This is a genomic window from Caulobacter sp. CCH9-E1 (assembly GCF_001556515.1).
GTDB lineage: Bacteria > Pseudomonadota > Alphaproteobacteria > Caulobacterales > Caulobacteraceae > Caulobacter.
Genome location: NZ_LSJA01000303.1, coordinates 1 through 56,336, shown reverse-complemented (window position 1 = coordinate 56,336; position 56,336 = coordinate 1). Strand labels below are relative to the sequence as shown.

Sequence of the window (56,336 nt, the reverse complement as noted above, 5' to 3'; positions counted from 1 at the left end):
GTTATGCACGCCATGATCGCGCGCCCGCCGCATCTGAAGGCCGCCTTCGCCGGCTGCTTCGCCTGGGAGCGCTACGACGGCCACACACGCGGCGGGATCATCTCGCAGTACGGCACCGGCCCGACCCGCACGCTCGAGGACGACATGAAGGCCACGCCCGTGCAGGGCGACGAGGACCGCGTCCTGCTGCGCCAAGCGGCCGAGGAGCATCAGAAGTCGACCAACCTGCTCGAGCTGATGAAGTCCATGCCCTATCGCGACAGCTGGTCGCCGCTGGTCATGGCCAAGTTCTGGGGCGAAGTCAGCATCGGCGCCTATCTCAGCCAGTTGAAGGCCTCGAACGTTCCGCTCTACATTCAGGGCGGCTGGTACGACGACTTCCGAACAGAGGGCCTGATCGCCCAGGCCAACCTGCCCGGCCAGGCGCGGATCGTGATCGGCCCTTGGCGACACTGCCTGAGCAACGGCTTCGACCTTCGCGCCGAGCAGCTGCGCTTCTTCGACCACTATCTGAAGGGCGAGGCGACGGGGATCGAGACCGACGCGCCCATCCACTATTTCACGATCGGCGCGCCGAAGGGCCAGGAGTGGCGCTCGACCGACCGCTGGCCGCGTCCCGACGCGCGCGACGCGCTGTTCCTCGACGCGGGCGCGCTGAAGGCCAAGCCCGCGACCAAGGCGGCGGCCGCCAGCGTCACGGTCGACTATGCGCCCACCTGTCCGCCCGATCCGGTGCAGCCCAACTGGGGCCCGTTCGCCCAGCCTTGCCATCCGGCCAAGGCCAGCTTCGTCTACAGCGGCCCGGTGCTGAAAGCCGATACCGAGATGACCGGCTCGCCGCTGGCGGACCTCTGGATCTCCTCGACCGCGCCCGAGCAGCCGGTGTTCGCCTATCTGGAGGACGTCGCGCCGGACGGCTCGGTCACGGTGGTCAGCGAGGGCCGGCAGCGCGCCTCGCTGCGCAAGGTCGTGAACGCCCCCTGGGACACGATCGGCACGCCCTGGCGCCGCGCCTGGACCGAGGACCACCAGCCGCTGAAGGCCGGCGAGCCCGTGCGGGTGTCGTTCGACATGCTGGCGGTGTCCTACGTCTTCAAGGCCGGTCACCGGGTGCGGATCGCCGTCAGCGGGTCCGAGCCGCGCGAGCGCGCGCGGATCGAAACCTCGCCGCCGCCCACCTTGACCCTGCACACCGGCGGCGACACGCCGTCCAGCGTCATCCTTCCGGTGCGGAGCGCGCCGTGATGACCACGCCATTCAAGCTCTACATGACCGGCGACCTCGTCCTGGACGAGCCCAACGCCGACTTCTTCTTCGATAAGGCCCGCCCCCTGCTGGCGGAGGCCGACCTGCTGATCGGCCATGTCGAGGTTCCGCACACCACGCGAGGCCGGGAGTCGGTCGGCGACATCCCCGCCCCCGCCAGCGCTCCGGAGAATTTGAAAGCCGTCGGTCGCGCGGGCTTCCACATGGTCAGCCTGGCCGGCAACCACATCCACGATCGTGGCGGCGAGGGCATCGAGGACACCATCGCCAACCTTACCGCTCAAGGGATTGTCAGCGCCGGCGCCGGCCTCGACCTGGACCAGGCTCGACGGCCAGCGCTGGCGGCGCGGCGCGGCGTGCGCGTGGGGCTGCTCAGCTACAACTGCGTGGGCCCCAAGGAGGGCTGGGCGGGGCAAAAGCGCGCCGGCTGTGCCTATCTGAAGATCATCACCCACTACGAACTCGAGAACGCCAACCCCGGCGGGCCGCCCAAGGTCTACACCTTCGCCGACCCGGACACGGTCGAGGCCATGCAAGCCGACATCGCCGCGATCCGCGATCGGGTGGACGTTCTGGTCGTGGCCTTCCACAAGGGCGTGGTCCACACTCCGGCTCATATCGCCATGTACGAGAAAGCCGTGTCGCGGGCGGCTATCGAAGCCGGCGCGGACATCGTCATCGGCCACCACGCCCACATCCTGCGGGGCGTCGAGGTCTGGCGCGGCAAGCCGATCTTCCACGGCCTGGGCAACTTCGTCACCGTTACGCGAGCCCTGACGGCGGAAGGCAACGACAATCCGGTCCGCCGCGCGTGGGCCGAGAAGCGCAAGGCGCTGTTCGGCTTCGAACCCGATCCAGCTTACCCGCTTTATCCCTTCCATCCCGAAGCCAAGAACGGCATGGTCGCGGCCTGCCACATCGATGCGGACGGTGCGATTAGTCCTGGCTTCCGGCCTATCTGGATGACGGCGACAGGCCAGCCTGAGCCGCTCGGCGACGACGCGCGCGGTCGCGCGGTGGCTGATTATGTCGCGTCGATCAGCCATAAGGCCGGCCTCAAGACTGAGTTCGCCTGGGAAGGCGACCGCGTCGTCTTCAAAAGCGCATGACCATTGACCGCGACGGACAAAATCGACGAGGAAGTCCTTCAGCCGCCGGAGAAAAAGACCGCCGATGACCGCCAAGGCCGAGCCCATCGCGACCGTTGAAGACGACGAACCCCGAGGCGAGATTTCCCTTGGCGTGCTCGACGACTTGGTCGGCTTCCGGATCCGTCGGATCCAAAATCACCTGTCGCGCGCCTTCAACGCCCTCCTGGACCGCGAGGAAATTCGCCCTGGCGCATTTTCGGCGCTGGCCCTCATCGCGGCGAACCCAGGCCTTTCGCAAAAGACGCTGGCGCGCGAGGTCGGTTTCGACAAGGCGACGATCGTCGCCATCCTCGACAATATGGAGCGCCTGGGCTGGACGATGCGCCAGCGGTCACAGACCGATCGGCGCCGTCACCTCCTCTTCGCCACGCCGGTCGGCCTGAAGGCTCTGGAGGAGATGCGCGCCCTGGCGCACGTCAACGAGGCGTCGATCAAGACGGCCCTGACCGACCAGGAACATCAGATCCTGCACACGCTGCTCGACAAGCTTTACAAGCGCTGCTTCGCCGACAGCGAACAATAGGCCTTAGGCGGTCGCCGGCTCGTTCGCTTTCAGCCAGCGAGCCCCGATCACCAGAAAGATCGCCGCCAGCAGGAATCCCATAGAGACCACGACCAGCGCGGTTTGCAGGCCCGCGGCGGACGCATGAGCGCAAGCCTGCGCGACGTCCGCGGCCGCGCCCTTGGCCGCGCGGCCGCCAGGACAGGCGGCATGGAACACGCCGAGCGCGGCCGGGAAGGCTTGGCCGGCGACGCTGTCGCTGACCCCGCCCGCCAGCAGCGGACCGGTCATGCCGCCGATCACCGTCGCGCCGAACATGAAAACGGCGGCGCCGGTGGCTCGCATGGTGCCGGGCACGATGTTCTGCACCGCGGCGTACATCGGCCCATTCTTGAGGTTGTAGGCGACAGAGGCGGCCAGCAGCAGCGGCAGTCCCAGCACCCAGTTCTGCTGGGCGAAGGCCAAGCCATAGAAGAGGCAGGTCAATACGCCGCCGACCGCTGGCACCAGCACGTAGGAACGTCCGCGCGCGTCGGCCAGCTTGTCGGCCGCCAGGCCGCCCAGAAAGGTTCCGGCGAGGCCGAGCATTCCTCCCAGGCCCACGACGCCGCCGGCATCGGACAAGGTCAGGCCATGCGTCCGCATCATGAACGAGACGGTGAAAACCGTGACGCCGTTATAGGCCAGGCCGATGAAGGCGCCGCCCACCACCAGCATCACGAAAGCGGGGTTGCGCAGCAGCACGCCCAGGTCCGCCAAGAAGGTGGAGTTGGACTTCGCTTCGACCTTCGCGAAGGTCTCGGTGTGGGTTCGATCGCGGGGCTCTCGAAGGGTCAGCCAGGCCAGCAGCGCCAGAAGCAGGCCTGGCAGGCCCACGACCAGGAACGCGGCGCGCCACCCCCACTGCTGGGCGATAAGTCCGCCGACGATCGGCGCCAGGATGGTGGCGAAGGACGGCGCGGTGCTGACGATCGACATGACCATGCCGCGTTGGCGCATGCTGAAATTGTCGGCCAGCAGAGAATGGCTGACCGGAAGGCAGCCGCCCTCCCCCATGCCCACGCCGACGCGAAACAGCAGCAGCTGGACAAAGCCCTGGGCGACGCCGCAAAGCGCCGTCATCGTCGACCAGACCGCGACCACCGCCGCCATCAGGCGGGCGCGGTTGGTCCGCTCGGCCAGTCGGGCGACAGGAATGCCGGCGACCGAGTAGAACAGCGCGAAAGCGGGACCGCTCAACAAGCCCAGCTGCCAGTCGCTGAGCCGCAACTCGCGCTTGATGGGCTCTTGCAGAACGTTGAGCACGATCCGGTCGAGGTAGTTGCAGATGGTGATCAGCAACAGCAGCCCGACGATATAGATGTGATAAGGTCGCCAGACGATCTTGCTCGTCGCGCCAGCCTGGGACGTATCGACGTCACCGCGTACGGCGTCAGACATGAGTTTCCTCCATGGCGGCGGTCGCCGCGCCTTCGGTGGGCGCCTTATTTGTTTCTACATCATATTGTTTGTTACGCAAATCATTTGACAGCAGGTCAATCTGACTTGGGGCGAGCTCGCCTCGGCGGCCGAGCTAAATCTCGGCGATCCGTTCCAGCACGGCCAGCATCTGCTCTTTCTTGAGATCGCCGAGCGCGGCCAGCACCTTCTTGTCGTGCGCCGCATGCGCCGCTTTCGCACCCTGCAGAAGCGCCGAGCCTTCGGGGGTTATCGAGAGGGCGTAGGAGCGTCGATCACCGGGAACCGGATCGCGCCGAACAAGCCCTCTGGCCTGCAGTTGGTCGAGAATGATGACCAGGTTCGGGCGTTGGATGCGCAGCATGTCGCCGATCGCACGCTGCTGGAGACCGGGCGTGGCCTCGATGACCAGCAAGACCGAGAGATCCGTGACGCGCAGGTCAAAGGGCTTTAGCGCCGCCAACAGGTCCTTGAACACCGCGACCTGAGCCAGGCGGAGCACGAAGCCCACGGTGGTCTCCAACCCGCCCAACGAAGGGGTTGTCTCCGTCGTCGCCTTAAGTTCCGCAGCGTCAGCCATCAACGCATCTTCCTCACCTTGCTCGTTTCGTAGCACGGCGAGCGGATTCGCGCCGATCGTCGCGAATAGGAGCGACATCCCATAATAGTTATGACACATATCAAAAAAGACGCGACGCAGAGCGCGATGATGAAGAGGGGGAGGATCCATGATCGATGGAAACGACGTGGCGCGCGGACGCACGAGTCTGGTCGCCGTCGCCATCTGTTGCCTTTTGGCGGTCTTCGAAGGCTTTGACCTGCAATCGGCGGGGGTCGCCGCGCCTCGCTTGGCGCCGGACCTGGGGCTCTCGCCTGACGCCCTCGGATGGTTCTTCAGCGTCAGCACGTTCGGTTTGATGCTCGGCGCCGCCATCGGAGGCCGTCTCTCAGATCGACTGGGGCGGAAAACCACCCTGCTCTTCTCCGTGGCCGTGTTTGGCCTGCTGTCGATCGCGACCGGCCTTGCGAACGACCTCAACAGCCTTCTGCTCGCCCGCTTCCTGACCGGCGTAGGCCTGGGCGGCGCCCTGCCGAACCTGATCGCGATCGTCGCCGAGAGCGTCGAGCCTCGCCTGCGCAGCCGGGCCGTCGGCTTTCTTTATGCGGGTCTGCCCTTTGGCGGCGCGATCGCCAGCCTGGTCAGTCTCGCCGGCGCCGATCCTTCGGATTGGCGGGTGATCTTCCATGTCGGCGGCGCTGGTCCCCTGCTCGCCCTGGTCTTGGCCATTCCCCTGTTGCCCAATCCGCCGAAGCCCCTTGGCGCGGCTGGCGATGTTTCCGTCCAGAAGGCAGGCTTCGCCGAAGCCGCGTTCGGCGACGGGCGCGGCCTGACGACGCTCCTGCTGTGGATCGCGTTCTTCCTGGCTCTGCTGATCATGTACCTCCTGCTGAGCTGGCTGCCGTCGCTGCTCATCGGCAAGGGTCTTAGCCGCCCCGAAGCGGGCCTGGTGCAGATGGCTTTCAACCTCGCCGGGGCGGTTGGCAGCGTAGTGACGGGCTGGCTGATGGATCATCCCAACAGACGAACCCTGACCATACTCGCCGTCTTCGGCGCCTCGGCCGTCGCGCTCACCGCCGCGGCCGGGGCCCCCGCCTCGCTCCCGATCTTCCTGGTCGTGGGCGCGGCGGTCGGCGCCACCATCTCGGGCGTCCAGTCCACGGTCTATGGCATGGCGCCGAGCTTTTATCCCATGCGCCTGCGGGGCACCGGCGTCGGCGCGGCCGTCGTCATGGGACGTCTGGGCTCGGCCGCTGGTCCCTTGCTGGCGGCGTCGCTGATCGGCGCGGGACGCCCACCCAGTCAGGTTCTCCTGGCGCTTCTGCCGATCCTCGCGGCCGGCGGCGTCGCCTGTCTGTGGCTGAGCGGGCGCACCACGCCAAGCGACGACTAAATCCAGCCATTCCTGGTTCTTGGGATGCGGGGACGCGCGCGCTTAGCACGAGCGCGCGCGCGCCTCCGCATGCCCCTGAGGCTCGCGAGGCGCGGCCTTCACGCAACATTGTTCTTCGATTTTCAGAACGCCGCGAGAGGCGGTTGCACGCGGCATACAATCATGCTCTGAAATAGTTAGTACGCATAACAATCAGAACGATCACGAGCGCTCGCGCTGGATGATCATCGACGTACCGGGAGGAAAACCTATGCCCAGGATTGGGACTATCTCCGGCCGCCTGCGCGCCGGGGGACTGATGGCTTGCGCGGTGGCCGGTGTTCAGGCGATCGCGACACCGTCCGTCGCTCAGAACACCGACACCCAAACAGCCCAGATCGAAGAAGTCGTCGTGACGGCTCGCCGCCGCGAGGAACGCCTGCAGGACACGCCCGTCGCCGTCACGGCGCTTGGCGGAGAGGCCCTGCAGAGCCGCGGCGTCGAAAGCGTCGACCAGATCGCCAAGTTCGCGCCCAGCATCCGCTTCGACGGCGCCGCGGCGCTCAGCGGCGGCAATTACAACGCAACGGTCTTCATCCGGGGCGTCGGCCAGAACGACTTCGCGATCTTCAGCGACCCCGGGGTCGGCGTCTATGTGGACGGCGTCTATTACGCCCGCTCGATCGGCGGCACGCTGGACGCCTTCGATGTCAGTCGGATCGAAGTGCTGCGCGGCCCACAAGGCACCCTGTTCGGCAAGAACACCATCGGCGGCGCGGTGATCATCACCACCGACCAGCCGAAGGATGTGCTCGGAGGCAAGATCGAGGGCGTCGTCGGCAGCCTGAACCGTCGCGACCTCAAGGGCCATGTCGACATCCCGCTCAGCGACAAGCTGTCCGCCCGCCTCTCGGCCGCCCGCCTGACCCGCGACGGCTATGGCAAGCGTCTCCTGACCGGCGACGACCTGGGTGACCGCAACGCCACCGCCGCCCGGGCTCAGCTGCGCTGGGAAGCCTCGGACGCGGTCACGGTCAATCTGTCCGCCGACTATACGCGCGCCCGCGAACACTCCGCGCCGCAGAAGCTTCTAGTGATCGGCTCGGTTCCCGGCTTCGTGGCGGGACCGTTCATCGCCAACTTCAACACCTATGTCGCGCCAGGCCTCGGCATCACCGCGCCGAACGGCTCCAAGACGCTCAACACCTCGTTCCTGACCAACGATCCGTACACGACCTATGGCACAGGTCCGAACATCAACGACCTGGACCTGTGGGGTGCTTCGGCCACCGTGGACTGGGATCTGGGCGCGGTGTCGTTCAAGAGCATCAGCGCGATCCGCGGTCTGAAAGCGACCTTCGCGCGCGATGGGGACAACACCCCCTTCACCTTCCGCGAGACCTTCAACCACGACGTCCAGGCGCAATACAGCCAGGAATTCCAGCTCAGCGGCCAGTCGTTTGACAACCGTCTGACCTGGGTCACCGGCGTCTACGCCTTCCGCGAACGCGGCACCGACTCTGGCTTCGCCAAGCTGGCGCTGGGCCTGGCCCCTGGCGCCTCTCCGCCGCCCTATAGTCCGTCGGCGGCGGTCTACACCAAGGTGACCAGCACCACTTACGCGGCTTTCGCCCAGGGCAGCCTGACCCTGACCGACCGCCTCAGCGCCACGCTGGGCGCGCGCTATAACCGCGATGAAAAGGACTATGTCCTGGACCACCGCCGCATCCGCGACGGCGGCGTGATCGCCCAGTTGTCGCGCAGCGGATCGTGGAACTCGTTCACGCCGAAAGTCGGCCTGGAATACAAGGCCACCCCCGACATCCTGCTGTATGCGTCGGTCGGCAAGGGCTTCAAGAGCGGCGGCCTCAACGCCCGCCCCCTCAACGATGCTTCTGAAGTCACCGAGTACCAGCCAGAAACGCTGGTCACCTACGAGGCCGGCGCCAAGACCGCCTGGCTGGATCGCCGCCTGATCCTGAACGTCGCCGGCTATTTCAGCGACTATCAGGACATCCAGGTGACGGTGAATCAGACGCCGCGCAACTTCGTCGCCAACGCGGCGGCCGGCGAGGTCAAGGGCGTCGAGGTCGAGTTGCAGGCCCGACCGACGACCCACTGGAGCTTCAACTTCGGCGGCGGCTACATGGACGCCAAATATACCGAGGTCGGCAACGGCCTGGCGGCGGGCCAGGTGCTGCCAATCACCCTGGCGACGCACTTCGTGAAAGCGCCCAAGTGGACGCTGAACGGCGGCGTCGAATACGGCCACGACCTGTCGAACGGAGGTCGGGTGACCGCTCGCGTCGACTGGACCCACTACAGCACGGTCTATAACGACGTGGCCAACGACCCCGACCTGACCCAACCGGCCTACGACCTGTTCGGCGCGCGTCTGGCCTATGCCTCGCCTGATCAACTCTGGCAGATCGCGCTGTTCGGCTCGAACCTGTCCGATGAGCGCTACATGGTGTCCGGCAACGCCTCCAGCGGCTTTGGCCTGAAGGAAGCCAGCTATGGCCGTCCCCGTGAATGGGGTCTCAGCCTTAGCCGGAAGTTCTAAACCCGCCTCAACGCCTTGCCCGAGCGCTCCCCGCTTCGGGCAAGGCAAAGGGGCTAGCGATTTGCGGCCTGGTAGTCGGCTTCCCACCAGCCCAGCAGGTCCCTCTCGCCCATGATGGAAAAGAAGCGCGTCAGGATCACACGATGACGCTCGGCGAATTGCCGCCAGATCGGCGTGTCGAGCAGCTCGGCGGTGATGACGTAGCCACGAGACGCCTTCTGACACAGTCCATTCTCGGCAAGCCGCAAAGCGTTGCGCCTGACGGTTTCGAACGGCAGACCCAGTGACCGCGACAGGGCCAGGGCGGAGACGGGTTCGCCGGCGCCGGCCCCCGTCGCCTGGCTCTCACGCAGAATCGTGAACAACAGGACGATGCCGAGGGGCTCGTGAACCATCGACAGAAGCGTCTCGATCAATCGTAGGAAATGATCGCCCCAAAGCCGCATCATGTATCTGTGCGGGATCTCTCCATCGCCGGTCCCCCCCGTTGGCGCGTCCAGCGCGCCCGCGCGTCTGAGGGCGCAATAGAGGTCGCCGATCGCCCGCCAAGTCGCCTTGGCGGTCTCGATGTAGACGGGGGTCGCGGTAACGCTCTTGGGCATGTAGACCCCCGCGCTCGTCTGGACCAGGAATCCAGACTCGACCATCAGCGCCACGCGCCGTCGCGCCGTCTCCTGGGGAATGCCGAGCGAGATGGCGATCGACCGTGATCTCACCGGCCTGCGCACCTCGTCGGGCGGCGGACTGCTCAAGCCCGCATAGGTCTTCTGGAACGCCAAGTTTCGAGCCATCGGCGCCAGGTTCGCCTGGGCTATGGCCAGCGCCAAAATCGTGTCGAGCGCCGAGCGGAAGGTCCCCCTAAGGAAACCGCTAGCAATCAGTTCAGCCGAGAGCGCGAGACAAAGCCTTTCGACGTCCCTGTCCGTACTCGAGGCCGACGGCGTCATCGCCGCGAATTCCCATCAAGTCTCTTGCCAAGCGCTACGCGCACAACACATGCCCCAAATGCCGCCTCGCGACATGTAGGCCTTGTGGTTAGCGGGCGCAATCAAGGCGGGCCAAGACTTGAACCTGCCATCAGGGATATAACGTAACCATCAAATCCCTTCCCGCGATGCGCAACGCATTCCCGCCAAGACCACGGCGACTTGGCCTCACCCGCGATCGCCGCCCGAACAGTCTTGCCTGACGCTGACCCGCGCCACCGCCCTGGCCTAGGTCGATGGCGCGATTACATGGACTCAGCGGCGAAGCGTGAACGCTCAGTAGAAGGTCACGTCGTCGAGCTCGAACCACAGCTTGCGGCCAGCCGGACGCGAACCAGACACCCCGACCTCCAGCAAATCCGTTCCGGTCCAGGCCCCCTCGCCTCGCCCCGACCGCTTGAAGTCGGTGAAGGGCACGGTGACCTTCGTCCAGGTCTTGTCGGCGGACACCGTGGTCGCCCAAGAGCCCGAAACGCTGTTGATGGTCAGGACATAAGGTCCGCCATCGCCGCGCAGTTCGAAGGTGACGCCCTTGAACGCCGAGGCGTCGACCGGCTCGACCGAGCCACGGCTCAGCGGCAGCAGGACGCCGGCGTCGGGTTCGGGTTTCTGGGCCATCTTGGCCGCCACGCTCAGCACGTGGTCGCCATCCCCGCGATCGATGGTCTGAAGAACCTCGACACTGCGGTCACGACCGCCGTCGAAGTCGCTGAGCCTTAGGGTATCCAGGCTGGTGCGGCCGTCGGCGCGCTCGAAGTCGTCGATCAATGGCCCCTTGGCCTTCAGCACCGGCATGGTCGGCTTGTCGTTGGCGGGCGAGCGGGTCGAGCCGGGCCCGAACACGGCCTTGCCGTCGATGAAGACGCGATCGACCTTGCGGATGTCGGTGATGGTCGCCCAAGGCTGGCCGGCGATCAGCACGAAGTCAGCGCGCTTGCCCTTCTCCAGGGTGCCGCGGTCGGCCAGCAGGTTCATGGCGCGGGCGCTGGTGGCCGTGCCGGCGATCAGCGCCTCCGAAGGAGAGAGGCCCGCCTGGACCAGCAGCTCCATCTCCCGCAGCGTGGAGGCGCCGTGCGGCGTGCCAGGCATGCCAGCGTCGGTGCCGAGCGCGATCGGGATCCCAGCGTCCTTCAGGGTCTTCACATTGGCCAGGGCGTAGCCGAACTTCTGGACCGCCAGCTTGGCGCGGGGGCTATCGGCGTCGGCCGGCGGCTTCTGCCCTGGCTTGACCGGCTCGTACACCGCCAGGGTCGGGGCGTAGAAGGTGCCGTTGGCCTTGAGTTTGGCGACGGTCTCGGCGTCGATCGGCTCGTCTTGCAGGCTGTGGGCGATGATGTCGACGCCGCTGCCAGCCGCGACAGCGCCGCGCTCCACCGTGACCGTGTGCGACAAGACCTTGAGGTTCAGCTTGTGGGCCGCGTCCGTCAGGGCCTTCAGCGTCCAGCCATCCATGCTGGTGTTGTCGGGCGAGGAGCCATAGCGCCAGCCGTCGGTGAAGGCCTTGATGGCGTCGGGCTTGTAGGGAGCCAGGCCCTCGATGGCGGCCTTGGCCGCTTCGGGCGTGTTCACCCAGCGCGTGGTCGCTTCGTCAGCCCAGTCGGCGCCGTGACCGCCCGGCGTGCTGACGCGGGCCACGAAGTTGACGTGCGGCGCCGTCAGGGTTGACAGCCATTGCCGGCGCGGCGCGAAGGATTCCGGCTGCTGGTGGAAGTCGTTCACCGTGGTCACGCCCGAGGCCAGATAGGCGTCGGCGATCTTGGGCGTAATGGCCGGCGCGCCGGCCGGGGTCCAGTGCGTATGGACGTCGAAGAAGCCGGGGACCACGGCCTCGCCCTTGGCGTCAATCACCTGGGCGCCCCTTGGCGGCTTCGCCTTGGGGCCGACATCGACGATGCGGCCGTCCTGCGCCACCAGAACACCCTTGTAGGGCGCGGCGCCCGTGCCGTCGAAAATCTGGGCGTTGATGATCGCGACGGCCGGCGTCGCGGCGTGGGCGGCCGCCACCGGCAGCAGGACGCTGGCGGCGATCAGCGCGCCTCGGAAGCTGGCCTTGGAGAGCCCGAGTTGGAGGACGATCATGGGACGCTTTCTTTCTGGGGTACGCATTACAAACCTGCGCTCGGAGCGCAGAACCAGCAGTCTTCGCCGCCAATCGGCATGCCGGGCGGCAAGGTCTCGACCGCGCCAGCGCGAGGCGCGGCCAGGGCCTGCCTGGCGCCGGCGTCGTCGCTGAGCAGGGCCCGCGAAAGCATGGCGGCTTGGTCGCCCTCAGCCCCGCCGCCCTGATAGGCGGCCAGGGTCTTGCCGAAGGTCCGCAGCGCCGCGTCGATCTGGGCGGCCGCGGTCGGCGAGAGCGCCTTGTCGCTCTGCGCCTCGATCAGATCGCTGACGACGCGAGCGCGGATGCGACGACGCAAGTCGCCGAGCCGCCCCTCGGCGTCGCTCGGCGCGACGGACGCCAGCAGGCGCTCGGCCAGCTCGGCCACGCCCAACTGGGCCGGATCGCGACGGTTCTGCTCAACCACCCGGTTCAGCCGTTGCGGATTGAGCAGCAGCGACACAGTCTGGTCGGCGGCCATCTCGGCGGCGGTCGGCAGGTCGAAGATCGCCGGGCCCGAGGTCGGAAAGATCTCGATCTCGTAGGCCTTGTCCCGCGCGCCCGACTGACCGGACGATAGCAGATTCAAGAGGGGATCCGGCAGGTCCAGGGCAGCCGCGTCGGTCGTGCGCAGCAGAGCGTCCAGCGCCTTGCGTTGTGTGGCGGCCGGCGGGATGGACGCGCTCTCATGGCCATCGCCGCGCACGGCGTAGGCGTAGTCGACGCCGCCGATCAGTTTCACGGCGGCTTCGACCTGGTAGCGATGGAACAGGTAGATCGGCGCCAAGACACGCTTCAGGTCCGCCGCCGGCGCGCCCTTGGGCAGGTTCGCCAGGCCAAACCGGCTAAGCGCCAGCCTGCGCACGGCCAGCACGTGATCCAGCTCCGCGACCGCGTCGGGACCATTGTCCCAAAGCGCGCCGTAGGGCTGCCCCGCCGAACCGCTGCGCGAGTCCCCGTCGGTGACGTAGCGAAGCCCCTTGGCCTGGGCCTCGCGCGCCAGCCGATCAAGGCGCGCGGCCTCGTTCGTGCCCGGCGCGCCCTGCGAGTAGAGCCAATTGATCGCGAAACGATCCCAGGCTCCCACGCCCTTGGCGTAAGCGTCGGAGAGGTCCAGCCGGTCGCCCTGGATCTTCACCTGCGGCGCGGGATAGTCCATGACCGACGCGCGGCCATAGGTGCTGCCCGCGAAGTTGTGAGCCAGACCAAGGGTGTGGCCGATCTCGTGCACCGACAGCTGGCGGATACGCGCCAGCGAGACATTGATCGGATCGTCGGGACCGCCCTTGCCCGTTTTGTCCGCGCCGACAAGGCCCTCGAAGATCAACCGGTCCTGGCGCACGCGCAGCGAGCCCAGTTGGACGACGCCACGGACGATTTCGCCTGTGCGCGGATCGACCACGGTAGTGCCGGTCGACCAGCCGCGGGTCTGCCGGTGGATCCAGTTGACCACGTTATAGCGCGCGTCCATCGGATCGACGCCCTCGGGCAGCAACTCCACCCGGAAGGCGTCGACATAGCCGGCCTCCTCGAAGGCCTTCGCCCACCAGCGCCCGCCTTCGATCAGAGCCGAACGGATGGGTTCGGGCGCGCCGCGATCGACGTAGTAGACGATGGGCTTCTTGACCGGCGAGCGGGTCGCGGTTGGGTTGGTCTTCTCGAGCCGGAACCGGCGCGCCAGGCGCTGGACGATCGGCTGGTCCAGCGGCGCGGCGTAGTCGGCGAACAGCACCTGGGCCGAAGTGCCCGTTCGCGGATCGTAGGCCCGCGAGACGAACCCCGGCGCCGGCAGACGGATGAAGCTGTGATGGACGCCAAAGGTCACGGCGCGACCGTCGGGCGCGATGCCGTTCACCTCGCCCCCCGGCTCGTCGGCGGTGAAGGTCTGCCGGGTTTCGAACTCGAGGTTGTCGGGGAAGAGGCCGGTCAGCGGCAGGTCGACATAGCTCAGCGACGAGGCCAGCTTGTAAGCGCCCTGCTTGCCGCGCTTGAGCCCACCGGTGATGTCGAACGCGTCGCGCAGCAGGAACGAGGCGATGTCGACCGTCACGCCGCCCTCCGGGGTGTCGGCGACTACGTCGCCAGACCAGACGACCGAGGGCGGAAAGCTGTCCTGGACGGTCCGAGCTTCCTCCGGCGCGCCGCCAACAGCGCGGAAGCCGTAGTTTTCGAACGCAATCAGCACCTTCTTGCCCACGCGCCGGAAGATCAGCACCTGGGTCTCGCCCGTGGCGGCGCGGTCCAGGCCGACTGGCGTCGATCCAAGGCCGCCACTGAGGCTGGGCTGGTAGAGGAACCGTCCAGACACGCCATCGGCGGCGGGCGGCGGCAAGGTCACGATCACGGCGTTCTTGGCCGCGTCGGTCTTCACCGGCAGCAGAGCCGCCGGAGAAGCGGCCGCTGGCGCGGGCGCGCCAGCGGTCTGAGCGAAAGCAGCCGGCGCGGCGGCGAGCGCGAGCGCGGCCAGCGCGCTCGAAACCCGCCAGCGCGCTCGGTAAGCGCTGAACTGATGCGTCACTTGAGTCCCCGTCCCTAGAACGTCTTCTTGACCGAGACGTACCAGTAGCGGGCATACGGCTGATAGACCGTTCCGTCATAACCCGCCGAGCTCAGCGGCGGATCCTTGTCGGTTAGGTTCCGCACGCCCAGCCGCAGCTTGGTGTTGGCCTGGGCGAAATCGTACTCGCCATACAGGTTGGCGGTGATCTGCGAGTCGACAACCCACGGCGACCCGGCCGAGTCGAGCAAGGCCGTGTCGTTGTAGTCGCCGATGTATTGAGTGAAGCCGCCGACGGTCAGCTGCTTGTAACGCCAGGTCAGCGAGGCCGAGACCTTCCAATCGGTCTTGCCGTTCTGCCGCAGCAGGTTGCCGCCGCCGTTGATGGTGGTGCCGGCGTTGATCTTGCCCGCGCTGCGCGCCGCCAGCAGCTCAGCGATGCCCGGCGATGGCGACTGATAGTACTTGATCAGGTGCGCTGCGTTCACGTTGAGATCGAAATCGCCGAGCTTGTCGGTGTTCAGGCGATACATCAGGCCCAGGTCCAGGCCCTCGACGTCCTGCGGCTGCAGATTTGTATACTTGTCATTGACGTACAGAACCTGACCGGCGGCCGCGAGGCCGGTGTCCTTGAACGCGGCGATGTCGTCGGCCGTCGGGGCGGCGCGGATGACGTTCGGGTTGCTCGAACCCGACTGGCGCAGCAGGTAGTCCAGGATCAGGGCGTTGCCCTCGCCGAACACCCCGATCAGGCCCGTCTGCTTCACCTTCCAGTAGTCAACGGTGAAGGTCAGGCGGCCATATTCGGAAGGAATGAACTTCGGCTCCAGGACCACGCCGTACGACAGGGTCTCGGACTCTTCGGGATCCAGGTCGGGGTTGCCGGCCCGGCGCGCCGTGGTCAGCAACGAGCGCGAGCAACCCGCGAACGAGGTGATGCGCTTGGCCCGCAGGTCGGCCTCGCAGAAGGCGTAGTCGGTGCGGGTGTTGGACCGCGACACTACGGTGGCGTTGATCTGCTCCAGGTTCGGCGCCCGGAAGCCCTTGGCCCACGAACCGCGGATCCGGACGCCGTCGATCAGGTCCCAGGCGCCGGCGATCTTGGGCTTCGCCGTGTTGCCGAAGTCGCTGTAGTGCTCGTAGCGACCCGCCAGCTGCAGATCCAGGCGATGGACCAGCGGGATCGACATCTCGGGCGAAACCAGGGGAACGGCGAACTCGATATACGTCGAGGCGACCGAACGGTGACCCTTGGTGTCGGGGTTCATGCTGGAGTTGATCAGGTCGCTCAACACCGCGCCGCTGATCGGGTCGGTGAAGGTGATCGTCCCGTCGATGCGCTTGTCGCGGTCATCCATCTGGGTCTCGCGACGCACCTCAACGCCCGAGGCCACGCCGACGTCGCCGGCCGGCAGGCTGAAGAGGTCGGGCCTGGAGACCTTGAAGTCCCAAGAGGCCAAGGTGCTCTTGGTGCGGCGCTTGATCTTGACGCGGATGGCGTCGATGGCCGCTTCGCTGTTGCGGGTGGTGTCCGCGCCGCTGGGATTGTTGATGTCCGAGCCGTTGAAGACATTGTAGGCGTCGGGCGTGGACAGGGCCAGCTGGGCGTGGAGCTTGGTGTTGGAGATGTTGTCGCTGATGTCGTCGGCGGTGGCTTCCGAATAGACCAGAGCCGATTCCCAGTCGAAGCCGAACTTCCGGCCGCGGACGCCGCCCAGCACCCGATACTGGTCGTTGGTGACGTCGACATGGGTCAGGCCCAGGTCGGCGAAGGTGTAGCCGCGCAGGGTCAGCGGCAAGCCGCTGGCCGGGACGTTCAGATTGGGCAGACGGTTGGGGTTGGCCGTCCCGTTGGCGAAGGTCATCGGGCCGAAGGGGTTCCAGTAGTTGCTGGCCGGGATGCTGATCACGCCCGAGGACAGCGTGGCGATCGGCGCCTGCAGGGCGCTGGTCTTGGCGTGGTAGAGGCCCAGTTCGCCGAAGACGGTCAGGTCGTCGGAGATGTCGTAGTGGCCGGTCAAGAAGACGTTTGTGCGCTTCAGCTCCGGGATCACCGTCGTGCCCAGGGACGCTGAGTTGAAGCGCAGGTTGCGATCGACGCCCGAGGTCGCCAGCGCGCCGTCGTCGATGCACATGCCGCCGCTGATGTTCAGCTGGCATCCGGCGAAGGTCGAAGGCTGGATGTGGAAGTAGCCGGCGCCGCTGGTCAGGGCCGTGGTTCCCTGGCGCACGGTTCCGAAGCTCTGCGGAGTCTGGACATAGGCCCAGGGCGTTGTGGTGCTGCGACCATCAAGACTGGCGACGCCGTCGAAGCGAGTGCCGGCGAACAGCGGACGGCGGTCAGACGAAGCGGTGTAGTCCTGGTCCGTCGAGCGCATGCGCGTGCGCTGGTCGTACGAGACAAAGGCGCTGACATTGCCGCGGCCGTCGGCGAAGTTCTTCCCGCCGAAGGCGTTGAAGTTGTACTCTTTGAGGTTCGTCCCCTCGGCGAAACCGTACTGACTCGAGGCGGTCAAGCCGTCGACGTCGTCGCGCAGCACGGTGTTGACCACGCCGGCCACGGCGTCCGCGCCGTAGATGGCCGCGGCGCCGTCGCGCAGCACTTCCATTCGCTTGAGGCCCGTCACCGGAATGGCGCTGGTGTTGTAGGTCAGCACCGGCACCAGGTTGTCATTGGCCTGGCTGGTCGGGTGGGTGACCACGCGACGACCGTTCAGCAGCACCAGGGTGTTGCCGATGCCCAGGTTGCGCAGGTTCACCGAACCGACGTCACCCCGGGCGCTGTTGCTGCTGCCCGGCAGGTACTGGGCGTTGAAGTTGACGTCGCCCATCTGCGGGATCGATCGGAAGAGCTCGTCGCCGGACACGGCGCCGGACGCTCCGATCTGGTCCTCGCCGACCACCGTCACCGGCAGGGCCGCGTTGACCTTCGCGCCCTTGATCTGCGAGCCGACGACCACGACGGCCTCGATCTCGGTGGGTTCCGCCCCTGCCGGCGGCGCCGTCTGCGCCCAAACGTGGGCGGAGAAACCCGCGGCGCAAAGCGCCGTGGTGGCAAGCACCAGCTTGCGGTGATTGATGATCATGTAAGCCCCTCCAATAAACGCAACGCGCGAGCCGCCCCCTGCCCCACTCCCGAGAGAGCGGGGCATGGCTCACGCCACATTCCGAACACGAATGGATCGGACGAGCCCCAACCCCATCAAATTAGTCGAGTTTTAAAATGGAATTTTTCTGACAACAGGCGCAGGGTTGATCAAATAGACACCCCCAAATGGGCCCACTTGCCCAAGGCCAAGGCAAAAAATTACCCCAATAAAAGGATTGACGGCGACAGAAAACGGCTCTCTGCGCGAGGCGATATCGGCCTCAGATTGACCGTCGCCGCTCGTGTCATTCCGGCCCGTCCCTGGTGGCGTAGGGGCAGACGCCAACCTACTGAGTGATCGCGGGGAAGGTCAGGGTCACACGCAGTCCGCCAAGCGTCGCGACATCCAGCGCCACGCGACCTTCGTAGAGCCCCACCAGATCCCGCACGATCGACAAGCCCAAGCCATGCCCAGGCGTTCGCTCATCCAGTCGCTCGCCAAGGCCAAAAACGTGCTCGTAGCTCTCGGGCGGCAAGCCCGGCCCGTCATCGTCGATGATGATTTCAGCGAAGTCGCCCCGGCGGCGAACCAGGACCTCCGCCCGCGACCGCGCCCACTTGCCCGCGTTGTCGAGCACATTGCCGAGGATCTCGCTCAAGTCCTGGGCGTCCACCGCGACCACGGGCTGATCCTCGTAGGCGACGGCGAACGACACGTCGCGGCGCGCGTAGAGGCGCGACAGGGCTATGACGATGGGGCCCAGCGTCGATCGCACATCGGCGGCCACGCCGGGGGCGCGCTTCAGCGCCGCCGCGCGGGCCCGGGCGATCTGATAGTCGATCTGACGCCGCATCCGCTCACACTGCAGGATGATCACCTCGGCGGCTTCCACCTGGCCCGACGCCCTCATGCGTTCGGCCTCATCCGTCAGAATGGCGAGCGGCGTCTTGAGCGCATGGGCCAGATTGCCGGCCTGGGTGCGAGCGCGCCGCAGCATCTCGAGATTGCCCTCGAGCAGCGCATTGAGGTCGACCGCCAGGGGACGCACTTCGCTGGGAAGATCCTCGGGAAGTCGGCTGGCTTGGCCCATCCGAACAGCCGACAACGCATGGCGCATGCGGCTCAGCGGGCGTAGGCCAAACCAAACCTGCAGCATCGCTGCGGCGATCAGACCGGAAGCGACGATCGTCAGCGACAGAAAAAGAGTCCAGTTGAACCGCCCCAGCACCTCGTCGAGGAGACGCTGATCAACGCCAATGCCCAGGCGCAGCGGCGGACCGTTCGGCGTGGCCACCGATCGTTCGACCAGACGCAACTGCCCCGAGGGACCATCGACAAAGACATGCCGTTCGGCCCCGGAAGGCGGAAACGGCCCGGGCAGCGGCAAGTCGCGTCCCGCCAGCGACGGCGAGGTGATCGCTTGGCCGCTCTGAGCCTCGACCCGCCAATAGAACCCCGAGTCCCTGGGCAGAAACCGGGGATCGCTGAGACGTCGATGCAAGACCAGCTTGCCGTCCGGGGTGAGTTCGATCAGCGCCGCCAGCTCGGCGGCATGGCCGTGCAACTCGTCGTCGAACTGCTGGGTCACGTGGGCCTTGAACAGTTCCGACAGCAGAAAGCCGCTAACGGCCAGGCCCGCGATAATCCAGATGGCGGCGCCGACGATCAGACGGGTGCGGAAACTGGTCCAGAGCTGTCGCATCAGGCGAACTTGTACCCCAGGCCTCTGATCGTACGGATCGCGTCCTTGCCCAGCTTCTTGCGCAGGCGGGCCACATAGACCTCGATCGTGTTCGACTCGCGCGTCTCATCCAGGCTGTAGACGTGGTCGATCAGTTCGCCCTGGGACACGACGCGACCAGCGCGGTGCATCAGGTAAGCCAGGACCTTGAGCTCACGGGCGGTCAACTCGACGGCTTCGTCGCCCCGTTGGACAGTGCCCGCCTCTGGATCGAGCACGATGTCGCCGCGTCGCATGACTGGCGAAGAGCGCCCCGCCGAGCGTCGCGTAAGCGCCCGCAAGCGCGCCACCACCTCGGCGTTCTGGAAGGGTTTGCCAAGATAGTCGTCGGCGCCGGCGTTCAGGCCATCAACCCGGTCGGTCCAGGCATCGCGCGCTGTCAGCACCAGCACGGGCATGTCGCGGCCTTCTCGGCGCCATTGCTTCAGCACCTCCAAGCCCGGCAGGCGCGGCAAGCCCAAATCCAGAACCACCGCGTCGAAGTCGTTGGTCCGGCCCAGCAGGAGGCCGGTCTCGCCATCGCCGGCATGCTCGACGACGAAGCTCGCCTCCGCCAGCGCCGCGACAAGCCGGCGGGCGATCTCGGGATCATCTTCGACGAGCAGGACGCGAATGGCGGGCCTCCCTTGACTGTTGGCCATCCATAACACCAGCGCCTGAAACGAACCTGACTAAGCGCTTTCAGGTTCGTTTCAGCTTCGTTCCAGACAGGCTTCAGGCTGGCGGCGCATCTGGGTCCGGTTCAAGCCCTTCGAGGAGCCGATGCCCCCTGCTCGCCCCCTACTTGCCGCCGCGCTCGTCGCCGCGCTCTCGACCGCGACGGCGTCCGCCGCCGCGCCCGTGACCTTGAGCGCGTCGCAGGAGAAGGCGATGGGCATCGTCCTGGCTGTCGCCAAGCCGGCCTCCAACGCCCCCGTGGCGGCGCTGCCTGGCGCCGTCACCCCGCCTCTGAACGGTCGCCGTGTCGTCGCCGCGCCGTTCGCCGGCACGGTGATGCGCGTCCATGTGCTGGAGGGACAAGCGGTCAAGGCGGGCGCGCCCTTGGTGACGCTCTTCAGCCGCGAGGCTCTCTCCTTGTCATCGGAGCTCATCCAGAATCAGGCCGAACTCCGGGTCGCCGAGGCCTCGGCGCGTCGCCTGCAACAGCTGGCGAGCGAGGGCGTGATCGCCGGCGCCCGCGCCGAGGAGGCGCAGGCCCGTCTCGCCCAGGCCCGCGCCATGGTCAACGAGCGTCGCCGCTTGCTGTCCGGCGCCGGAGGGGCAAGCGGCGAATACGTCCTGCGGGCCCCCGCCGCCGGGCGCGTGGCGGCCATCACGGCTCAGCCCGGAGGCGGCCTGGAGGCCATGGCGCCGGCCGTGACGCTGGACAGCGCCGACCGTCTCTGGGTCGAGGCGCATGTCTCTCCCGAGATCGCCCGCAAGCTCAAGGTCGGCTATCCGATGCGGGTTGGCGACGTGAGCGGCCGGATCGTCGCCTTGGGCGCCAGCATCGACTCGAAGACCCGCTCGCTGCCGCTCCGGGCCGAACTCAGCGCCACCGGCGGACTCGCGCCCGGCCAGACGGTGACCCTCACGCTCCTGAGCCCTGCTCCCGCCGCAGCCCAGGCCATCCCGCGCGGCGCGCTGGTGCAGGACCACGCCGGCGCGCGCGTCTTCGTCAAGACGGCCGCCGGCTACGAGGCCCGTCCGGTCACCGTGGCGGGCGTGGCGGGCGCGGAAGCGGTGGTCACGGGACTTTCGAGCGGCGCGCGCGTCGCGGCCTCGGGCGCGTCCCAGCTGAAGTCGGCGCTGGGCCACTAGGATGCGCAAGCTCATCGCCTTCGCGCTCTCGCAGCGCCTGCTGGCCGCCGTGCTGGCGATCGCCCTGGTGGGACTGGGCGTCAACGCGTTCCTGAAGCTGCCCGTCGACGCGTTTCCAGATATCTCGCCGACCCAGGTGAAGATTATTCTCAAGGCCCCGGGCATGACCCCCGAGGAGGTCGAGAGCCAGGTCATCACGCCGCTGGAGATGGAGCTGCTGGGCATTCCCAAGCAAGCCATGCTTCGCTCAACGGCCAAGTACGCCATCGCCGACCTGACGATCGACTTCGCGCCAGGAACGGATGTCTACTGGGCCAGGCAACAGACCGCCGAGCGTCTGTCGAACGCCATGGGCGCCCTCCCCGCCGGCGTCAGCGGCGGCCTGTCTCCGATCTCCACGCCCCTGTCGGACATCTTCATGTTCACGCTCGAGGGCGAGGGCCTCACCCTCGAGCAGAAGCGCACCCTGCTGGACTGGACCATTCGCCCAGCCCTGCGCGGCCTCCCGGGCGTGGCCGACGTGAATGTGCTGGGCGGCCGGGCCAAGACCTTCGAAGTCTCGCCCGACCCCGCGGCGCTGGCGGCTGCGGGCCTGACCGCCCAGGCGATCGTCGACGCCATTCCCGCCTCCAACCGCAACGATGGCTCGGGTCGTCTCAACGAAGGCGAAGAGGCCCTGGTCGTGCGCGTGGCTGGCGCGATTACGAGCCTGGATGATCTGCGTGACACGGCGGTGTCGCTGCCCGGCGGAGGAACGGCGCGGCTCGGCGACCTGGCCCAGGTCAGCGAAGGCGCCCTGACACGCTATGGCGCGGTCACCGAAAGCGGCCGAGAGGAAACCGCGGAGGCCATCGTGATCGCCCTGAGGGGCGCCGACGCCAAGACGGTCGTCAAATCGGTCGAAGCGCGCTTGCAGGAAATCCAACCTTCCCTGCCCAGGGGCGTGACGGTCAGGCCTTTCTATAATCGCTCCGACCTGATCGAGCGCGCCACAGGCACAGTCAACGAGGCCCTGGTCGAAGCCACCGTTCTGGTCGTCATCCTGCTGCTGCTGTTCCTCGGCGACCTTCGCGCGGCGACCGTGGTCGCGGTGACCCTGCCCCTGGCGGCGCTCACCACCTTCCTGTTGATGAAGGCGTTCGGGCTCTCGGCGAACCTGATGAGCCTGGGCGGCCTGGCCATCGCCATCGGCATGCTGGTCGACGCCGCCGTCGTCGTGGTCGAGAACACCGTGGAGCGCCTCGACAACCCCGCCCTGACCGGCTCGCGGCGGCTGCACGTGATCTATGAAGCCGTCGCCGAGGTCGCCGCGCCGGTCACGTCGGGCGTGCTGATTATCTGCCTCGTCTTCCTGCCGTTGCTCAGCCTGCAGGGGCTGGAAGGCAAGCTGTTCGCGCCGGTGGCCCTGACAATCGTCTTCGCCCTGGGCTCATCGCTCCTGCTGTCGTTCACGGTGATCCCGGTCCTGGCCTCCCTGCTCCTGAAGGCGCACGCGCACCGGGAGTCCTGGATCATGCGCCGGATCGGCCCCTTCTACGAGCGCCAGCTGGCCCGCGCCTTGGCCCGCCCCAAGCCCGTCTTCGCGGCGGCCGGCGGCGGCATGGTTCTGGCGGCGATCGCCTATGTCCTGATCGGCAAGAGCTTCATGCCGACCATGGATGAAGGCGCCATCCTGATGCAGCTGGCCAAGCTGCCGTCGATCAATCTGGACGCCAGCGCCAAGCAGGACATGGCCGTGCAGCGCGCGATCCTGGCGCAGGTGCCCGAGGTCAAGCGCATCGTCGCCCGTGTTGGCTCCGACGAGCTGGGCCTCGATCCCATGGGCCTGAATGAGACCGACAGCTTCCTCGTCCTGGCCGACCGCAAGGATTGGCGGAAGAAGGACAAGGCCTGGCTGACGGAGGAGATCCGCAAGGTCGCCGCCCAGTTCCCCGGCGTGGAAGCCACCTTCACCCAGCCCATCGAGATGCGCGTCTCGGAAATGCTGACCGGCAGCCGGGGCGACCTGGCCGTGAAGGTGTTTGGCCCCGACCTCCAGACCCTGGGCGATCTTGCGGGACGGATCGAGGAGACCTTGAAGAAGACGCGCGGCGCGTCCGACGTCTACACCGTGGCCGGCGACAGCGTGACCTATCTCCAGCTGGACGTCGATCGCGCCGCGGCGGTCCGCGCCGGCCTCTCGGCCGAGACGTTGCAGCAGGAACTGCGCGCCCAGCTAGAGGGCGCGCCGGCCGGCGTGGTCTTCGAACAAGGCAAGCGCACGCCGATCCTGGTGCGCGGCCCGCGGGATCTTCGCGACGACCCGGCCCAGTTCGAACAGGCCCAGATCGCCACGCCCGACGGCGGCCTCCTGCGCGCCGGCGACGTGGCGCGCATCGAGCGCCGGGAGGGGCCGGTCAAGATCGATCGCGAGAACGCCTCCCGCTTCGCCGTGATCCAGGCCTACGTGCAGGGCCGCGACCTTGTCGGCTTCGTCAAGGAAGCGCAGGCCAACGTCGCCCGCGATGTCCCCCTGCCCCCTGGCTATCGCATCGCCTGGGGCGGCCAGTTCGAGAACCAGAAGCGCGCCGCGGCCCGTCTCGGCGTGGTGGTGCCGATGGCGCTGGGCCTGATTTTTCTGGTTCTCTTCATTAGCTTGAAATCGACACGGCAATCGCTGCTGATCCTGGCCAACATCCCGTTCGCGATGATCGGCGGCATCGTGGCGCTGTGGATCTCGGGCGAGTACCTGTCGGTCCCGGCGTCCGTGGGGCTGATCGCCCTCCTCGGCATCGCGGTTCTCAACGGGCTGGTCCTGGTCTCGCACTTCAATGAGCTGGTGCAGCAAGGCCGCGACGTGACCACCGCCGTCACGGAGGGCGCGCGCCGACGGCTGCGTCCGGTCCTGATGACCGCCAGCATCACGGCGCTGGGTCTGGTCCCGCTCCTGACCGCCACTGGCCCCGGTTCCGAGATCCAGCGTCCGCTCGCCATCGTCGTGGTGGGCGGTCTGGTGACCTCCACCCTGCTCACCCTGATCCTGCTGCCCATCCTCTATCGCCGCTTCGGCGTCGAGCGAGGGGCGGCGGTGCCGGAGGCCTGATCGTGAAAGCCCTTCTTCTCGCCGCCGCGGCCGGTCTCGCCCTGGCCACGCCCGCGACGGCCGCCGCCCCCGGTTGGAGCCGACCGGATTTCCTGCCGAGCGACGCGCTCATTCTGGCGGCGCTGGAAGCTTCGCCCGAGCTGGCGGAGGCCCGGGCCCTGGAGCGCGGCGCCGAGGCCGAACGACGCGGTCTCGCCGCGGGTCCGTACGAGACGATCATCGGTCTTTCGAGCGACCGCCGCCGGATCCGAGGGGAAGGTGATTTCGCGGAATGGTCCGTGCAAGCCAGTCGGGCCCTCCGCTCTCCGGGCAAGCGCGCGCTGGATCTGGCGGCCGGCGCGGCCGGCGCGCTCGCGGCGCGCGACAGCGTAGACGACGCCCGTCACCAAGCCTCGCTGCGCCTCGCCGGCCTCTGGATCGAATGGCTGGAGGCCGAGGCCCGCATCTTGGTGGATCGCGACGAAATCGCGGTCGATGAAAGAGAAGTCGCGGCGCTGCGGCGGCGGGTCGAGCTGAAGGACGCGTCCCAGCTTGAGCTCGAATTGGCGCAGGCGGCCTTGGCGCGAGCCCAAGCGACCCTGGCCGAAACTCAAGGACGCGCCGAGGCCGCGCGATCGGCGATCGACATGCTGTACCCCGGCCTGACTCCGCCCCGCGCTCCGCCCCTTTCCGAACCGGTGGCGCCGACTCGCGCCCTGGACGACTGGATTCCCGTGGTCATCGCGCGCAGCCACGAGATCACCATCGCCAAGGCGTTGGCGGACCGCGACAGCGCCCTGGCCCGGCGGGCTCGCCTTGACCAGCGGCCCGATCCGACCGTCGGCCTTCGAGTCTTTAATGAGCGCGGCGGCGCCGAGACCGGCGCCGGGCTCACGGTCAGCATTCCGTTCGGAAGCGTCGGACGCTCGGCCACGGCCGAACGCCAGTCCGCGTCAGCCTCCGCCGCCGAGGCGCGCTATCGGATGGTGGTCCGCAACGTCGAAGCCGAGGGACGCAACGATGTGGCCAAGGCCCGGTCGGGTCTTGCGGCCTGGGCGCGGGCCAGCCAAGCCACCGCCGCCGCGGCCCAGGCCGCCGATCGGGTGCAGCGCGCCTACGCCCTTGGCGAGCGGGACCTGACGGATCTGTTGGCGGCCCGCCGCCAGCTTTTCGAGGCGCGTCGGACCGAGGTTTCGGCCCGCGCCGCCGCCCAGAACGCGCTGCTTCGGCTAGCCCTGGACGCACATGAACTCTGGCTGTCCGAAGAGAAGGCCTCGCAATGATCACCGCCATCGGCCTGGCGCTTTCCCTGGCGCTCTCCCCTGCCGCGTCGTCCGCCAACGTCGTCGTCGGTGATATCGGAAGCCGCGCCTTCATCGTGAAGGCGATTGGTCTCGACCGCACGGCCGATGACAATCAGATCCTCCGCGGATGGCTGTGCCGCCGCGCTCCGGGCATGCCCATCCGGCGCCTTGTCGTCATTGCGGAGGACCGCGCCGGCAACGCGATCTGGGATAGCGTCGTCACAACGCCGGCCTTCGCCTCTGGACGAACGAAAGAGTGCCGCGTGCTACGGATCGACGTGCCGCCCAAGATCGCATCGCAGGCCGCGCTATGGAGACTGAAGCGCCCCTAGTCAGCGCGCCGGCTCTTTTCGCGTTCATCCGGCCTAGACAGTGAACGCCTTCCGCCCACGCTCGACCGACATCCGGTGCGTTCCAGCCAGCGTGGTGTCGCGGTCCTTGATCGTCTTCAGGAATAGCCACTCCCCAGTCACGCGCTTCTGAGTGACCTCGATCATCATGTAGCCGCGCTGGCTGGTGTTCGCCCACTTCATCTCGGGATTAGCCGCCATGAAGCCGCGCGCGACCACCTCGGGATCAGCGCCCATATCGCCCTCAAGGCCGTTTGAGGTGACCGCATGGCCGGCGAACTCGACGCCAGCGGGACGGCCGTCCTCGATCAGGCCGAAAGCCCAGGCGTTGTGGCTGTCGCCCGACAGCATGACGAGATCGGCGTCGGCGGTTTGGGCCGACCGCAGCAGGCGTGAGCGGGCGGCGGGATAGCCGTCCCAGCGGTCCATCCACATCGGCAGGCCCTGGGCGGCGGCGCGAATGTCGTTGCGATAGCTGGCGACCTTCTTGTCGGAGACGGTCGGTCGCAGCCAGTCCACAGCGTCCTTGGGCATGACGGTCCGGCCAAGGATCGTGCCCATGCCGACCATCTGCCAGCCGGGATTGGTCTTCATCTGATGGGCCAGCCAGCTTTCCTGCGTAGAGCCCATCATGGTCGCTGAGGGATCTTTCCAGACGCCGTCGCGGAACGCCTTGAGCGCGGCGTCGGCATCAGCGGCCTTAAAAACCGCATCTATATTGGCCGGCTTCGTGCGAGCCAGAAGGCGAGACTCCGTGCGGTAGAGGGTCGCCAACGTCCCGATCGGATAGGCCTTCCAGGGCTCGTCGGAGACCGGCATCCACTCGCGATAGACCTGCATGGCCGCCGCGCGGCGCAGATTCCAGTCGCCTTCCTTGTCCGACTGATGGTTCTGGGCGCCGCCCTCCCAGCTGTCGTTGGACGACTCGTGGTCGTCCCACAGCGCGACCATCGGGGCCATCTGGTGCAAGCGCTGCAAGTCAGGATCGGCGCGATAGCTGGCGAAGCGCAGGCGATAGTCGGCGATGGCCAGGATCTCGGTCGAGGGCTCGGGCAGACGGCCGGCGACGAGGTCGGCCTCCTTGATCGAGGCCGAACCGTATTCATAGAGGTAGTCACCGGTGTGCAGCCAAAGATCCAAGTCCGGACGCGCGGCGGCGTGGGCGTAGGCGTTGAACCAGCCGTAGGGCAGGTTCGAGCACGAGAAGACGGCCAGGCCGAAGCGGTTCACCGGGCCTTGCGGCAGGGTTTTGGTCCGGCCGACGGGTGACCTGGTCCCGTCCGGCGCGATGAAGCGATACCAGTAGGCGGTCCCCGGCTTCAGGCCGTCGACCGTCACCTTGGCGGTCCAGTCGCGATGGGCGCCGGTGCGGACAACGCCCCCCGAAACCACCTTCGCGAAGCCCGGGTCCAGGGCGACCTCGACCTCGAGGCGAACAATGTTGGCGTCCGCCGCAGGGACGTAGCGCGTCCACAGCAGCATGGAGTCGGCAGCGGGCTCGCCGCTGGCCACGTTGTGGGTGAAGCCGGTCGCGCCCAGCACCTGCCGTGCGAACGCCTGACCCGCGGGCAGAGTCAGGCCGGCCAAGCCGAGGCCTCCGGCGATCAGACTGCGACGATCGATCCTTGGAGCCATGGGAAGGTCCTCCGCAAAAGAAACTCCCGCGGCCGGCAAGCCGCGGGAGATAAGTCGGTCGGGGAAAGTCTAGAAGGAGCCCTTGACGCCGATGTTCCACATCGAGCCATAGATGCTGTACTGTTGCACCCGGCTGCGAACGTTTGAGTAGATTACGTCCGGCGCGTTGAAGATGTTCCGGCCGGCCAGCATGACCTCGAACTGCTTGTTGATCTTATAGCTGGCGCTGACGTTCCAGAGCTCACGGGCGGCATGGTAAAGGATGCCGTTGTTGGCCGTGGTCGGCGTGTTGCTGAGCGCGCTGGTCCGGTACTTCGACTGGGCGTTGCCGGTCAGCTGGACGTCGAACTTGCCATAGCTGTAGCGCAGGCCCCAGTTGCCCGAGGTCTTGGGCAGGCTGACGCGCTCGCCGTCGGGGTCGATCTTGGTGATCGAGGCCCGCAGGCCAAGGCCCCGCAGCACGCCCGGCAGGAAGGTCAGCTGCTGGTCGTATTCCAGCGTCAGACCCTTGTTGGTGTTGGTTCCCGGCAGATTCTGGGCGGCGCGGAACGCATAGCCGGCGTAGTCCGCGGGATTATAGCCCACATCCTCGGGGTTCACCGTGACGCCGGTGACCTGCATGTCCTTGACGTCGAGCTTGTAGGCCGAGACGCCGATCACGCCCGACGGCTCCAGATAGTACTGCAGGCTGGCGAAGTACTTGGTCGAGTGCTCGGGCTTCAGCAGCGGGTTGGGCACCGTAACGATCAGGGTGTTGTCATTGACCGAGACCACGCCGCCCAGGTTGCCGTAGTCGGGGCGCAGGATCGACTGGCTGAAGGCCAGTTGGCCGACCAGCTTCTTAGTGAAGTCGTACTTGGCGCCGCCGCTCCAGAACCAGTCGTCATATTCGCCGTGGCGGGTCGTGTAGGTCCCGTTGCGATACTGATAGAGCAGACCCGGGACCGTACTGGTCGACAGACCAGCGGCGGTCACCTCCTTCGCCGGCCGGATCGCGGCGACGCGCGCGTCGGTCTTGGTCTTTTCGTAGCGCAGGCCCAAGTCGAACGAGGCCTTGCCGATGCGCGGCTGGACCTCGAAATAGGCGGCGTTGATCTCTTCGCCGACCTTCTTGTTGTTGTCGAGGCGGCGCTTGAGATTGCCCACCGTGTCCGGGACGAAGTACTCCGGATGAGCCTTGTAGATGTCGTAGACCGCATAGTTGCTGTCCGCGCGCCAGTTTTGGTCGTTCATATTGCCGGCGTCGAAGCCCAGGATCTTGAACTGGTAGTTCTGAGTCCAGGGAATGACCGCCTCCGGCGCCTTCTGGGTCAGGTCGCCGGTCTGGCCGACATATTGGAATTGCTGGTAGGAGCCCTCGTTGGTCTTCCAGACGTTGGTCCGGAAGGCGGCGCCGGCCAGGACCTTCAGCTGCACGTCGCCGATGCTCAGCTTCTTCTTCAGGTCGAAGTTCAGGCCGTACATCTGGTTTTGCGCGTCGGACTCCGACGTGCGGATGTTGTTGCCAATGTCATCGTCGCGATTGAAGCTGGTCGGGTCGCCCCAGGGACGGCCGGCGGTCTGGCGCAGGGTCCAGGCGTTCGAGTCTTCCGAGGCGCGGTCCAGCGTGAAGCCGATGCGCGTCAGGTAACTGTCCGTACGCTGAAAGAAGCCCTTCGAGTTGTCCCGGAAGTTGAATTCCGAGGTGGAATAGCTGCCGCGCAGCAGCGCCTCCCAGGTGTCGCCGCGATATTCCAGCTTCGGCGCGACAAGCCACGAGGGCGTGCCGGCGTAGCGGTGCGAGTACTGGGTGTGCAGGCGGGTGCTGGTCCCGTTCGGATTGACCACGATGTGGGTCGGGGTCGAGTCCGCCGTCGTCTGGGACGCGCTGGTCGTGCCGAAGATCAGGTAGGTGTACTGGTTGAAGTACTCGACGTCGTAGAATGAGTAGGTCGAGCGCAGCGACAGGGCCCACTGGTCTGTCAGCTTGTAGTCGACGCTGAGGTTGGCGGCCTTGCGGTGTGTCAGCTTGGGGCCCGGACGCCACATCACCTGATAGGGAATGACCCGGCCGCTGGCGAGGTAGGACCAGTCGGTCTGGATGCGGTCCTGCTGGACGTAGTTGGCGTTGTAGCTGGCGTTGAAGGCGATCCCCAGCCGGCCGTCCAGGAACACGTCGGCATAGCCGACCTGGGCCGAGGGAAAGATCGTCGAGTGCTTCTTGTCGTCCGGCAGATACTTGCGCGACAGTTCGCTGTCCGACGTCCCCACGCCGCCGAGTTGGAAGCGCAGCAGGCGGCTGGTGCGCTGGAAGGCGTACTTGCTGCGCAGGTTGATCGCGCCGCCGGGGCTGTCGGCGTCCATGTTGGCCTGCAGCGTGTTGTTCAGCTCGATCGAGTCGACGCCGGTGATCGACATCTGCTCGAACGAGTTCTGGCGGCCGCTGTTGTTGTTCGACGTCGCCGTCGCCATGCGCGCGCCGTCGGTCGTGAAGGTCGAGTACTTGGGATCGAGGCCCCCGATGCGGACGGCGGTGGCGTCGACCTCGGTGTAGTCCAGCGAGATGCCAGGCATGTTCTTCATGAACTCGCCGACGTCGCCCATGGTCAGGGCGCCGAAGTTGTCGGCCGCCACGACGGTCTTGGCGTTGGTCGAGGCGCGACGCTCCATGATGGCCGAGGCCTGACCGTCGCGCTTGGCGGTGATCGTCACCGCTTCGACCTGGTCCAGGCTGGACAGCGGGCTCAGCGACACGTCGAGATTGGCGGTCTGGTTCGGGGCGACGGAGACGACCAGCGTGGCCTCCTGCAGGCCCGCGTACTTGACCTTCACCGTCACGTCGCCGGACGGGACGCCGGTCAGGCGGAAGTCGCCGTCCTCTTCCGAATAGGCGACGATCGGCGCGCCCTCGACCCGGATCTCGGCGTTGCGGACGTATTCGCCGGTGGCGGTGTTGAGGACGCGGCCTCGAACGCTGCCGCTACCGACTCCGGACTGGGGGCGGGAGACGCTCGCGGTCGATCGCAGGGTGATGATCTGACCGTCGTCAGTGTCGATCTGCAGCGGCGTGCCGGCGATCAGACGGCTCAGGGCCGTGCGAACGTCCATCGTCCCCTTCACCGCCGGGGTCTGGATGCCCTCCAACTGGCGCGCGGGAGCGATGATCTGCACTTGGCCTTGGCGGGCCAGCTCCGGGATGGCGCGGACGGCCGCCTGGGCCGGGACATCGAAGACGCGATCCTGCGCGAACGCCGGCGCGGCGATCGCCATGGCGACCAGCGACGCCCCGCAGGCCAGAAGAGAAGACCGAGAAATCATTGGCTGTACGAACCCCCAAGCATCGCGTTGCTCGCGACGTTGCGGGTTGAGAGCCGTCGCCCCGCCCCCTTCCGCTATCTGTTGCAAAAACTTCTTATTGCGCCGCAGCAGGAGGTTGTGCGCCGCGGCTCAGCACAACCGTGTCGCCGTCTCTCTGCAGGCGCGCGTCGAAGACCTGAGCCACGGCGCGACTGAAGCCGACCGGGTCGCTGGCGGCGAAGAGGCCCGTGACAGGCTCGCGGGCCAGGGCGGGGTCGCGGATCTCGATCCGGGTGTCGCTGTAGCGCGCGAAGGCTAAGGCGGCCTGGCTGAGGGTCTCGCCCTCGAACGCCAGCTTGCCATCGCGCCAGGCCAGTTCGCGGGTCACCGCCTCGGGCGCGATCGGACGAGGCCGTTCGGCGGAATGGTGGACCGCGTCGGCCAAGGCCAACCGGGTGTTGGCGCTGACCGCCAACACCTTGCCTGCGCCAAAGAGCGGGGCGGCGGAGACATCGACCCGCCCCTGGCTGACCAGCAGGTCGACCGGAGCCTTGTCCAACTTGCGAACGCGGAAGCCCGCCTGCGTCGTCCGCAGCTTGCGACCGTCCACCTCGACCACGAACGGCCGCCGCTCGTCGCGGGCGACCGAGAAATAGGCCTCGCCCGTCAGCAGGGTGACCTCGCGTCGCCCCTCGTCATAGCGGACGCGGATGCGGCTTTCGGTGTTCAGAAGGACGGTCGATCCGTCCTTCAGCGGCACCAGACGGATCTCGCCGCGCTCGGTGCTGACCACCGCGCCGGCGGCCGAACTCGCCAGGCCAAAGGCGACCAGGGAGGCGGCCGCCACCGCCGCGCCGGAGCCTGTCAGCACCCCGCGGCGCGACAGCCTCGGGCGCCGCGGCTCCGCGAAGGTTTCGGGATCGAAGTCGGGACCCAGGGCCTGGGCCGACTCGCTCATCAACGACACGGCGCGCGCGCGCAGCAGCGCGCCCCGGCGGCGGGGATCGCCCCGCAGCCAAGCCTCCAGCGCCGCGTCCTCGTCCGGCGAGAGCGGGCCGCGATCCTGCCGCGCCGCCCATTCGGACGCCGCGCGGTCAATGTCGCGATGGGTTTCTCGCACGGCCATGTCTCGAGGCGCTCTCCCGGTTCATCGTCTTAGAGGTTTGGGACCGCTTGTTTCCGCCACGCCCGAACCAATCAATCAAGAAAAGCACGCCTCGGGAGATGTGCGTCTCGACGGTGTTCTCCGAAATGCGCATGCGCGCCGCCACCTCGCGCTGCGACAGTCCCCGGACGCGACGCAACACGAAGGCCTCTTGCGTCTTCGCCGGCATGGCGGCGATCGCGCGCGCCAGCTGCCGCAGCTCGTCCCGATCGATCGTGCGCTGCTCGGGCGAGGCTTCGTCGTCCAGCGGGTCCAGCCGCTCGAGGTCCTCGACCGCATGGATCGGCACGATCCGAGCGCGGCGGACATGGCGCGTGATGATCGATCTCGCGACCTGGAACAGATAGGCGCGGGGATGGCGGATGCCGTCGACCGACTCGAGCTCGGCCAGGATCGAATAGGCTTCCTGGATGATGTCGTCGGCGTCGACGCCGGGCAAGGCCCCGCGCGACAGCCAGCCCCGCAGCGCCGGCTCATGCGGAAGGATGTTCCGCAGGAACCACAGTGTCCTATCCCTGTCGGCGCTGCTCATCCGTCATCCGCTGGCTGAATATTGCGCTAACCCCGGCGCAGGCGCCCCTCGGTTCGGAAACCTGCCTAGCCATCTATTGTGACAGTCCGGCTTAGCCAGAACCTGAAGTTGTCGCGAGATCACCGACCAGCCGGGGCGGCGGTCAGGGCGCGCGCATCTTCCTCCGTAGCCGGTGCAAATGGCGCCTGTGCGTCGCCAGTCCAGCGCATCAGAGTAAGATCGGCGGTCTGCTTGCCATCGATTGCGGCGTTGGCGGAGACATAGAACAGCCCGTGGCCGACGGGCTGGAAACCGACGTCGGCCTTCTGGTTCCAGCCGCGCACGCCGGTGGCGGGATCCTTCAGGCCGTCGGCGGCGAGTGGGATCAACATCCCCTGCTCCCACCCCTTGCCGCCAGGAGCTGGCGCGCCGAGCAAGTCGGCCGCCGCCGGCTTGGCGCGCGCCTCGATGGCGAACAAGAGATAGTTGGGGAAGTCCGGCTTGCCGCCCCGATAGACGCCCATGAACCAGCGCTGCTGGGTTTCGTCATAGGCCAGGTTCTGTACGCCGTAGCGCGTGTTGCCGGTGCGGACGAAATATTTGCCATTCGGCGCCGCGGGGCCGTTGTGATGCGGCGCCGCCTCGGTCAGGGCGCTGGCGTAGCGGTCCCAATCGCCGACGGCGTACTGCAGCAGCACCTGATGGTCATTGTCGGTCCGCGACGTGTCCCCGTAGATCCCGTAGGCCACGGTCAGGTAGCGCGGACCGTCCACGTGGCCGAACGCTGGGCCGAACGACACCCCGTCGATGCCCGAACAGCCATAGCGGTGATCGCGCGAGGCGACTCCATCGCCCTTGAACTTGCCGTCGTCGCCATCGAGCTGTCCGTCGCCGTTCAGGTCGGCGGAATAGTCCTTCACGACCTCGGGCAGGTAGACGGTGCGAAAGATCGCGCTTTGGCTCGCCTCGACGCCCACCTTGTTCAAGCGCGCCACGTCGATGACCGCTATGTAGAACGCCTTGTCCTTCTTGTATTCGAGCGACCCATAAACCTTGCCGTCGGCCGGATTGAAATCGAGGTCGCCCAGGTGCCCGGTCCAGCCGACCAGGGTCCCGATCAGCTTCCCGTCGAAGTCGTACTTCGCGAGCAGGTTCGTGAAGGAGTAATAGACGTAGCCGCCCCTCACATCGACCGCGACGCCCTGCACGTGCCCGGACGCCCAGGTCCCGCCGTTTTGGGTCAGCGGCAGGCGAGCCAGCCCGCTGGGCGCGGCCGCCGCGGAGGAACCAAGGCCCAAGATCGCCGCCGAAACGGCGGCGACGAACCAAAGACGACTGAACATGACCAGAATCCCGACTGATATCAGGCCGGGACTAGAAGGCGTTGACGACGGATGCGTGACAGCCTGATCGCGAGGGCGCCGATCATGATGTCGAATGGATAGCCCCGCGGTGCGACCAGTGCGTCCGGGAGCCGTCGAGATAACGGAGGCCGCCTAACTTCCCGACGACCAGCCGGCCCGCCGCACGACCTGTCCGGGCCGCGCGCGCGTTGCGGCGCCCTTGTCGAACACGACGACGCCGTTGACCCAGACCGTGCTGACGCCGGTCGCCACGGCGTTGGGGTGGTCCAGATCCGAACGGTCGGCGATGCGCGCGGGGTCGAACAGCACGAGATCGGCATGAAAGCCCGACGCGATCGCGCCCCGCTCGGCCAAGCCCAGCTGGGCGGCCGTCTGCGCCGACATCTTGTGGACGGCCTGTTCCAGGGTCAGCAGATGCTTTTCCCGGACGTAGACCCGCAGGATCTTGGCGAAGGCGCCGAACCCGCGCGGGTGAAGACCGTGGGTCATGCCGTCCGAGCAGATCACCGCGTACTTCCAGGCGACGAAGGCGGCGATGTCGGACTCGGCCATGGCCGAGCCGATCACCGCGTCTACCCGCTCGACCTCGGGGTGAGCCGCGCCATAGGCCTCCGACTGCCGGGTCAGCGCCAGATAGGTTTCGATCGGATCGGCGCGCCGCTCGGCCGCGATCTGGGCGATGGTCTTGCCGACCAGCGAGGAATCCGGCGCGAACACCGCGATCCGCAGCCCTTCGGGCGTGGTCAGCTTGGACAGGGCGAACCGCGCTGCGGCGCGATCCTCGAAGTTTCGCTCGGGCAGCAGCACCGAAAGATTGCTCTGCCAGAAACTGTACGGATAGACGTCGGCGGTGATGTCCACGCCCTGGGCGCGCGCGGCGTCCAGCTTGGCGAGGATCTTCGGCGCCTCGCCCCAGCGATCGACGATGCCGATCTTCAGGTGTGAGATCTGCACAGGCAACTTTGCTTCGCGGCCGATCTTGATGATCTCATCGATCGCCGCGTCCAGCTTCACGTCCTCGCTGCGCAGGTGGCTGATATAGCGTCCGCCGCCAGCCGCCGCGGTCTTGGCCAGGGCGATCACCTCATCCGGCGTCCCGTAGATGCCAGGGTCGTATTCGAGCCCTGTCGAAAGGCCTAGTGATCCCGCGCGGAGATCCTCGGACAGCTCTGCGCCCATATGCGCGATCTCGGCCTGCGTGGCCGGACGCTTGTAATCCTGCCCCATGGCGCGGGCGCGCAAGCTGCCGTGACCAGTATAGGAGGCGACGTTGACCGCGAGAGGCGAGCGAGCCAGCTGATCGAAATAGGTCCTGATCGGCACGGCGGACTCGCCATCCTGCCCCACCACGATGGTGGTCACGCCCTGGGCCGCCAGCATCGCCATGTCCGGCGTCTTCTCGGCCTGCCGGTCGTGGTGACTGTGGGCGTCGATGAAGCCTGGCGCCAGGGTCAAACCCTTGGCGTCGACCACGGTCTCGCCCGGCGCGGGCTTGAGCCGTCCGACGGCGACGATGCGATCCTTGTCGATCCGCACGCTGACCGAACGGGCCGGCGCGCCGGAGCCGTCGATCACCTTGGCGTGGACGATCAGCGTCGAAGCCAGGGCGCTGGACCCCAGCAGGCAAGCGAAGGTCGCGCCCAGGGCCGACCGGAACAGGTGAAGTCTCATACGCCCACGCTCTGTTGCATCCGGTGAAGTCTATCGCGGGCTGACAAGCGTTTCCGCTGTTTCAAGGGCTCTTGGCGCGAGGTCCCTTCCCGCGATCCGCCGCTGGCGCTTACCTTTCCCGCCGCCGTTGCGCTAAGCGTGGCGCGACGACCAGCAAGGACGGCCCATGACGGACCCGCGCAAGGACCTCGACCGCATCGACCTCAAGATTCTGGCGCTGCTGCAGCGCCAGGGACGCGTGACCAAGGCGGCGATGGGGGAATTGGTCGGGCTGTCGGCCTCGCGCTGCTGGGAGCGGATGAAACGGCTCGAGAAATCCAAAATCATTCGCGGCTATCATGCCGAGGTCGATCTTGGGCGACTGGCCAAGCTCTCGACCTTCGTCGTGCAAATCAAGCTGACGGACTATTCCTACGCCAAGGCCAAGGTGTTCGAGGTCGGTATCGCCGACCTGCCGAACGTGATCGGTTGCCAAGCCGTGCTGGGCGGCGTCGATTATCTGATCACGGTGGCCGCCTTCGGCATCGAGCACTATCAGACCATCATGGAGCACATGTTGGACACCCTGAACGTCTCGTTCGACTACGTGACCCTGCCCGTGACCAAGAAGCTGAAGGGCGAGGCGAACCTGGACCTGACCGCCCTTCTGGCGACCGGTCAGGACTTGGACGTCTGACCCCTAGCCCCAGAGCTCCGGCCCGTTGGGTCTCAGCCAGCCGTCCTGGTAGCCGAAACCGCCATCGACATCGCGGACGAGCTGCATCGGGCAATCCAGATCGATGATCTCGCAGCTCTGCGCCAGCAGCAGGGCCGGAGCGATCCCAAGCGAGGTTCCCTCCATGCAGCCGACCATCAGCCGCAGGCCAACTTGGCGCGCCGCGGCGGCGAGCGCCAGCGCTTCAGTCAGGCCCCCGGCCTTGTCCAGCTTGATGTTGCAGAAGGCATAGCGGCCCAAGACCTTGTCGAGGTCCGCGCGATCGTCAAACGACTCGTCCGCGCACAGCGGCACGGCGCCGCGATAGTCGAAAAGTTCGTCATCCCGGCCCACCGGCAGCGGCTGTTCCAGGAGTTCCACGCCCAGCTGAGCCATGCGCGGCGCTCGGTCATTGAGCTGCGCGAGCGTCCAGCCTTGGTTGGCGTCGGCGATCAGGCGGGCCGATGGCGCGGCCACGCGAATGACCTCGAGACGCGCCATATCATCCACGTCGCCCAGCTTGACCTTCAGCGCGCCGTAGCGGCTCGTCCAGCGCGCGGCCTTCGCGCCCATGGCCTCTGGCGTATCCATGCCCAGCGTGACGAAGGTCTCGACGGGCGTCAGCGGGGCCAAGCCCGCCCGAACGACGGCGGGGACGCCCGAGCGCTTGGCGTCCAGATCCCAGAGCGCGCAATCGACGGCGTTGCGGGCGCCGCCGGCCGGCAGAAGCGCCTGAAGACGCGCGCGGTCCCAATCTTCGCCACGCTCCAATCGCTCGGCCAGATCCTGCAATTGAATCAGCATTCGATCGGGGGTGTCGCCGCGATAATCAACGCCTGCGGCTTCGCCGCGCCCAACCACGCCGTCCGCCTCGATCTCGACCTCGACGACGACGGCCTCGGTATAGGCTTTCCGCGCGATGATGAACGGTTCGGTCAGGGCGTGGACCCTCGACCGCGCGGTCAGCCGCATTAGGCCGCGCCTCGGCGCGCGCTATCCTCCACAAGACCATCGACGATGGCCGCCACGCCCGTGCGAACCGGATCGCAGCACGGAACACCCAGCTCGGCCGTCACGTCCCGAAGATAGGCCTCGGCGTCCTCAGGGCAGAGCCGCGAGGTGTTCACGCAGACCCCGGCGAGGCGCACCGCGGGACTGGTCAGCCTCGCCAGCCGCAGATTCAGCTCCGCCGCCTCGGCCAGGCTAGGCGTCGGGAAGGTTTCCAGCCCGTCGATCGCCGTCCGCAACGCATCGTGGCAGAGCACGAGCGCGTCAGGCTGACTGCCGTGCAGCAGACCCAGCGTGACGCCCGCGTAGGCGGGATGGAACAACGAGCCCTGCCCCTCGATAATGTCCCAGTGGTCTGGCGCCGCCGCCGGGCTCAGCGCCTCGGCCGCGCCGGCCACGAAATCCGAGACGATCGCATCGATAGGCGCGCCCGAGCCGGCGATAAAGATGCCGGTCTGGCCGGTGGCGCGGAAGTCAGCGTCGACACCCCGCGCCTTCAGCTCCTTGGTGAGGGCCAGCGCCGCATACATCTTGCCAACGGCGCAATCGGTGCCGACGGTCAGCAGGCGCCGACCGCTACGCTTCGCGCCCTCGCCGACCACGATAAAGCGGGGATCGGCCTCGCGCGCTTCGAACAGCCGACGCCCCAGGCGTTCGGCCGTCTCCCGAACGCGGGGCAAGCTGGCGAGACGGGTATGCAACCCCGAAACCAAGTCCAGGCCCGCTTCCAGAGCCTCGATCAGCACGGCTTCCCAGTGCGGCGGAATGAAGCCGCCGGCATTGGCCACGCCGATCAGCAAGGAGCGCGCGCCGGCGGCCTTGGCCGCGCTGGGGCTCATGTCAGGCAGGCCCAGATCGACCTCGCCGCCCGGCAAGCGCAATTGGCCGACACAGGCGTCAGGACGCCAATAGGCCACGCCCAGGGCGGTCTTGGCGCTGACGCGATCGACGTCGGCGAGGAACATCAGGCACGGATAGGGAAAATCCACGACGGCGTCTCTTTCTGGCGAAAGGGCTTCAGGCGGCGAAGGACCGGGCGTCGGCCCGGACCGGAGACAGGATGCGAGAGATCATGGCCGCGCTGACTCCGGGTAGGCGGGTGATTCCGGCGATCAACGCGTCCAGCGCTTCCGCCTGAGAGGCCTCGACCACCGCCACCAGATCGTAGTCGCCAGAGATCTGGTGCAGCGCAGTCAGTCCGGCGAGGTCCGCCAGATCGCGCTCGACGCTCTCCATGTCCCGTCGCGCCAGTCGAAGCATGACATGGGCGCGATGCGGCGCTGCGCGCCCCGCGTCGGCCGCGACGCCCAGGAAGCCTGGTCCGGTATGGATCTGCTCAAGCTGCACGGCGCCTCTCCGCTGAACCCCGGGCAAGAGGTTATGTCGGAGCGGACCGTAAAAACGGCCGAGTTGGGCGGCGTCGGCGAGAGAAAAGCTCGGCGCGAGCGCTTAGCGCAGAACCTTCGTCGCCAGCAGGATTGATGACGTCGTCCGTTCAATCCCCTCCAGTTCGCCGATGGCGTCGATCAGGGCGTTGAGCTCGCCGACGGTCTCGGCCTCCACGACCGCGATCAGGTCGTATTCGCCGCTGATCGCGTGCAACGCCGAGAGCCCGGGCATCCGAGCCAAGGCCTCTTCGATCGTCTTCGCGTGTTTCAGCAAGGCCTTGATCATCACCTGGGCGCGGATCAGTCGCCGATCGTAGGCCTCGCCCAGCCTGACTGTATAGCCGCCGATCACGCCCTCCTCCTCCAGCCGGCTGAGGCGGGCGTAGACATTGGCGCGAGACAGCCCGAGATCGCTGGCCAGCTTGGTCACCGGCTGTCGGGAGTCCTCCCTCAGCAGGGCCAGCAGGCGCCGGTCCAGGTCGTTCAGTCCTCGGCCATCCGATTTCGTCACGCCCGCTCCCCCAGTTGGCGATTCAGATCAACGCGGTGAAGGCTCATCGGCGTAGATCGCCGTGCGCGGCGTGGGCGCCGCCGAGGAAATCGCGCCACGATACATGCCAAGATCGTTCATGCCGAACGCCACGCGGCCCTGGCCGTCGATGGCGATCAGTCCGCCGTCGCCGCCGATCTTGGTGATCGAGGCCATGGTCCCGTCGGCCGCCTGCTGGATAGCCTCCCCCTTCCACGCCACGCGGTCGCAGACCTGACGCGCGGCGCTTTCCCGGATGAAGTACTCGCCCGAGCCAGTGGCCGAGACCGCGCAGACTCCGTCTCGCGCGTAGGTTCCCGCGCCGATGATGGGGCTGTCGCCGATCCGGCCCCAGCGCTTGCCCGTCATGCCGCCGGTCGAGGTCGCGGCGGCGACGTGACCGGCCTGATCCAGGGCGACCGCGCCCACCGTGCCGAGCAGGTGGGTGGGATCCAACGCGGCGTGTTGATCCTTGCGCCAGGCCAGCAACTGCTTCCAGCGCTCCTCGGTGTAGAAATACTCGGGCGACGCCTGTTCCAGCCCCATCGCCTTGGAGAACTGGTCAGCGCCCTCGCGGGCCAGCAGCACGTGCGGAGACTTCTCCATGACCGCGCGCGCCAGGCTGATCGGATTGCGCGTCCGCGTGGCGCCCGCCACGGCGCCGGCCTTCAATGTCGCACCATCCATGATCGCCGCGTCCAGCTCGTTGCGCCCCTCGGCCGTGAAGACCGCGCCCTTGCCGGCGTTGAACAGGGGATTGTCCTCCAGCACCCGGACAGCGGCCTCGACCGCGTCTAGACTGGAGCCGCCCGCCTTCAGAACCTTCGCGCCGGCCTCCAGCGCCGCGTTCAGCCCGGCGCGATAGGCCTTGTCCTTCTCGGGCGTCAGCTCGCCGCGCTCAAGCACGCCCGCTCCGCCATGGACCGCCAGGGACCATTGGGGCGTGGTCTCCGCCGCCGTCGCGGGCGCGGCCAACATGAGGGCCGAAAGCGCGACGAACGCGAAACGACTGAAGGTGTGGAACATCATCTCGGTCCTAACGCGCATTGGACTTGTTCTGGCGGTCGCTGCGGATCAACACGCCCTTATCGACGCGCGCGGTGATGGTGAATTCGGGATTGGTCACCCGGAACGTCTTGAAGTCGAGGGTGCTTTTGGGGCCCAGCCCCACGATCGGGAACGCGGCATAGGTCAACGGCTGGCCGGCGATGATCGTCGCCGGCTTCTTCATCGGACGCACCAGCCAGGCGCGGCCAGGGCCGTAGTAGCGACCGATCCCCTGGGCGTCGATCAGCATCGCGCCGGCCTCATCGACGCCGAGGCCCGTGATCGCCGTATCGTTCTCTTCCTGGATCAGGCGCCCGACGAAGGTGACGAGCCGCCCCTGGCGATCACGCTTGTCGAAGTGGGTGTCGGTAATGACCTTGGACAGGTACGGCAGATGCAGGAAATCGCGCACAAGCGTGACGCTGGGCCCCGTGGGGTTCTTCAGCGCGTCCGGCGACGTCAGGCTGATGGAGTCGAGGCAGCCGTAGACATAGCCGCCCAGGACCGCGAGACCCGCGCTGGTGCCACCGATCGGCTTGCCCGCCTTGACGTGAGCGTCCAGCGCCTTGTTCAGCGCCGTGCCCTTCCAGGCGCGCACATAATTGCTCTGGTCGCCGCCGCCGAAGAAAATGCCGTCGGCACGGGCGATGATCGCGAGCAGCTTGGGATCTTCGCCGGCGTCCCCGTTGTGGATCACCAGGGTCTCGACCGAGACCGCGCCGCCGACATCCTTGTAGATCTCGTCCTGCAGTTCGCGGCCGCCGCGGGCGCGCAGCACGACGATGTGGCCGCCGCCCGCCTGCTTCACGAAGGTCCGAAACGCTTCGACCGGCCAGTCGCCGCCGCCGAACAGGCCCAGCAAGGGCCCAGTTTTGCCCGGCGTCGGCGCGTTCACATCGCCGATCGCATAATACTCGTAGCCAGGCCCGACGGCGTCGGGCCCCGCCGCCGTCTCCGCCCGCGCGACGCCCGCGCTCATCAGCAGCGCGGCCATCGCCACGGCGGACGCAAATCGAACCATCGGGCTTCCTCCATTCATGCGGAGCCTAGTCGCCGGACGACTTTTCGCGAGGGGGCAGAACCCGCTTCGCAACCAAGAAAGCCATATCGCCCAGCATCGAGGCGCGACTTTCAAATTGCTGCACGCAGAATGCAATCTGTCCATAAATTTTGACAATCTGTCATTTCCAGCTTCCAATCCGGAAAAGCCGCGATCCAAATGAGCTCAATCTCGAACAATGCCGAGGTTGCGAGCGCCCAGGACAGGATCGTCGGCGCGAACAGAGGGGGATACGATGAAGGTTCATCTTCTTCGGGCCAGCGCGCTGGCTGGCGCGACAGGTCTTTTGATTGTCGGTCAAGCGGCCGCGCAGACGACACCGGCCCCGGGCGCTAACGATGACGCCGTCGAAGCGCTAGTGATCACGGGCTCCCGCATCCCCCGCGCCGCGACCGAAGGCCCTGCCCCCGTCACAGTCATCACCAGCGAGAGCATCAGGGCCTCCGGCTTCAACAGCGTCCCGGACGTCATGCGCTCGTTGACCCAGAACGGCGGCGAGACCCAGACCCAGCAATCGTCCAGCGGCATGGACTGGACCCCCGGCGCCCAGCAGGTCGATCTCCGCGGCCTTGGCCCCAACCATACGCTGGTGCTGGTGAACGGCCGCCGTATCGCCGACTTCCCCCTGCCCTACAACGGCAAGAGCGCCTTCACGGACACCTCGTCGATCCCGCTTGGCATGATCGACCGGATCGAGGTTCTGAGCGGCAGCGCGTCGGCCGTTTACGGCTCGGACGCCATTTCGGGCGTCGTGAACTTCAATCTGAAGAAAAAGGTCGATGGGACCACGGTCGACCTGACCGTCGGCGGATACGAGCATGGCGGCGGCGCCAGCCAGCGCTTGAATATTTCTAGCGGCTATTCCAAGGACAACTTCGACCTGGTGATTGGCGGCGAGTTCGTCAATCAGCGTCCGGTCTGGGCCTATGACCGCGACATCCAGGACAGCACCAAGGACAGCCCGACCAAGCGCACGGCGATCGCGCGGCGCGACTTCATGCGGATGGAGCCGACCGAAGAGGTCTACATCGATCCGGGCGCGAACACCTGCAAGGCGCTCTCGAAGCTCAATGACGGGTCGATCGAATATGTCAGCCGCCCCGGTTGGGGTCCCGACGGCGACCCCGGCTTCTACTGCGGCAGCTACAGCTCGATCGGCTACGGCACGATCGTCAGCGAGCGCAAGAGCGCCAACGTCGTCGCCTCGCTGAACTACGCCCCCCGCGACACCCTCTCGTTCTTCGCCGACATCTCGGCGGGCTACAGCCGCACCCGGCAGTTCCAGGACGTCCTGAGCTGGGAGTACCAGGACGCCAAAGGCAGCGAGGACGGGATCTTCTACAACCAGTTCATCGGCGCGCTGGATCTCTGGCATCGCCAGTTCACGCCCGAGGAGATGGGCGGGCTGAACAAGGGCTTCATCAAGAACGTCTCCAAGACCTTCAGCATCACGCCGGGCGTGAAGGGCTCGCTGGGCGGCGGCTGGGACTACGAGGCCTTCTACAACTTCAGCCAGCACCGTTCCTCGATCAGCTGGCCCAAGGTGGTGACCTCCAAGGCCACCGCTTTCTTCCTGGGCTCCCAGCTGGGCGTGGACGCCGACAGCGGCTATCCGATCTTCAACGCCGATCCGGCGCGCCTCTACAAGCCCCTGACCACGGCCGAGTTCGACTCGATCACCGCGCGCACGACCTACAAGCCGGTCGCGCGCCAGCAGGGGGTGTCGTTCCAGATCAACCAGGCGGAGCTCTTCCGCCTGCCCGCCGGCCCGGTCGGCTTCGCGGCGGTCGCCGAATACGGCCACCAGTCCTACAAGCTCGGCCTCGATCCGCTGGCCACGGTGAACTACTACTACAACCTGCGCGACGCCGACGGCTCAGGCTCGCGCGACCGCTGGGGCGCCGGCTACGAGTTCCGGGTCCCGCTGCTGAGCAGCCTCGAGCTGTCCACCGCCGGCCGCTACGACAGCTACAAGTACGGCGGCAACACGATCGACAAGTTCACCTACAATGGCGGCCTTGAGTGGCGGCCGGTGAAGACCTTGCTGCTGCGGGGCGCCTACGGAACCGGCTTCCGCGCTCCGGACCTGCACTATGTGTTCGCCAAGGAGGGTATCAGCCACCCCTCGGGCACCGACTACTACCGCTGCCGCACCGAGGAGCCAAACGAGGACGTCGGCGACTGCAGCTACGCCGACGGAGGGCTGGTCAAGGTGCGCCTGGGCAACGCCAAGCTGAAGCCGGAGACCTCCAAGTCGTTTAACTACGGCGCGGTCTGGTCGCCGGTTCGCAACTTCGACATCTCGGTCGACTACTTCCGCGTCCAGCTGGACAACGCCGTGCTCGACATGAGCCTGGACAGCGTCCTGCGGCAGGAAGCCGACTGCCGGATCGGCAAGACGTCCGCGGGAACCGCCGTCAGCCCAACCTCGCCGACCTGCGCCGACGCCCTTGCGCGCGTGAAGCGCAACCCGCTGACCGCCGCCATCAATCCGGGCGCGATCAGCACCGTGACGATCAACCCCATCAACGTGGCCACCGAGCGGACCACCGGCATCGACGTCGCGGCCCACTATCGCTGGCCGACCGCCAGCCTCGGCACGTTCGACTTCAGCGTCGCCCACACCTGGGTGCACAACCACACCAGCCGCCAGTACCCCGGCGACCCGATCAAGAACCAGCTGGCCTTTGACAGCGGGTACGACATCCCGCGCACCAAGAGCAGCGCGGCGATCAACTGGCGCCTGAACGGCCTCAGCGTCGGCCTGCACGGCCAGCGCCTCGACCGGGTGCCCAACTACGCCGAGGACGGCTGGACCAAGGCGACCTACATGGTCAACGCCACGGTCCAGTACGAGATCAACGACCGCACCCGCGTGAGCCTGGCCGTCGACAACCTGCTCGACAAGAACCCGCCGCGCGACCCGACCTATTCGGCCTATCCGTACTACGACACGTCGTGGTTCTCCGCGACCGGGCGCAGCTACTATCTGCAGCTGACCCACAAGTTCGGCGGCGCCAGCGGCCTGTGAGGCAAGATCCGGAGCGGTCGGACTGACGACCGCTCCGCCCCTTCGCGCGGGAGGTCCGCATGACGCCGAGGCTCCTTCTGGCCATAAGCCTGGCCCTGTCTGCGTCCATGGCGCTGGCCGAGCCGAAACCCGCGCCGCCCACACCGCCGATCCCCGCGGCCCAGGCCATCGACTACCCCGGCGTCATCGACCTCAAGGTCGACGTCAGCGACACGACGCGGAAGGTCTTCCGGATCACCGAGACCATCCCCGTCGCACCCGGCCCGCTGGTGCTCTCGCTGCCCAAATGGATCCCGGGCGAGCATTCGCCCAGCGCCCAGATCGTGCTGATGAGCGGCTTTACGATCACGGCCGACGACGGCCGCCGCCTGGAATGGCGACGCGATCCGGTCGAGATGACCGCCTTTCACGTCGCCGTTCCGGCGGGCGTCCGATCTCTCACCGTCCGGCTAGAGCAGCCCACGGCCCAGCCTGGCGGCCCGGTGCGGATCGCCGTCACGCCGAATCTGGTGCTGTTGAAGTGGACCGCCGTCGCTCTCTATCCGGCCGGCCATGAGGTGAGCCGCATCCGCGTCCGACCAAGCCTGACCATCCCCCAAGGCTGGAGCTTGGCCACCGCTCTGGATGGCGCCGTGACGACCGGGGCGACGACGCGCTTTTCCGAGACCAGCTTCGAAACCTTGATGGACTCTCCGGTGTACGCCGGTCGCCACAAGGCCAGCTTCGACCTCGATCCCGGATCGCCGAGACCCGTCCGCCTGAACGTGTTCGCCGATGCGCCCAAGGACCTGAAAGCGACGCCCGCCCAGATCGAGGTCCATCGACGGCTCGTCCGGCAAGCCGACAAGCTGTTCGGCGGCGCGCGGAACTTCGATCACTACGATTTCCTGCTGAGCCTTAATCCGACGGTCGGCTATCTCGGCGCCGAACACCAAAGATCCAGCGAGAATGGCTACAACACGGCCGGCTACTTCACGGCGTGGGACAGCGCGTTCAGCGGCCGTGACATCCTGGCCCACGAATACGTCCACGCGTGGAATGGCAAGCACCGGCGCCCGGCCGACCTTTGGACGCCGGACTATGCCACGCCGATGCGCAACAGCCTGCTCTGGGTCTATGAGGGCCTGACCGAATACTACGGCGACACGCTGGCGACGCGGTCGGGCCTCTATTCGCCCGAGCAGATGCGCCAGCGCCTGGCGCTGATCGCCGCCAACGCCCAAGCCACGCCAGGACGGCGCTGGCGCAGCCTGAGAGACACAACCAACGCCTACATCATGAACTCCGCGGGCGGCACGGGCTCCACCAGCTGGCTGCGGTCGCTCGACTACTACGAGGAAGGCCAGCTGCTCTGGCTGGACGTCGACACCCTCATCCGCGAGCGGACCAACGGCGCTCGGTCGCTGGACGATTTCGCCCGCGCCTTCTTCGGCGTCGACGACGGGGAGACGAGCGTTTCGACCTATGTCTTCGAGGATGTCGTCGACGCCCTGAACGCGGTCGCGCCCTACGACTGGGCCGGCTTTCTAGACGCCCGCCTCGACGACCACGAGCGCGCGCCGCTCGACGGCTTGCGCCGTTCGGGCTGGAGCCTCATGTTCGAGCCGCGCCCCTCCGCCTACGTCGCCGCCTATGAGAAGGACGCCGAGGCCAGTCTGCTGACCTTCTCGCTGGGCGCGGAGATCGGCTGGGATGGCGAGGTCAAGGAGGTGCTTTGGGACGGACCGCTCTTCCAGGCCAGCGTCATCGCCGGCTCCCGGATCGTCAAGGTGGCCGGCAAGCCCTACTCCCCCGAAGCTCTAAAGACGGCGATCGTCGCCGCGGCGAAGCCGGGCGCTGCGCCCATAGCGCTGAGTGTCAAGGCCGACGACCGTATTCGCCTGGTTCGGGTTCCCTACCACCTTGGTCCGAGGTATCCGGCCCTGAGGCGCCTCGAGAAGGCCCCCGACCGATTGGGCCAGATCCTCTCCCCGCGATAGGCGGCTCGCCGCATCGGCGAAGCCGCCGATTTGATCCGGGTCCCTGACCTCGACCAGCGCGGCCGGTCCGTTCAGGCTAAGCGTTCAGTGAGCTCACGCTGGGAACCACAGGCGCCGGCTTTAGCGCCAGCGCGGGTTTAAAATCTCGGGACATCTCGGCTTCGCAGGCGTTCCTGAATTCACGCGGCGATCGCCCGTACTGTTCGCGGAACGCTCTGCTAAAATGCGCCGAGCCGTTGAACCCCCAGCGGAAACAGATCTCCGAGATTGATAGCCGAGCGTGCTGCGGACTGGCCAGGTCGATCCGACAGCGCTCCAGGCGACGCGAGCGCAAATAGTGGCTGAAGGTCTCGTTCGCTGAAGCAAACAGCTTCTGCACGTAGCGCGGCGAGACGCCCTCCTCGTCCGCCACGCGACGGAGCGACAAGTCCGGATCCGGCAGCAGGGTCTCAATGGTCTGGCAGAGGCGTTGCAAATGCGCTGTCGGGGTCGAGAGATCCAGAGCGTCAGACGTGGCCGCGCCCCGCTCCAGCAGACACTGAGCCAAGAATTCCGTCAGAGCCAGGTCGACCGGCCGCAACTGATCGACCGACAAGTTCTCCAACTCCTCGGCCGTGCCCCGCAACAGGTCGGACAAGATGCGGGGCACGCCTTTGGATCCCTCAAGCCAGCCCACCCGCAAGTTGAAAGGCTTGATAAGGCGGTGATCCAGGGCCACGCGAGGCGCGCGGACGAAGAGGAGCCGCGAGCGGGTGTCGAGGCGAAGAGCCGCCGCCTGCCCCGTGGGGCCGAAGGCGATGTCGCCAGTGGATACGCCTACCGCCAGATCGTCGGTCACCAGGGTGGCCTCGCCATGCAGCAACACCGCTAGCCACACGGCGGCGGGCTGCCCCGACAGTCGGCCCGAAATCGTCTGGGCGCCGGCTTCGACCAGGGCGAACTCGATCCCCAGGGGCGAAGTCAGGCAGATCACCGAGGCCGCGGCCGGCTCGCCGGCCGATAGTCCCTCGATCGGTAGGCCGAGGCGTCCCATCGCGTCGCGCCAAGCCTCGGCCCGTTCGGCGCGAGGATGGCTTTCAGTGCTGAACGACCAAGCCTTCATCGTCCTATTCCTTAAGCTTGGGGAAGATGTCGCGGGGAATCCGGACGTGGCAGCCCTGCGTGCCGTCGACGACTTGGGTGACGCCAAAGTCGGCGGCCACGCTCATCAGCGAATAGGCGTCATTCTTCGACAGGCCGACCTGGTCGCTGAGCAGGCTCAGCATCTTGGTCGAGGCGTCGCGCATGGCCAGGTTCAGATCTTCATTGAAACCGTGGACGATCCACCACTTTGGCGTCTCCAGCAGGGGGCCGGGGGTCTGGATATCCTTGCGCAGGACGATCTGCATCAGGACGTTCAGCGAGCTCTCGATGGCTGTGCCCGACAGCTCGCCGTCGCCCTGGCTGACGTGGGGATCGCCGATGGAGAACAGACCCCCGTCGACCTGGACGGTGTAGTACATCGTCGCCCCCGCCCCGATGCGCCAGTTGTCGATGTTGCCGCCGTGCTCACCCGGCGGAATGGTGCTGACGCGACCGTCGACCGCCGGCGCGACGCCGGCGGTTCCCAGGTGCGGGCGGGCCGGGATACGCACGCCCTTCAGCGCTGGCTGCCGGTCACATTCGGGGCAATGGGTGATCGTGCCCGGGATCAGGTACTTGCCCTCGAAGTCGTAGGCGTAGAGCGCGCTGGCGGTGTTGGTGTTCGGATCCAGTTCGTAGATCGTCACCCGCTCCTTCTCGCCGAACTCCTTGTAGAGATAGCCCCAGTTGGCCGCGAGGTTGGAGCCGTAGTTGTTCCGCGGGACCATGCGCAGATAGCGCACCTCCAGCACATCGCCGGGCTTGGCGTCCTCGACATAGATCGGCCCGGTCATGATGTGGACGCCGGGATTGCGGTCGTTCTCCGGGACTTCCTTGAAGATCCGGGTCACGCCCTCGTCCATCATCAGGTCCGGAGCGTCGCCGGCGTGATGGGTGATGGCCTCGGCGCGGACGAGGTCGCCGCTCTTGATCCGCAAGGCCGGCTTGATCGATGGATCGAAATAGCCCCAGTGGATCGTCTCGGGCGTGGCGGGCAGGCAGTGCAGCGCGCCAGGGACGATGTCGGCGCGGGTCTGGCCAGGTTCGCAGATGAAGGGCATCGGGATCTCCGGGTCAGGCGCTGGCGGCCACGGGAGCGAACGTGACCGAGGTCATGCTCAGCGAGCCGTGCTCGATGTGGTCAGGCGCGAAGGCGGGCGCGTCGCCAGGCAGGCGCGCGCCCAGCACGTAGAGGAGCGGCCAGTAGTGGTCTGGCGTGGGGACCGAGCGCCGCGCGTCCTGGCCCTGGCTTTCGAAGTCGATGGCGCGCTGCGGCGCGTCCTCGATGATCGCGGTCTTGATGTAGTCGTTGAAGCGCTTGGACCAGTCGTAGGGCGCGCAGTCGCGGTCGCCCCAGTCCATGGCCGGCAGGTTGTGGACGATGTTGCCAGTGCCGACGATCAGCACGCCCTCGTCGCGCAGCGGCGCAAGGCGCTGGCCGATCTCGAAGTGCCAGGCCGGGGGCTTGGTGGCGTCCATGCTGAGCTGGACGACCGGAACGTCCGCGTCCGGGAAGGCCTTGCACAGCACCGACCAGGTCCCGTGATCCAGGCCCCAGCTGCTGTCGTCTAGCGTCACCGGCGTCGGCGCCAGCACCTGGGCCACGCGCGCCGCTAGCCCCGGCGAACCTGGCGCGGGATATTGCCGATCGAACAAGGCCTTGGGGAAAGATGCTCCAAAATCGTGGATGGTGCGAGGCTTGCTCATGGCGGTGACGGCGACGCCGCGCGTCAGCCAATGGGCCGAGACGCACAGGATGGCCTTGGGTTTGCCGACGGCGTCGCCCATCGCCTTCCAGGCCCGGGTGGTGTCGTTGGTCTCAAGCGCGATCATCGGACTGCCGTGACCGAAGAAAATGACGGGCAGCCGGCTCATGCGGCCGCCTCCTCGTTGGCGGGCGACGGCGCGCCGCCCCCCTTCATCATCGCCCAGGCCTTCTGATAGCGGGGCGTGAGCCAGCGGTTGAACTGGACCTGAGCCCCCTCTTGCCAAGAATAACGACCCCGGATGGCGAAGCGCGACCTCAGCCCCTGCTGCACCAGCTCGTCGACATGCATGTCTTGGGCGATGATCTTGCCCGCTGAGGTCATGATCATCTCGAGACGTTCCTCGAAGCCCGGCGTTTCGGTCGCGCCCGGGGCCACCAGGACGCCGGTGTCTTGCTCCATCGTCTCTGGACCCGTGGGTCGCAGGATCAGATAGATCACCATGTCGCTGGTCATCACCAGGGACAGCGTCGGCGGAATGTTGGCGAAGGTCGCGCGGTTGCGGTCCTCGTCGGTCAGCTTCGGAAAGATCGGCAGCACCGCCTTCTGGGTCGGGTTGAAGCTGGCGTCGGCGTGGAGCGTGCCGTTGTATCGGAGGAAACCCGCGTCGCCCTCGCCCGCCTCCGGAAAGCTGCACAGCTCGCTGGGAATGAAGTCGTGCAGCGGCCCGCGGTGCAGCTTGCTGGCGTGGTAGCCGTCGTTGTTGTTCTCGAACATCACCTTCCAGTTCCAGGCGAACTGGCCGGTCATCGGCGGCGACAGCCCCTCGGCGCTGGCGAGATCGTAATGGGCGACCGCCGCCTCGACAGGCGACAGGCGGGGCGCCAGAGGCGACGCTTCGACGTCGAAATTGATGAAGATGAAGCCCAGCCAGATCTCGACCTTGAAGGTCGGAAGTTTGACCGTCTTCTTGTCGAAGTCGCAGGTGCGCTCCATGGCCGGCGCGTTCACCAGGTCGCCGTTCAGCGAATAGACCCAGTGATGGTAGGGGCAGACGAAGCCCCGCGTATTGCCCCTGCCCTCGGCCACCAGCATGGCGCGATGCTGGCAGACAGCCGACATGGCCTTGATCTCGTTGTCGCGGTTGCGCGTGACGATGATCGGCTCGCCGATGATGCGCGTGGTGAAATAGTCGCCCGGCTCCTTGACCCAGTCGACGCGGCCCAGGCAGAGCCATTCATGGTTGAACAGCGCCTCCTTCTCGAACTCGTAGAAGTCCGGGTCCGTATAGCAGGCGGGCGGCAGGGTCTCGGCGGTCTCCACGCCCTGCATCGAGCGCGAGAGCCCGTCGAAGAAGGCGTCGCTGAAGAGTCCGTTCGACGGGCGCAGGCTCATCATGAAGCGCTCTGGAGTGGCGGATGTCGACCGTCACGCTAGGACCGCATCCTGGCGAGGTCTTGCCTCAGCGCGCACGAAGACTTGGTCGTCGAACCTCGACCGCCCCGCCAACGCCGCCTTTGCGGGCGATGGGCGCCCAAGACCGCCCCGCGGCGCCCAAGCCGTGGTCATCCACACGGACCGCCGGAAAGCCATGAGGCGCGATGGAGCAAGACCGGCGGCTAACGGCCGCATAGGCTCTTCTCGAATTCTAGCCGAGGGACGCCATGACGCTCGCCGCCGACATCGCCATCAAGGACCTGAAGGCCGGCTTCGGGGCCGAGATCGCCGGGCTCGACCTAGCCTCGGCCTCCGACGCGGTCCTGGACCAGGTCGTGGACACCTTTCACCGTCACGGCGCGATCGCTGTCCGGGACCAGAAAATGACCCCCGACGATCTCATGCGCTTCATCAGCCGGTTCGGCGAGCCCGAAGACCACACCCAGACCCGCTTCACCCTCCCGGGCTATCCGAAAATCTTCATCCTCTCGAACCGGGTCGTGGACGGCAAGCCGGTCGGCGCGCACAACGACGGCGTCGGCTGGCACACCGATTACAGCTACAAGCCCGAGCCCGTCATGCTGACGATGCTCTATGCCGTGGAAGTGCCCGATGAGGGCTCAGACACCCTGCTGGCCGACGGCTGCGCCGCCTGGAACGCTCTGTCCTCCGAAAAGCAGGCGTTGCTGGAAGGCCTGAAGCTGCACCACAGCTACAAACACTTCATGGCGACGCGAGCCTTTGGCGAACAGCAGATGCTCTCGCCCGAAATGGAAGCGGCCAATCCCGACGTCGAGCACCCGCTGATCCGCACGCACCCGGCGGACGGTCGCAAGGCGCTGTGGCCTTCTACGGGGACCGTGACGGAAGTTATCGGCATGCCGGGGCCCGCGGGCCTCGCGCTACTCGACGAGTTGGTCGAGTTCATGACTCAGGAGCAGTTCGTCTATCGCCACAAGTGGCGGGTCGGCGACCTCCTGATGTGGGACAACCGCTGCACCCTGCACACCGGCACGCTGTACGACGACAGCAAGTATTTCCGGACGATGCACCGGCTCTGGGTCAAGGGCGACAAGCCTTATTGAGCCCCCATGTCCAAGACCTGGCTCATCACGGGCGTATCAAGCGGCCTGGGCCGCGAGATCGCCCTGGCGGCGATCGGCCGGGGCGACCTGGCGATCGGAACCGTGCGCAAGCCCGAGGCGGCGGCGGCCTTCTCGGCCATAGGCGGTTATCCCCTGATCCTTGACGTCACCGACACGGTCGCCGTGAACGCCGCGGTGGCCGAAGCCGAACACGTGACGGGCAGGATCGACGTCCTGGTCAACAACGCCGGCTACGGTCTGGTGGGCGCGGTCGAGGAGGCATCGCTCGACGAGGTTCGAGCCCAGTTCGAGACCAACGTCTTCGCGCCCCTGGCGATCCTGAAGGCCGCCCTGCCCGCCATGCGGGCCCGCCGCGCCGGCCGGATCATCAACATCACCTCGGTCTCGGGCCTGGCGGTCTGGGCCGGCACCGGCGTCTATTGCGCCAGCAAGTGGGCGCTGGAGGCCCTGACCCAAAGTTTGGCCCAGGAAGTGGCCGAACTGGGGATCAAGGTGGTCAATGTCGCGCCAGGAGGCCTCAGAACCGGCTTCGCCGCCGGCTCGAAGGCGATCGTCGCCACCAAGATGCCGGACTATGACGGGCTGGCCCGCGACGCCGAGCGGATCATGGCCGACCACGCCGGCCACGAGCCGGGCGATCCGGCCAAGGCGGCCCAGGCCATCCTGGCGATCGCCGACGCCCCCGACCCGCCGATGCACCTGCTGCTGGGCGAGGACGCCCTCAAATACACCGGCTACGCCGCTCAGGGCCTGGCCGCCGAGATCGAGACTTGGAAGGCGCTCAGCCTTTCGATCGGCTTCAACGACTGACCCGAAACGCGAGTTTTCTCAGTGACCAACACCCTGATCTTCGTCGACCTGGCCTCCGATGACCCGTCCGCCGCTGGCGACTTCTACGCCCAGGTTTTCGGCTGGCGGAACGACGCCCGACCCGAGGGCGTCTATCACCGCATGGTGCCGGGCGGCTTCTTCAAGAAACCCGACGGGACCGACAGCGAAATCGGCAATCTGCACCTTGGCATCTTCAAGGCCGCGAACGCCCGCCCCCATCCGGAGCCGAAAGGCGTCGAGCCGCGGACGCTGAGCGTTGACGGTCGCAAGCCGCGCGTCTGGGTGCTGATCGGCGACGACGACAGCGCCGACCGCATCCTGGCGACGGCCGAGGACCTGGGCGCCGCGATCTTGTGGCGGAACCACTACTGGAAGGAATTCAACGGTTACAATCACGCCTTCCGCGACCCTTGGGGCAACGAGATCGTGCTGTGGGGCAAGGCCGGGGCAGACCCGCAGATCCCGGCGGACTTCAGCCGCGAATAGCAAGACGCCCTCGTCGGCGCGGCGCGTCACTTGGCCAGGCAGCGCCGCCGCCTCTAGCGGCGGCGCTTTTTTGGGGATCAGAACGGCTTGTCGCCCGCGATCGTCACCCGATAGCCCGTGCGGGTGTCTGGGAAGTAGTCCCAGATCGCCTGGTGCCAGGTGCAGCGGTTGTCCCAGAACGCCACCGAGTTGGGCCGCCAGCGGAAACGCGTCTGGAAGTCCGGATTGCTGGCGTGCTGGTAGAGATAGCCCAGGATCGCTGCGCTCTCGGCCTTCGGCAGGCCTTCGATATGCGTCGTGTAGGACGGATTGACGAATAGACTCTTGCGGCCGGTGACCGGATGCGTGCGGACGATCGGATGGGTCGAGGAATTGTACTTGCGATCGATGTCCGGGAAGATCGCCTTGTAGACCGGGTTGGCGTCGTGCACCGCCGACAGCCCCTCCAGATAGGCCTTCATCTTGTCCGACAGCGTCTCGTAGGCCCAGTACATGCTGGCGAAACACGTGTCGCCGCCATCATCTGGCAAGACCTTCATGTAGAGAATGCTGCCAAGCGGCGGCTCCGGATCGCAGGTTAGATCCGAATGCCAGTTCTCGCCCGCCACGAACGTGGAGTTGGCGTCGGCGTGTATGGCCACGATCTCAGGATGCTCCGGCAGGCCCGGAACGCCGGAATGGATAGCCAGATCGCCAAATTTCCGGCCTAGATCCGTGTGCGCCTCATGCGACATCTCCTGGTCGCGGAAGAAGATCACTTGGTACTGCAACAGCGCCTGGTGGATCTCCTCGAACTGGCGGTTGCTCAGCGGCTTGCCCAGGTCGACGCCGAAGATCTCCGCGCCGATGCGGCGGGTCATAGGCTTCACGTCGAGCACGTCGTAGGCCATGCGAAACTCCACTAGATGTCCAGAAAGCCGCCGCGCACATAGACGAGCGGCGCCTTGGTCTCGTCGGTCGTCACGCGCAGCACGCGCCCGACCAGGATTTCGTGATCACCGCCATCGTGAATGGCGTGGAGCGCGCACTCGACCGCGGCGACGCAGTCGGCCAGCAACGGCGCGCCACAGACACCCGCCTCCACGGCGGTCAGGGCGAAACGGTCGTCGGCGCCGCTCTTGGCGAAGCGGTAGGCCAGGTCGCCCTGCTCGCGCGCCAGGATGTTGACGCAGAACCGCTCGACCGGTTTCAGCGCCGCCAGGGTCCGGCTGTCGCGCTTGAGGCACACCATCACCAGCGGCGGATCCATCGACACCGAGCTGAAGGCGCTGACAGTCGCGCCAACCAGCCGGCCCTCGTGACAGGCGGTCACCACCGTCACGCCGGCGGCGAAGCTGCCCATGGCTTTGCGAAAATCAGCGGGTTCGGGGGCTTGCGACTGGAGGGCTAGGTTCATGACTCGGCCCCGAAAGGATTGTCGGGATAGACAGCCGAGGCGGGTCGCGCGGCGCCTTCCCCTGGGCTCGCCCGTCCGCAGACCGCCAGCGCGGTGAGCGCGTAGATCAGAGCACTGTCGACGAGGTCCTTGGGCGTCGGTCGCCAGCGGCGGAAGCCGGTGGTGATGGCCGGGATGCGGTGCATATTGAAGACGTTGTGGTCGCGCCACATGCTGGAATAGACAGGGTTGGCCAGGGCCACCGGCTGGCCAAGACCCAACTGGGTGGCGACGTCCACCGCGCCGACCAGGGGCGCGACTTCGACGGCGTCGGCCTCAAATCCATGGCGCACCACGACCGGCTCGATGTCGATCCTACCCAGCCCAGCGTCCCGCACCATCTTCTCAAGCGAGTGCTGGGCGTCGGCCACGCGCTGTTTGGGGCTGAGGCCCACTTCAAGATAGAGGTTCACCAGCTCGGTCCCCGCCCCAAAGGCGTAGGGAATGCCGCCGCGCACCGAGGCGATCTGCGACTTTGGCTGGGCCACGCCGCCGGCGCTTTCGTAGCGACTGGCCTTTTCCCACTGGCCGCTCCAGGCATGGATGGCGTCAGTCAGCCGACCCAGCTTGTAGATCGGATTGGGATGCTGGGCCGAGGTCGTCGGCTGCTCCAGCAGCGGTGTGAAGACCCCCTCGCCCCACACCTGGAACCGGAACACCGCATAACCGCAACCGACCCAGGTCAGGCCGAAGTCGCAGCCTTCCGCGGCGATGGCGTAGTCGGGGGCGACGCCGCCATGGTGAAACAGGTAATGGGCGCCGATGTCCTTGCCCATATAGGCGACGCCCCGGTGCTCCTCGATCGGCTCGGGGCCGATCTCGCCGGGACAGGCTGTCAGGTACATCTTGCCGGCCAGATCGTAGCCGGCCGTCTTCAGCGCCTTGGCCGCGATCAGGAAGCAGCTCATCGGGCCGCGGTCATTGGCGATCGGATAGCCAAAGAGCTTGCCGTCCTCCAGCCAGCACTTTTCCCACTCGGGATTGGCCAGGGTCTCCGGCGCGTACTTGTAGGCGTCGAGGTCAGGGTTCCAGGTCGGCGCCTCGGTGTCGAGGTGGGCGGTGAATAGCAGGTTCTTGCCGGCGCCCCTGCCGCCATAGGTCCCGATGACGTTCGGCCGCTCTGGCGTGGCGCCCACCTTGCGCGGCGAGAAGCCCTCGCGCGCCATCCAATCGTGGACATAGTTGGCGACCTCGAGCTCCTTGCCGGACGGCGCGGGAATGTTGCCCATGGTCAGGGCCAGCTGGACAATCTCGTCCTCGTCGATAGCCGCGGCGATGGCGGCGCGGTCGGCTTCGGTGACGGCGTAGGGCGCGACGGCGCCGAGGTTGGGAAATCCCTCAGCCATCTCAAGCGCTCCAGGCGGCCGCGACCTGGGCCGTATCGGTCAGGATCGCGCTGTTGAGCGCCATGACCTTCAGGGACGTATCATGCAGGTCGGTCTCGTAGGCCGCGCAGGCGTCGGCCGCGACGAAGACGTGGTAGTCGAGCGCGAAGGCGTCGCGCACGGTGCTGTCGACGCAGCACTCCGTGGTCACGCCGGCGACCACCAGAGTGTCGACGCCCAGAGCCTTCAAGCGCGCATCGAGATCGGTGCCGCCAAAGCCGCTGTAGCGGGTCTTCTTCACAACCAATTCGCCAGGCAGCGGCCGGGGGCCGTAGAAATCGGAGCCGACCTCGTCCGCGCGACACAGGGTGCTCTCATTGTCCGGATCGCCGCCGCGACGGCGCATGCGCTCGCGCCAGCTGGCGGAGTCGGTCTCAGGCGTCGTGAACAGGCCGACGAAGATCACCGGCGCCCCCGCCCCGCGCGCTGTCTCGACCAGTCGCTCGGCGGCCGCGACAGCCGGCTGGACGACGCCCATGTCGACATAGGCGCCCAGAGCTCCTTCCGGCGAGGCGAAGTCGACCTGGATGTCGATCACCAGCACGGCCGTGCGCGACGGCGCGATCCACGCCTCTAGATCGTCGTTCAAACCCGCCGCCGTCGTCATCGCGTTCACTGGAACACCGCCCGGAGGCCCGGCAGGATCTCGGCGCCGAACATCGTCAGCCCTTCG

The 56,336-nt window shown here is 66.9% G+C and carries 43 protein-coding genes; 15 read left to right on the top strand and 28 right to left on the bottom strand.

Going from position 1 to position 56,336, the window contains the following annotated elements; translation table 11 throughout:
• The 3 genes from AX690_RS17265 to AX690_RS17255 form a co-directional block, all read left to right on the top strand.
• Positions 1-1,245, top strand: a 1,245-nt coding sequence (locus AX690_RS17265) for a CocE/NonD family hydrolase (protein WP_066730501.1), incomplete at its 5' end; no start/stop codon positions are given.
• Positions 1,245-2,375 (top strand): CapA family protein, encoded by a 1,131-nt coding sequence (locus AX690_RS17260; protein ID WP_066685481.1) that lies wholly within the window; start codon positions 1,245-1,247, stop codon positions 2,373-2,375. The genes AX690_RS17265 and AX690_RS17260, both read left to right, overlap by 1 nt.
• Before the next feature lie 64 nt (positions 2,376-2,439).
• Entirely contained in the window at positions 2,440-2,940 is a 501-nt protein-coding gene (locus tag AX690_RS17255) for a MarR family winged helix-turn-helix transcriptional regulator (RefSeq protein ID WP_066685483.1), read from the top strand.
• A 3-nt stretch (positions 2,941-2,943) separates the two neighbouring features.
• On the opposite strand, the gene AX690_RS17250 is transcribed toward AX690_RS17255, so the two are convergent.
• Together AX690_RS17250 and AX690_RS17245 are read right to left on the bottom strand one after the other, a co-directional pair.
• Positions 2,944-4,359 carry an MFS transporter gene (locus AX690_RS17250; protein WP_066685485.1) on the bottom strand — a complete coding sequence of 472 codons (1,416 nt, stop codon included), beginning with the start codon at positions 4,357-4,359 and terminating at the stop codon, positions 2,944-2,946.
• Between the two features lie 133 nt (positions 4,360-4,492).
• Positions 4,493-5,035 (bottom strand): MarR family winged helix-turn-helix transcriptional regulator, encoded by a 543-nt coding sequence (locus tag AX690_RS17245; RefSeq protein ID WP_231732231.1) that lies wholly within the window; start codon positions 5,033-5,035, stop codon positions 4,493-4,495.
• A 70-nt stretch (positions 5,036-5,105) separates the two neighbouring features.
• Between AX690_RS17245 and mhpT the strand changes: the two genes are divergently transcribed.
• Positions 5,106-6,329 (top strand): 3-(3-hydroxy-phenyl)propionate transporter MhpT, encoded by a 1,224-nt coding sequence (gene mhpT / locus AX690_RS17240; RefSeq protein WP_066685487.1) that lies wholly within the window; start codon positions 5,106-5,108, stop codon positions 6,327-6,329.
• A gap of 250 nt (positions 6,330-6,579) precedes the next feature.
• The gene (locus AX690_RS17235; protein ID WP_066685488.1) at positions 6,580-8,871 is read left to right on the top strand and encodes a TonB-dependent receptor; all 2,292 of its coding nucleotides are present in this window, start codon (positions 6,580-6,582) and stop codon (positions 8,869-8,871) included.
• Between the two features lie 53 nt (positions 8,872-8,924).
• Here the strand turns inward: AX690_RS17235 and AX690_RS17230 are convergent, their stop codons facing one another.
• The 6 genes from AX690_RS17230 to AX690_RS17205 form a co-directional block, all read right to left on the bottom strand.
• Positions 8,925-9,818: a hypothetical protein gene (locus tag AX690_RS17230; RefSeq protein ID WP_066685489.1), complete on the bottom strand. Its 894-nt coding sequence runs from the start codon at positions 9,816-9,818 to the stop codon at positions 8,925-8,927.
• Positions 9,819-10,133: 315 nt separating this feature from the next.
• Entirely contained in the window at positions 10,134-11,936 is a 1,803-nt protein-coding gene (locus tag AX690_RS17225; protein WP_066685491.1) for a CIA30 family protein, read from the bottom strand.
• 26 nt (positions 11,937-11,962) lie between these two features.
• Positions 11,963-14,473: a zinc-dependent metalloprotease gene (locus AX690_RS17220; protein WP_066685493.1), complete on the bottom strand. Its 2,511-nt coding sequence runs from the start codon at positions 14,471-14,473 to the stop codon at positions 11,963-11,965.
• Between the two features lie 14 nt (positions 14,474-14,487).
• Complete coding sequence (locus AX690_RS17215) at positions 14,488-17,538, bottom strand: TonB-dependent receptor domain-containing protein (RefSeq protein WP_066685495.1); 3,051 nt, start codon at positions 17,536-17,538, stop codon at positions 14,488-14,490.
• Positions 17,539-17,887: 349 nt separating this feature from the next.
• Positions 17,888-19,243, bottom strand: a complete 1,356-nt coding sequence (locus AX690_RS17210; protein WP_066685496.1) for an ATP-binding protein — start codon at positions 19,241-19,243, stop codon at positions 17,888-17,890.
• The gene (locus tag AX690_RS17205; RefSeq protein WP_066685568.1) at positions 19,243-19,896 is read right to left on the bottom strand and encodes a response regulator transcription factor; all 654 of its coding nucleotides are present in this window, start codon (positions 19,894-19,896) and stop codon (positions 19,243-19,245) included. Before AX690_RS17205 ends, AX690_RS17210 begins: the two co-directional genes overlap by 1 nt.
• A gap of 148 nt (positions 19,897-20,044) precedes the next feature.
• Here AX690_RS17205 and AX690_RS17200 point away from each other — a divergent pair, with 148 nt between their 5' ends.
• The 4 genes from AX690_RS17200 to AX690_RS17185 are packed head-to-tail and all read left to right on the top strand — an operon-like array spanning position 20,045 to position 25,779.
• Positions 20,045-21,082, top strand: a complete 1,038-nt coding sequence (locus AX690_RS17200) for an efflux RND transporter periplasmic adaptor subunit (RefSeq protein ID WP_082769718.1) — start codon at positions 20,045-20,047, stop codon at positions 21,080-21,082.
• Position 21,083: 1 nt separating this feature from the next.
• Complete coding sequence (locus AX690_RS17195) at positions 21,084-24,164, top strand: efflux RND transporter permease subunit (protein WP_066685504.1); 3,081 nt, start codon at positions 21,084-21,086, stop codon at positions 24,162-24,164.
• Positions 24,165-24,166: 2 nt separating this feature from the next.
• The gene (locus tag AX690_RS17190) at positions 24,167-25,426 is read left to right on the top strand and encodes a TolC family protein (protein WP_066685505.1); all 1,260 of its coding nucleotides are present in this window, start codon (positions 24,167-24,169) and stop codon (positions 25,424-25,426) included.
• Positions 25,423-25,779 carry a hypothetical protein gene (locus tag AX690_RS17185; RefSeq protein ID WP_066685507.1) on the top strand — a complete coding sequence of 119 codons (357 nt, stop codon included), beginning with the start codon at positions 25,423-25,425 and terminating at the stop codon, positions 25,777-25,779. The genes AX690_RS17190 and AX690_RS17185 overlap by 4 nt, the downstream gene beginning before the upstream one ends.
• A gap of 33 nt (positions 25,780-25,812) precedes the next feature.
• Here the strand turns inward: AX690_RS17185 and AX690_RS17180 are convergent, their stop codons facing one another.
• The 6 genes from AX690_RS17180 to AX690_RS17155 form a co-directional block, all read right to left on the bottom strand.
• Positions 25,813-27,432, bottom strand: a complete 1,620-nt coding sequence (locus AX690_RS17180) for an alkaline phosphatase (RefSeq protein ID WP_066685509.1) — start codon at positions 27,430-27,432, stop codon at positions 25,813-25,815.
• A gap of 69 nt (positions 27,433-27,501) precedes the next feature.
• Entirely contained in the window at positions 27,502-30,729 is a 3,228-nt protein-coding gene (locus AX690_RS17175) for a TonB-dependent receptor domain-containing protein (RefSeq protein WP_066685511.1), read from the bottom strand.
• Between the two features lie 94 nt (positions 30,730-30,823).
• Entirely contained in the window at positions 30,824-31,834 is a 1,011-nt protein-coding gene (locus AX690_RS17170; protein WP_066685513.1) for a FecR family protein, read from the bottom strand.
• Positions 31,803-32,405 (bottom strand): RNA polymerase sigma factor, encoded by a 603-nt coding sequence (locus AX690_RS17165; RefSeq protein ID WP_066685515.1) that lies wholly within the window; start codon positions 32,403-32,405, stop codon positions 31,803-31,805. Before AX690_RS17165 ends, AX690_RS17170 begins: the two co-directional genes overlap by 32 nt.
• 119 nt (positions 32,406-32,524) lie before the next feature.
• Positions 32,525-33,727, bottom strand: a complete 1,203-nt coding sequence (locus AX690_RS17160) for a hypothetical protein (protein ID WP_066685517.1) — start codon at positions 33,725-33,727, stop codon at positions 32,525-32,527.
• 153 nt (positions 33,728-33,880) lie between these two features.
• Positions 33,881-35,419 carry an amidohydrolase family protein gene (locus AX690_RS17155; RefSeq protein ID WP_066685518.1) on the bottom strand — a complete coding sequence of 513 codons (1,539 nt, stop codon included), beginning with the start codon at positions 35,417-35,419 and terminating at the stop codon, positions 33,881-33,883.
• A gap of 166 nt (positions 35,420-35,585) precedes the next feature.
• Here AX690_RS17155 and AX690_RS17150 point away from each other — a divergent pair, with 166 nt between their 5' ends.
• On the top strand, positions 35,586-36,095 hold the full coding sequence (locus tag AX690_RS17150) for an Lrp/AsnC family transcriptional regulator (protein WP_066685521.1): 510 nt from the start codon (positions 35,586-35,588) through the stop codon (positions 36,093-36,095).
• Between the two features lie 3 nt (positions 36,096-36,098).
• Here the strand turns inward: AX690_RS17150 and AX690_RS17145 are convergent, their stop codons facing one another.
• From AX690_RS17145 to AX690_RS17120, 6 genes are all read right to left on the bottom strand, one after another.
• Positions 36,099-37,085: a dipeptide epimerase gene (locus tag AX690_RS17145; RefSeq protein ID WP_066685522.1), complete on the bottom strand. Its 987-nt coding sequence runs from the start codon at positions 37,083-37,085 to the stop codon at positions 36,099-36,101.
• Positions 37,085-38,110 carry a DUF1611 domain-containing protein gene (locus AX690_RS17140; RefSeq protein WP_082769717.1) on the bottom strand — a complete coding sequence of 342 codons (1,026 nt, stop codon included), beginning with the start codon at positions 38,108-38,110 and terminating at the stop codon, positions 37,085-37,087. The genes AX690_RS17145 and AX690_RS17140 overlap by 1 nt, the downstream gene beginning before the upstream one ends.
• Before the next feature lie 28 nt (positions 38,111-38,138).
• Positions 38,139-38,468, bottom strand: coding sequence for an Lrp/AsnC ligand binding domain-containing protein (locus AX690_RS17135; RefSeq protein ID WP_066685524.1), 330 nt, complete (start codon positions 38,466-38,468; stop codon positions 38,139-38,141).
• Between the two features lie 102 nt (positions 38,469-38,570).
• Entirely contained in the window at positions 38,571-39,020 is a 450-nt protein-coding gene (locus AX690_RS17130) for an Lrp/AsnC family transcriptional regulator (RefSeq protein ID WP_066685527.1), read from the bottom strand.
• Between the two features lie 27 nt (positions 39,021-39,047).
• Positions 39,048-40,064: an isoaspartyl peptidase/L-asparaginase family protein gene (locus AX690_RS17125; protein WP_156449714.1), complete on the bottom strand. Its 1,017-nt coding sequence runs from the start codon at positions 40,062-40,064 to the stop codon at positions 39,048-39,050.
• 10 nt (positions 40,065-40,074) lie between these two features.
• The gene (locus AX690_RS17120) at positions 40,075-41,106 is read right to left on the bottom strand and encodes a cyanophycinase (protein WP_066685529.1); all 1,032 of its coding nucleotides are present in this window, start codon (positions 41,104-41,106) and stop codon (positions 40,075-40,077) included.
• A gap of 397 nt (positions 41,107-41,503) precedes the next feature.
• Between AX690_RS17120 and AX690_RS17115 the strand changes: the two genes are divergently transcribed.
• Together AX690_RS17115 and AX690_RS17110 are read left to right on the top strand one after the other, a co-directional pair.
• Positions 41,504-44,176, top strand: a complete 2,673-nt coding sequence (locus AX690_RS17115) for a TonB-dependent siderophore receptor (protein WP_231732230.1) — start codon at positions 41,504-41,506, stop codon at positions 44,174-44,176.
• A gap of 59 nt (positions 44,177-44,235) precedes the next feature.
• Positions 44,236-46,155, top strand: coding sequence for a M61 family metallopeptidase (locus AX690_RS17110; RefSeq protein ID WP_066685533.1), 1,920 nt, complete (start codon positions 44,236-44,238; stop codon positions 46,153-46,155).
• 76 nt (positions 46,156-46,231) lie between these two features.
• Here the strand turns inward: AX690_RS17110 and AX690_RS17105 are convergent, their stop codons facing one another.
• Genes AX690_RS17105 through AX690_RS17090 form a run of 4 tightly spaced genes read right to left on the bottom strand, consistent with a single transcriptional unit; the run spans position 46,232 to position 50,381 of the window.
• On the bottom strand, positions 46,232-47,257 hold the full coding sequence (locus AX690_RS17105) for a helix-turn-helix domain-containing protein (protein ID WP_066685541.1): 1,026 nt from the start codon (positions 47,255-47,257) through the stop codon (positions 46,232-46,234).
• A gap of 4 nt (positions 47,258-47,261) precedes the next feature.
• Positions 47,262-48,338, bottom strand: coding sequence for an acetamidase/formamidase family protein (locus tag AX690_RS17100; RefSeq protein ID WP_066685542.1), 1,077 nt, complete (start codon positions 48,336-48,338; stop codon positions 47,262-47,264).
• A 13-nt stretch (positions 48,339-48,351) separates the two neighbouring features.
• A complete protein-coding gene (ygiD, locus tag AX690_RS17095) occupies positions 48,352-49,152 on the bottom strand; it encodes a 4,5-DOPA dioxygenase extradiol (protein WP_066685543.1) in 801 nt (266 codons plus the stop codon).
• Positions 49,149-50,381, bottom strand: a complete 1,233-nt coding sequence (locus AX690_RS17090; protein ID WP_231732229.1) for an aromatic ring-hydroxylating dioxygenase subunit alpha — start codon at positions 50,379-50,381, stop codon at positions 49,149-49,151. Before AX690_RS17090 ends, ygiD begins: the two co-directional genes overlap by 4 nt.
• A 266-nt stretch (positions 50,382-50,647) precedes the next feature.
• Between AX690_RS17090 and AX690_RS17085 the strand changes: the two genes are divergently transcribed.
• Genes AX690_RS17085 through AX690_RS17075 form a run of 3 tightly spaced genes read left to right on the top strand, consistent with a single transcriptional unit; the run spans position 50,648 to position 52,843 of the window.
• Entirely contained in the window at positions 50,648-51,505 is an 858-nt protein-coding gene (locus AX690_RS17085; protein WP_066685544.1) for a TauD/TfdA family dioxygenase, read from the top strand.
• Positions 51,506-51,511: 6 nt separating this feature from the next.
• Positions 51,512-52,336, top strand: a complete 825-nt coding sequence (locus AX690_RS17080) for an oxidoreductase (RefSeq protein ID WP_066685546.1) — start codon at positions 51,512-51,514, stop codon at positions 52,334-52,336.
• 21 nt (positions 52,337-52,357) lie between these two features.
• Positions 52,358-52,843 carry a VOC family protein gene (locus tag AX690_RS17075; RefSeq protein ID WP_066685547.1) on the top strand — a complete coding sequence of 162 codons (486 nt, stop codon included), beginning with the start codon at positions 52,358-52,360 and terminating at the stop codon, positions 52,841-52,843.
• A gap of 77 nt (positions 52,844-52,920) precedes the next feature.
• Here AX690_RS17075 and AX690_RS17070 read toward each other — a convergent pair whose 3' ends face one another.
• From AX690_RS17070 to AX690_RS17055, 4 genes are read right to left on the bottom strand one after another with little or no spacing between them, the layout of a single operon-like run.
• Positions 52,921-53,733 (bottom strand): TauD/TfdA family dioxygenase, encoded by an 813-nt coding sequence (locus tag AX690_RS17070; RefSeq protein WP_066685548.1) that lies wholly within the window; start codon positions 53,731-53,733, stop codon positions 52,921-52,923.
• Between the two features lie 11 nt (positions 53,734-53,744).
• Positions 53,745-54,239, bottom strand: a complete 495-nt coding sequence (locus tag AX690_RS17065; RefSeq protein ID WP_066685549.1) for a flavin reductase family protein — start codon at positions 54,237-54,239, stop codon at positions 53,745-53,747.
• Entirely contained in the window at positions 54,236-55,624 is a 1,389-nt protein-coding gene (locus AX690_RS17060; RefSeq protein ID WP_066685550.1) for a peptidase M20, read from the bottom strand. Before AX690_RS17060 ends, AX690_RS17065 begins: the two co-directional genes overlap by 4 nt.
• Position 55,625: 1 nt before the next feature.
• Positions 55,626-56,252 (bottom strand): cysteine hydrolase, encoded by a 627-nt coding sequence (locus AX690_RS17055; RefSeq protein WP_156449713.1) that lies wholly within the window; start codon positions 56,250-56,252, stop codon positions 55,626-55,628.
• Positions 56,253-56,336 lie beyond the last annotated feature (84 nt).

What these genes read in the sequence shown, in the direction of transcription:
- AX690_RS17185 (WP_066685507.1), top strand. Translation starts at nt 25,423, where the DNA reads ATGATCACCGCCATCGGCCTGGCGCTTTCCCTGGCGCTCTCCCCTGCC.
- AX690_RS17230 (WP_066685489.1), bottom strand. Translation starts at nt 9,818, where the DNA reads ATGACGCCGTCGGCCTCGAGTACGGACAGGGACGTCGAAAGGCTTTGT.
- AX690_RS17170 (WP_066685513.1), bottom strand. Translation starts at nt 31,834, where the DNA reads ATGGCCGTGCGAGAAACCCATCGCGACATTGACCGCGCGGCGTCCGAA.
- AX690_RS17155 (WP_066685518.1), bottom strand. Translation starts at nt 35,419, where the DNA reads ATGAGACTTCACCTGTTCCGGTCGGCCCTGGGCGCGACCTTCGCTTGC.
- AX690_RS17215 (WP_066685495.1), bottom strand. Translation starts at nt 17,538, where the DNA reads ATGATCATCAATCACCGCAAGCTGGTGCTTGCCACCACGGCGCTTTGC.
- AX690_RS17235 (WP_066685488.1), top strand. Translation starts at nt 6,580, where the DNA reads ATGCCCAGGATTGGGACTATCTCCGGCCGCCTGCGCGCCGGGGGACTG.
- AX690_RS17210 (WP_066685496.1), bottom strand. Translation starts at nt 19,243, where the DNA reads ATGCGACAGCTCTGGACCAGTTTCCGCACCCGTCTGATCGTCGGCGCC.
- AX690_RS17255 (WP_066685483.1), top strand. Translation starts at nt 2,440, where the DNA reads ATGACCGCCAAGGCCGAGCCCATCGCGACCGTTGAAGACGACGAACCC.
- AX690_RS17150 (WP_066685521.1), top strand. Translation starts at nt 35,586, where the DNA reads ATGACGGACCCGCGCAAGGACCTCGACCGCATCGACCTCAAGATTCTG.
- AX690_RS17195 (WP_066685504.1), top strand. Translation starts at nt 21,084, where the DNA reads ATGCGCAAGCTCATCGCCTTCGCGCTCTCGCAGCGCCTGCTGGCCGCC.
- AX690_RS17070 (WP_066685548.1), bottom strand. Translation starts at nt 53,733, where the DNA reads ATGGCCTACGACGTGCTCGACGTGAAGCCTATGACCCGCCGCATCGGC.
- AX690_RS17110 (WP_066685533.1), top strand. Translation starts at nt 44,236, where the DNA reads ATGACGCCGAGGCTCCTTCTGGCCATAAGCCTGGCCCTGTCTGCGTCC.
- mhpT (WP_066685487.1), top strand. Translation starts at nt 5,106, where the DNA reads ATGATCGATGGAAACGACGTGGCGCGCGGACGCACGAGTCTGGTCGCC.
- AX690_RS17165 (WP_066685515.1), bottom strand. Translation starts at nt 32,405, where the DNA reads ATGAGCAGCGCCGACAGGGATAGGACACTGTGGTTCCTGCGGAACATC.
- AX690_RS17200 (WP_082769718.1), top strand. Translation starts at nt 20,045, where the DNA reads ATGCCCCCTGCTCGCCCCCTACTTGCCGCCGCGCTCGTCGCCGCGCTC.
- AX690_RS17145 (WP_066685522.1), bottom strand. Translation starts at nt 37,085, where the DNA reads ATGCGGCTGACCGCGCGGTCGAGGGTCCACGCCCTGACCGAACCGTTC.
- AX690_RS17080 (WP_066685546.1), top strand. Translation starts at nt 51,512, where the DNA reads ATGTCCAAGACCTGGCTCATCACGGGCGTATCAAGCGGCCTGGGCCGC.
- AX690_RS17065 (WP_066685549.1), bottom strand. Translation starts at nt 54,239, where the DNA reads ATGAACCTAGCCCTCCAGTCGCAAGCCCCCGAACCCGCTGATTTTCGC.
- ygiD (WP_066685543.1), bottom strand. Translation starts at nt 49,152, where the DNA reads ATGAGCCGGCTGCCCGTCATTTTCTTCGGTCACGGCAGTCCGATGATC.
- AX690_RS17260 (WP_066685481.1), top strand. Translation starts at nt 1,245, where the DNA reads ATGACCACGCCATTCAAGCTCTACATGACCGGCGACCTCGTCCTGGAC.
- AX690_RS17180 (WP_066685509.1), bottom strand. Translation starts at nt 27,432, where the DNA reads ATGGCTCCAAGGATCGATCGTCGCAGTCTGATCGCCGGAGGCCTCGGC.
- AX690_RS17100 (WP_066685542.1), bottom strand. Translation starts at nt 48,338, where the DNA reads ATGCCCTTCATCTGCGAACCTGGCCAGACCCGCGCCGACATCGTCCCT.
- AX690_RS17125 (WP_156449714.1), bottom strand. Translation starts at nt 40,064, where the DNA reads ATGTTCCACACCTTCAGTCGTTTCGCGTTCGTCGCGCTTTCGGCCCTC.
- AX690_RS17105 (WP_066685541.1), bottom strand. Translation starts at nt 47,257, where the DNA reads ATGAAGGCTTGGTCGTTCAGCACTGAAAGCCATCCTCGCGCCGAACGG.
- AX690_RS17160 (WP_066685517.1), bottom strand. Translation starts at nt 33,727, where the DNA reads ATGTTCAGTCGTCTTTGGTTCGTCGCCGCCGTTTCGGCGGCGATCTTG.
- AX690_RS17085 (WP_066685544.1), top strand. Translation starts at nt 50,648, where the DNA reads ATGACGCTCGCCGCCGACATCGCCATCAAGGACCTGAAGGCCGGCTTC.
- AX690_RS17060 (WP_066685550.1), bottom strand. Translation starts at nt 55,624, where the DNA reads ATGGCTGAGGGATTTCCCAACCTCGGCGCCGTCGCGCCCTACGCCGTC.
- AX690_RS17090 (WP_231732229.1), bottom strand. Translation starts at nt 50,381, where the DNA reads ATGATGAGCCTGCGCCCGTCGAACGGACTCTTCAGCGACGCCTTCTTC.
- AX690_RS17250 (WP_066685485.1), bottom strand. Translation starts at nt 4,359, where the DNA reads ATGTCTGACGCCGTACGCGGTGACGTCGATACGTCCCAGGCTGGCGCG.
- AX690_RS17225 (WP_066685491.1), bottom strand. Translation starts at nt 11,936, where the DNA reads ATGATCGTCCTCCAACTCGGGCTCTCCAAGGCCAGCTTCCGAGGCGCG.
- AX690_RS17120 (WP_066685529.1), bottom strand. Translation starts at nt 41,106, where the DNA reads ATGGTTCGATTTGCGTCCGCCGTGGCGATGGCCGCGCTGCTGATGAGC.
- AX690_RS17245 (WP_231732231.1), bottom strand. Translation starts at nt 5,035, where the DNA reads ATGTCGCTCCTATTCGCGACGATCGGCGCGAATCCGCTCGCCGTGCTA.
- AX690_RS17175 (WP_066685511.1), bottom strand. Translation starts at nt 30,729, where the DNA reads ATGATTTCTCGGTCTTCTCTTCTGGCCTGCGGGGCGTCGCTGGTCGCC.